Here is a 57671-nt window from a genome sequence, read left to right on the forward strand (position 1 = left end):
GAAATAACTCTTTCTAGAAAAGTTCCTTGAATTTCCGCTATTAATTTATTAAAAACTAATTTATTATTAGTATTGGATATAATAAAAAACCTCCATGTGAATAGTTTATCGCAAGACTATTAAATCACATGGGGGTTTATTTTTTTAGTTGTAAATTATTCCTTAGACCTAGTACGTTCGTGTCAACAAGTAAGTTTTACTTAGATGCAACACTAAAATATCGCTATCGGATTTTTTTATCCGCTATTGCGATAGCCCCTTTTATTATAGATAAATATATTTATATAATATAAAAATGATATAATTATGTTCAGTGGTTTTAAGAGCAATGAAAATGTGAATAAAAGAAAGTAAATAAAAATGAATATATATTATTTATATCTTATATAATAAAGTTTGGTATAATAAATAGTATAAAATAACATTAAGGATAAGGAGTAGGAGAATAAAATATGATAAAATTAATTGCAAGTGATATGGACGGAACTTTACTGAATGATGACCATATGATATCTCAAGAAAATTTAAAGGCTATAAGAAAAGCACAAGAAATGGGAAGACATTTTACAATAGTAACAGGAAGAGATTATGGTGCAGTAAAGTCATATTTAGAAGAATGTAATTTAAAATGTGAATGTATTTTAAGTAATGGTGCAGAGTATAGAGATATAAATGGAAATGTCATTGAAAGTGTTTATATGAATAAAGACAGCGTAAAAATAGTATTTGATATATTAAATGATGCTGGATTATGTATTCAATTAATGACTAATAAGGGATCTTATGTAACTAATAAAGAAAGTGATAAAAAAGCTATTATTGATAGATTTAAATTGTTTAACCCTAAGATGAATGAAGAAGAAGTAATAGAATTCGTTGAAAAGTTCCATACTGAAAGAGGCATGAAATATATAGATGATGTTTATGAAATTTTAGAAAGTAATGTAGAGGTATTAAAAATAGTTACTTTTGATAATGATGAGAAATTAATAGCAAATTTAAAAGAAAAATTAAAGAAAAGCACAAGTGATTTAGCAGTAGCATCAACTTTCTCTAATGATATTGAAATAAGTGATATTGAGGCCCAAAAAGGATTAATATTAGCTAAGACAATTAAAAAAATGGGAATAGATAAGAGTGAAGTAATAGTTCTTGGCGACAGCTTTAATGATTATTCAATGTTTACTGAATTTGAAAATTCTTATGCTATGGAAAATGCAATTCCAGAGATTAAGGAGATAGCTAAATATATTACTGATAGTAATAATAATGATGGAGTAGCTAAGGCAATTTATAAGTCTTTAGAAGTATAATTTAAAAAAGCAACCATTTTACAAATAAAAGTGTAAAATGGTTGTTTTTTGTTTTATGCTAAATTAGTACTTTAAATTTATGACTTATACAATTTTTTTCATATGATTGATGGATAAGTTTAAGAAGAATTGTTTTGAAACTTATCATTGTTTTTTTTATATTTAATTTTGTCACTAACTCTTTAGTGACATTTATGTAATATCTATTAATTGAAGGAATAATTTTACTGGTATAAAATTAATCTTGGTTATATTTATAAAAATTAAAATTAAAATTTTAATTTTATTTGTTATACATTATACGACTAAGGACTATTACTGCTATTATAAAAATTTTATCTTTAATGATTTATAAATATAACTTAGTACTTCAAAAAAAGGAGGAATTAGTAAGAAGTTTAATTTTAAATATAAAGCGCCAGAACTCTTATGAGTTGACGAGGATGGGGAGTATCGAATTCTTCGGCGGGTGCCCCACGGTATCGCACTACCGTTAGCGACTAGTAAAACTATGAAGCGATTTGTAGGACAGGTCTAGTCTGGTGTTAAAACCTTGATTGTATTTTTTTAATGTCACAGCATTTGTATGTAGTTTTACAATGTTTGAATTAAATTATTACAATAAATTTTTTATGATGGATAGCTGTTACAACACTACTACCTCTTTAGGTAGTAGATAACAAAAGACACGCCCTTAGACTAAGGGTACTTGGGGTATAACCAATTCTAACCTAAAGGTTGAATTAAAGTTGCATCTTAAACTAATAATTCGGTTTATAAAAAAATAAAAGTAAGGAAGGAAGAAAATATATGTGCGGAATAGTTGGTTATGTAGGAAAGAAGAAAGCAAGTGATTTCTTAATAGAAGGATTATCAAAATTAGAATATAGAGGATATGATTCAGCTGGAATAGCAGTTATTAATAATGGTAAAGTTGAAATAAGAAAGCATAAAGGTCGTTTATCAAATCTTGTTGAAGAATTATCAAATAACTCAGCAGAAGGAACAATAGGAATTGGACATACAAGATGGGCAACTCATGGAGAGCCTTCAGATGTAAATTCACATCCACATCAAGCATCAAAAGGTGATATTACTGTAGTTCATAATGGAATTATTGAAAATTATAGTGAGCTTACCCAATGGTTAAAAAGCGAAGGGTATGAATTTAAATCTGCAACAGATACAGAGGTAATACCAAACTTAATTCATTATTATTATAATGGCAATCTTTTTGAAGCAGTAGTAAAGGCTACTGAAAAATTAGAAGGTAGTTATGCTTTAGGAGTAGTTTCTGGACAAGAACCAGATAAGATAGTTGCTGTTAGAAAAGATAGTCCATTAATAGTTGGAATAGGACAAGGTGAAACATTTATAGCATCTGATATACCAGCAGTATTAAATTATACTAGAGATATTTATCTTTTAGAGGATAATGAATTTGTTGTATTAACAAATGAAGGTGTTGAAGTATTTGAATCAAATGGAGATAAAATAAACAAAGAAATATATAAAGTAACATGGAATGAGGATGCAGCAGAAAAAGGTGGTTATGATTCTTTCATGTTAAAAGAAATTCATGAGCAACCAAAAGCAATTAAAGATACAATGGCAGGAAGAGTAGCTTTAAATGAAAAAGTTAATTTAGGTGATTTTAAGCTTACATCAGAAGAATTAGAAAATATGGATAGAATATATATTGTTGCATGTGGAACTGCATATAATGCAGGTCTAATGGGAAAGGTAGCTATTGAAGATTTAGCAAGAATACCTGTTGAAGTAGCAATTGCATCTGAGTTTAGATATAGAAACCCAATAGTAACTAATAAGACACTTATAGTTACATTAAGTCAGTCAGGAGAAACAGCTGATACATTAGCAGTTCTTAGAGATGCAAAGAAAATAGGAGCTAAAACATTAGCTATAACTAATGTTGTTGGAAGTAGTATTTCTAGAGAAGCAGATAGTGTAATATACACTATGGCTGGACCAGAAATTGCAGTAGCATCAACTAAAGCTTATACAACTCAAGCTGTTGTAATGAACCTATTAGGAATGTATTTAGCAGATTTAAAAGGATTATTAAAATCTGAAGAAGAAGCTGAGATTAAAAATGCATTATTAGAGTTACCAAGTAAGGTAGAAGAAGTGTTAAATCAGAAAGCTCAAATTGCTAAGATTGCTAAACTTATATCTCAAGAAAAAGATTTGTTCTATTTAGGAAGAGATGTTGATTATGCATTAGCAATAGAAGGGGCTCTTAAGATAAAAGAGATAGCTTATATTCATTCAGAAGCATATGCTGGTGGAGAGCTTAAGCATGGAACTATAGCATTAATAGAACCAGGAACAAAAATAATAGCATTATTAACTCAAAGTAATTTAAAGGATAAAATGATTAGTAATATCAGAGAAGTTAAATCTAGAGGAGCTGAAATTATTGGTATAGCATATGAAAATCAAGAAGTAGATTTATCTGTTTTTGATGAAATTATAAGAATACCACAAATTTCAACTAGAATAGCACCTATATTAGGGGCTGTTGTATTACAGTTATTAGCATACTATGTAGCAACTGAAAGAGGTTGTGATATAGACAAGCCAAGAAATCTTGCAAAGTCAGTAACTGTTGAGTAGTAAATAAAATTTAAAAGTAAATGAATGGATTATATCGAATTGTAATGTAAATTGATTTTGATATAGTCCATTTTATTAAAAATAAATTATTATGGGAGAGTGTGAGTATGAGAAGTTTATCGTTAGATGTGTCAAAATTAGAAGGATTTATTAATGAAAATGAAATTGGATATATGAAAGCAATGGTTAATAGTGCACATGAAGTTATTCATAATGGAACAGGTGCAGGAAATGACTTTTTAGGGTGGTTGGACTTACCTAAAAATTATGATAGAGAAGAATTTGAAAGAATAAAGGTTGCAGCAGAGAAAATAAGAAGTAATTCAGATGTATTGATAGTAATTGGAATTGGCGGTTCATATTTAGGATCAAGAGCAGCTATTGAAATGCTAACTAGTAATTTTAATAATATGTTGCCTAAGTCAAAAAGGAAAGCTCCAAAAGTATTTTTTGTAGGAAATAATATAAGCTCTACTTATATATCAGAATTATTTGAGGTTATTGATGGTATAGATATTTCAGTAAATGTAATATCTAAGTCAGGAACAACAACAGAACCAGCTATAGCTTTTAGATTATTTAAGAAGTATATGGAAGAGAAATATGGAGCTGATGAAGCTAGAGAAAGAATATTTGTAACAACAGATAGAGAAAGAGGAGCATTAAAGGGATTATCAAATGAAATGGGATATGAAACATTTGTTATACCTGATAATGTAGGTGGTAGATTTACTGTATTAACAGCAGTTGGATTATTACCGATTTCAGTGGCTGGTATTAACATTGATGAAATTATGAAAGGTGCAGCAGATGCAAGAGAAAAATATTCTAGCAGTTCATTAGAAGAAAATGATTGTTATAAATATGCAGCATTAAGAAATATTTTATATAATAAAGGAAAATCAATTGAGGTTTTAGTTAATTACGAACCATCATTACATTATTTTAATGAATGGTGGAAGCAATTATATGGAGAGTCAGAAGGAAAAGATAAAAAGGGAATTTTCCCAGCTGCAGTTGACTTTTCAACAGATTTACATTCAATGGGACAATTTATTCAAGATGGTAGTAGAATAATGTTTGAAACAGTTCTTAATGTTGAAAAGGTCAATAAAAATATAGTTATTGGTGAAATGGAAGGTAATGTTGATGGATTAAACTTTTTAAAAGGGAAAACTATCGACTATGTGAATAAAAAGGCATTCGAAGGAACTGTATTAGCACATAATGATGGGGGAGTGCCTAATATTATTATAAATATACCTGAATTAACTCCATATTATTTTGGGCAATTAGTTTATTTCTTTGAAAAATCATGTGGAATCAGCGGATATTTATTGGGAATAAATCCGTTCAATCAACCAGGAGTAGAAGAGTATAAAAAGAATATGTTTGCACTTTTAGGTAAACCAGGATATGAAGAACTTAAAGAACAATTAGAAAGTAGATTAAGATAAAACTTTATTATTAGATATAAAAGCTATAGATATTTATTAAATAGCTATTATAATTTAATAGAAATATGTATAATCTATAATGATGATATATAAGAAGTATTATATTATAGGGGGTACATAAATTGGAGAATAATAAACAAGAACTTTTAGCACTAGGATCTATTGTAGTTTTAAAAGGTGGGTATAAAAAGCTAATGATAGTGGGCAGAATGCAGTTACAGGGTGAGGAAGAAAAACTTTGGGATTATCTTGGGGTTTTATATCCAGAAGGCTATTTAGGGAATGATTATACGTTTTTATTTAATAATGAAGATATAGATGAAGTTATTTTTAAAGGATACTCAGATTTAGAAGATGAAGCTTTAAAATTAGCAATAAGGAAGTATAATAAGGAATAGAAGTGTTTTAGGGCACTTCTTTTTTTCTTCAATAACTATAAATAAAGGGGATAATTTAAAATATATAAAGATAAAGGTGCAATAAAGTTATATCTGTAATAAAATATAAATATTCTCAAATTTGTCACTAAGTGATGGGGACATTTATGACATATGAATAGATTGATGTAAACGAATAATAGAGATAAAATAAAATTGTAAGTAGTTGATATTTAAAAATGTCACTAATAGGAGAGCCTATGAGAAAGAAAAAATTAATGTCTAGACAAAAACAAATTATACAAATTTTAACTAAATCAACTAGTAAAAATCCTATAACTATTTCGACAATTGCTGAAAGCTTAAATATAAGTTCAAGAACTGTATTAAGAGAGATGCCTAAAATTGAAGAATGGTTAGATGAAAATGGATTTAATTTTATTAAAAAACCAGGTGTTGGTTTAATAATAGATGAAAATCTAGAGAATCAACAATTAATATTAGAACTTCTAGAAGTTGAAAATATTCAAAAAGAATATACCAAAGATGAAAGAAAAAGAATTATTTTAGGTGAGCTATTAGTAAATAAAGAACCATTAAAATTATTTTACTTTACTAATCAATTAAAAGTTTCAGAGGGAACTTTAAGTAATGATTTAGATGGAGTTGAAGCGTGGTTAAAAGAATTTGATATAAAGCTTATTAGAAAACAAGGTTTAGGGATTTATCTAGAAGGTAATGAAAATAATTATAGAAAAGTATTAGCAGATATTTTGTACAAGACTTTAGATGAAAAAGAGTTAATAAAGCTTTTAAAAAAATCGTTGAATAATCCAAATACTGAAAATAGTATAGAGTTTTCAATAGAAAATAGAATGCTTAATTTTATTGATAAAACAATAATTAGAGATATAGAAAAAATCGTATCAGATTTAGAGGATAAATGTAATTTTAAACTTATAGATAGTGATTATATTGGATTAGTTGTTCATATATCGTTAGCAGTTCAACGAATAAAAAATGGTGAAAAAATTTCAATGGATAAAGATTCATTAAGTGAATTAGAATTATTATCTGAATTTGCAGTTGCAACTGAAATAACAAATGAATTAGAAAAAATATTTATTATTGAAATTCCTAAAGATGAAATTGGTTATATAACAATGCATTTAAAGGGAGCAAGATTAAGATTAAATAAAGTAGAAAATGATATTGATTTAGATAACTTAGATATTAAGCAAATTTCTAATTATATAATATCAGAGGTCGAAAAAGACTTTAATATTGAAATACTTAATAAGCAAAAATTAAGCAAAGATATATATAATCATTTAGTTCCTGCAGTTAGTAGAATGACTATGAAACTTAATATTAGAAATCCATTATTAGAAAATATAAAGGAACAGTATAAAGAAATTTATGATTCTTGTGAAAATGCTTGTGAAATATTAAGGAAAATTACTAAAGTAGATAAAATACCAGAATCTGAAGTTGCGTATATAGCAATGCACATTGCTGCTGCAATAGAAGAAAATATAAAAAGTGAAAACTTATCAGTTGTAATAGCATGTCCAACAGGTATTGGAACATCAAGGTTATTAGCTGTAAATATAAAAAAAGAATATCAAAACTTGGATATTAAAAGTAGTATATCAGCTATAAATATTGATACAGATAAGTTAAAAAATGAAGGTATCGACTTTATAATATCAACAGTAGAGTTAGATGTAGATTATAAGCATATTTGCTTAAATCCAATGTTTCTACAAAAGGATAAAATAAAGTTAAAAGAATTTATTCATAGATATTCTAAGGATAGAATATTTAAAAAAATAGCAAAAAAAGAAGTTAAGTGTGACAAAGATAAAATAAAAAGTATAACAAATTTGGGCACTGAAATAATTTCAATAATAGAAGAAGTAAAAGTAAGAGAAATTAACTATGTAGAATCGGTAAACGATTTGATAGGAATAGCTAGTAGTATTTTTGCTAATAATGTAAATCATTCAAAGCAAATAAAAAAGTCATTGATTGAAAGAGAAATGAAATCTAGCACCTATTTAAAAGGATTCAATATGATGTTACTACATTGTAAAGATGAAAATATTACTTCTTGTAAATTTGGAGTTGTAAGATTAAAAGAAAAGTTAATAGAGAATAATAAAGAAATTGATTTTGCAATTGTTTCTTTAATTCCTGAAAAAAATACACAAACTCAGATAAATATAATGAGCTACATAAATGGAGAAATAATAGAGAAGGAAAGCTTTAGGGAATCCATTAAAAAAAGTAGTGAAGAAGAGTTAACTAATATTATAGAAAAGGTTTTAGGTGATTTATATAGGAAGGAATTAAAGAGTATTATGGAGGAGTAGAGATGATCAAGGAGAAAGTTCAAAAATTTGGTAAGTTCTTAAGCGGAATGGTAATGCCTAATATAGGAGCGTTTATAGCTTGGGGATTAATTACTGCATTATTCATCGAAACAGGGTGGTTTCCTAACGAGCAATTAGCGAGTTTAGTTGATCCAATGTTAAAGTATTTACTTCCATTATTGGTTGGATATACTGGTGGTAGAGTAGTTGGAGATGTAAGAGGTGGAGTAATAGGTGCAATTGCAACTGCAGGTGTTATAGTAGGTGCAGATATTCCAATGTTTATTGGAGCTATGATAATGGGTCCACTAGCTGGATATACTATTAAGAAATTTGATAAAGCTATTGAAGGTAAAGCTCCAGCAGGATTTGAGATGTTAATTAACAATTTTTCAGTTGGAATCATTGGTTTAATACTTGCAATAGTTGGATTTTATGCTATAGGACCAGTAGTTGTAATTTTAACTGAAGGTCTTAAGTTAGGGGTTGAAGTAATAATTTCTAAAGGATTACTTCCTTTAGTAGCAATATTTATTGAGCCAGCTAAGGTATTATTTTTAAATAATGCAATAAATCATGGTATTATTGGTCCAATTGGTATTGAGCAGACGAAAGAACTTGGGCAATCTATAATGTACTTATTAGAAGCAAACCCAGGTCCAGGTCTTGGAGTATTATTAGCATATTGTTTCTATAGTAAAGGTGGAATGAAACAATCGGCACCAGGTGCAGCAATTATACATGCACTAGGTGGAATTCATGAAATTTACTTCCCTTATGTATTAATGAATCCATTATTAATAATAGCACCAATAGTTGGTAGTGCTGCAGGTATATTAGTATTTTCAATTTTTAATGCTGGATTAGTAGCAACTCCATCACCAGGAAGTATATTTGCTTTAATGGCATTAGCACCAAAGGGTGGAATGATTGGAATCCTAGCAGGGGTTTCGGTTTCTACAGCTGTATCATTTGTTGTTGCAGCACCATTAGTTAGAAAAGCTGCTAAAAAGTTAAGTGATAATAATGATGAAACTGTTTCTGAAAATGAAGAGGTAGTAATTAATAAAGAAGTAATCAATAAAATAGTATTTGCTTGTGATGCTGGAATGGGATCAAGTGCAATGGGAGCAACAAAGTTTAGAAATAGAATAAAAGGTTTTGCTTCAAATATAACGGTTATTAATTCATCAGTTGATATAATACCATCTGATGCAGATATAGTTGTAAGTCATAAAAAGTTAGAGGAAAGAGCAAGAAAAAATTCTCCACAAGCAGATCATGTGTTTATAGATAATTTCTTACAAGATAGCAAGCTGGACAAGCTGTATTCTATATTAGAAAACAGAGCAGATGGAAATAGAGAGTTAGAAGAAGTTGCGGTGGCAGAAGTAGCAGCATCAGTACAAGCTAGAGAAACTTCAATATTAAAGAGTGATAATATAATTTTAGGATTATCAAGTGAAAGCAAGGAAGATGCTATAGAGAGAGCTGGTAAGATATTAGTTAAAGAAGGGTACGTTAAGAATAACTATATAGCTGCAATGCAAGAAAGAGAAAAAATAGTATCTACTTATATAGGAATGGGAATAGCAATTCCGCATGGAGTTGGTGAAGCAAAAAAAGAGGTTGAGAAATCGGGAATAGTTGTTCTTCAGTATCCAGATGGTGTAGTCTTTGGTGATGATTTAGCATACTTAGTTATTGGTATCGCTGGAGTTGGAGATGATCATTTAGAAATATTATCTAATATCGCAATATCATTAGAAGATGAAACGTTAGTAGACAAGCTTAAAAATACAAGTGACAAATTTGAAATATTAAAAACTTTTAACAAATAATAAGAGGTATTTCTTATGAAAAAGGCAATTCAATTTGGAGCAGGAAATATAGGTAGGGGAGTTATAGGACCATTACTTTCAAAATCAAATTATCAAGTAGTTTTTGCTGATATAAATAATGAAATAATTAATAAGCTTAACGAAAATAATCAATATTTAATTCATGTAAAAGATATTGAGTGTACAGAGGAGCAGGTTAATAATATAAGTGGTGTTATGTTAACAAGTGATAAAATAATAAATGAAATAGTTGATGCTGAAATAATAACAGCAGCTATTGAATCAAGATATATACCACAAGTTGCATTAATTATAGCAAAAGGAATAAAGATTAGAAATAAAAATGGAAGTAAGCTAAATCTAAATATAATTTCATGTGAAAATATTATAGAATCTAGTACAAAACTTAAAGATGAAATAAAAAAACACTTAAATAGAGATGAAATAAATTATTTGGATGAGTATATTGGATTTCCAAATTGTTTAGTTGATAGAATAGTGATGCCCAATATAAATGAAAACGATTTCTACGCTCAAGTAGAGAAATATTGCCAATGGATAATAGATAGAAATGGATTTAAAGGTGATATATCAAGTATAGAAAGTGCCAATTTTGTAGATGATTTAAATGCCTATATTGAAAGAAGTATATTTATAATAAACACAGTGTATGCTATGACCTCGTATTTTGGAAAGCTAAGAGGATACACATCTATAGAAGAAAGTGTAAATGATAAGTTTATATATGATTTAGTAAAAGACTTAGTAAAAGAAAGTGCATCAAAAATAGCAGTTAAATATAAATTTGATGAAAAAAGCAATTTAGGGTATATAGAAAAAACAATTGATAGATTTAAAAATCCATATTTAAAAGGTAAAGAAATAAGAACAGGAAAAAATCAATTAAAAAGATTAAATGAATACGCTAAGATGACTAATAATTTTAATAGTTTTACTAGTAATTTAGAGATATTTAATATGTTAAATGATGATATGAGGAGGAGTTATTAATGAAAAAAGCAATTCAATTTGGAGCAGGAAATATAGGAAGAGGTTTTATAGGATCATTATTATATAAGGCAGGATATCATGTAGTATTTGCAGATGTAAATACTGAAATAATTGATAAGATTAATAAAGATAAAGAGTATACAATTCATGTAATGGATACTGTGTGTTCAGAAGAGAAAGTTAATGATATAAGTGGTGTTATATCAATAAATAATGAAATATACAAAGAAATAGTTGAAGCTGAAATTATAACTACTGCAGTTGGGCCGGTTGTTTTACCAAGAATAGCACCAACAATAGCAAAAGGTATAGCTCTTAGAAAAGAAAATGGAGTAAAGAACTATTTAAACATAATTGCATGTGAAAATGCAATTAAGGCTAGTTCACAACTTGAGGAAGAAGTTAAGAAGTATTTAACTAAAGATGAAGTTGATTATTTAGAAGAATTTGTAGGATTCCCAAATTGTTCTGTAGATAGAATAGTTCCACCTGTGAAAAGTGAAAATATTTTAGATGTTGTAGTTGAGAATTACTATGAATGGAATGTTGAAGAAAAAGCATTTAAAGGTGAAATACCTAAGATAGAAGGTATGAATTTAGTAGATAATTTAATGGCTTATATCGAAAGAAAGCTATTTACATTAAATACTGGACATGCAATAACTGCTTATTTTGGATACTTAAAAGGATATGAAACAATAGAAGAAAGTATTAAAGATGAAGTTATTTACGATTTTGTTAAAAAGGCAATGATTGAAAGTGGAAAAGGATTAATTGCTAAATATAATTTTGATGAAGAAGCTCATTATAAATATATAAATAAAATAATAGATAGATTTAAGAATCCATATTTAAAAGATGATGTGGCAAGGGTTGGAAGAGAACCTTTAAGAAAACTAAATGAAAATGATAGATTAATAAAACCATTAATTACAGCAAGAGGCTTTAATATTAATACAGATAACTTATTATTAGGCGTAGGGGCAGCACTTCATTATGATAATAAAGAAGATGCTCAAAGTGTACAATTACAAAGTTTAATTAATGAAAAAGGTATTAAAGAATCTTTAGCTGAAATATCAAAAATATCAGGTGATACTGATGTATTAGATAAGGTAGAAAAATATTATGATGAAGTTAAGAAATTAATAGGCGCATAATATTTCTATATAAATATTTAAAACTCAAAATTTAATCTCTAAAAGTCTAACACCAAAAGTAAAATTCAAAATGCTTTTGGTGTTATTCTTTATATAATATTTTGAAGTGAATACAATTTTGAATAATAGTTATAAAATAATTGATATAAAAGAAATATAAGGATAAAATTAGCATATGGAATATAAAAGGAAACTAGAGAGGAGAAAAAAGGTAGTGATTAAAGAAAAAGTACAGAGCTTTGGAAATTTTATAAGTAGTATGATTATACCCAATATAGGTGCATTTATAGCATGGGGATTCATAACTGCTATATTTACTCCTACAGGATGGTTTCCAAATGAAAAGATAACATTACTAGTAGAACCCTTAACACAATATTTATTACCATTATTAGTAGGCATTACGGGAGGTAAAGTTACTGGGGGACCAAGGGGGGGAGTTGTTGCAGCAATATCAACAATTGGTGTAATAGCTAGTACTAGTATACCAATGGTTTTAGGAGCAATGGTAATGGGACCTTTATCGGGATACATAATAAAGAAATTTGACAAAATAATAAAAGATAAAGTTCCAGCTGGATTTGAGATGTTAGTAAATAATTTTTCACTTGCTATTATAGGAATGATATTAGCTATAGTAGGATTGTTTGTAATTGGACCAAGTATGACTATCATTGTAGGAGTAATGAATATAGGGGTATCTTTTATTGTTAAAAATGGATTATTACCGTTATTGGCAGTATTTATAGAACCAATAAAAGTACTATTTTTAAATAATGCAATAAATCATGGAATAATAGATGTAATAGCACTAGATCAAGTTAATGAATATGGAAAATCAATATTGTATTTATTAGAAGCAAATCCTGGTCCAGGATTAGGTGTAATATTATCTTACTTTATATATAGTAAAGGAACCATGAAACAGTCAGCTCCTAGTGCTGCTATAATTCAGTTTTTTGGAGGGATACACGAAATATATTTTCCATACATATTAATAAATCCATCATTGTTATTAGCAGCAATTATAGGAAGTATTGTTTCTATAATAACTTTTTTAACTTTTAATTCTGGATTAATAGCAACAGCATCTCCGGGAAGTATTTTTTCTATAATGATGCTATCTCATAAAAGTGATATTTTAACAAATTTATTAGGAGTTTGTGTTGGAGCTATAGTTTCATTTTTTATATCTGCGTTTTTATTAAAAAGAAAATATAGAGAAAAAGATGATAAAAATACTAATAGGGAAAATGTGCAGGAATTAGACTTGGATATTAAAGATATAAAGAAAATAGTGTTTGCATGTGATGTAGGAATGGGGTCAAGCGCTATGGGAGCAACAAATTTTAGAAATAGAATAAAAGATTTTAATTTAGATATAGAAGTAGTTAATTCATCTGTAGCTAATATACCTGATGATGCTGATATAATAATAACTCATAAAGGGCTATTGGATAGTATAAAAAAAGAGATTAATAAGGATAAAATTATTTTTATAGAAAACTTTTTAGAAGATGATAATTTAGAAGTTTTATATGAGAAGTTAAGTAAAAAGAATGAGGGCAATGAAATTAATGCTGTAGAAGATCTACTTGAAGTTGAAAATAATACATTATTAAATGAAGGGAATATTTTGTTAGGCTTAGAAAGCGAATCTAAGGAAGAAGCTATAATAAGAGCTGGTGAACTTTTATTTAATAATGGTTATACAAAATATGAATATATAGATTCTATGTTAGAAAGGGAAAATATAATATCTACATATATTGGCCTTGGAATTGCTATACCTCATGGTACGGAAAGTGGAAAGAGTGAAGTTGAAAAGGCAGGAATTATAGTTTTACAATATCCTAAAGGAATAAAATTTGGTACTCAAACAGCATATCTATTAATTGCTGTTGCGGCTAAGCATGATGAACATTTAGAAATAATATCAAGTATAGCAAAATCACTAGAAGATATTGAGTTAATAGAAAAAATAAAAACAACTACAAATCCAAAAGATATATTAAAAGCATTTAATCTCTAATTAGTAATATAAAAAGAGTGAAAATATTAATATAGAAATTAAATTAATGATTTGTTAGAATTAACTATAATTACAATTTTTTTAGAAATAGAGGGTGAGAAAAATGGGAAACTTTAAAATGCCTAAAGGGTTTTTATGGGGAAGTGCATCTGCTGCATATCAAGTAGAAGGTGCTTATTTAGAAGATGGCAAAGGACTTACAAATTGGGATAAATTTGTTAGAATTGAAGGTAAAACTTTTAAACATACTACAGGAGATGTGGCAGTAGATCATTATCATAGATTTAAAGAAGATATTAAGTTAATGGCAGAAATGGGACTTAAGACTTATCGTTTTTCAATTGCATGGGCAAGAATAATTCCGGATGGAAATGGAGAAGTAAATGAAAAAGGATTAAAGTTTTATGAAGAACTAATTGAGGAATGCTTAAAATATAATATTGAGCCAATGGTTACAATATTCCACTGGGATTTACCACAAGCATTAGTAGATCAATATAATGGATTTGAGGATAGAAAAATAGTAGATGATTTTGTTAGATATGCAAAAATATTATTCGAACGTTTTGGTTCAAAGGTTAAGTATTGGATTACATTAAATGAACAAAATATATTTACTTCTTTAGGATGGCTTACAGCAATGCATCCGCCAGGAAAATTTGATGATGTAAAAACTTTTTATCAAGTTAATCATCACGCATTTATGGCACATGCAAAAACAGTATTGGAATTTAAGAAACTAGTTCCAAATGGGAAAATAGGAGCAAGTTTTGCATATAGCCCAAGCTATGCTATTGATTGTAATCCAATTAATGCAATGTCAAAAATGGATTATGATGATATGAAGAATTTTTGGTGGATGGATATGTATGCTTATGGACATTACCCTAAATCAACATTTATTTACTTAAAAAATAGGAATATGGAACCGAAATTTGAAGCTGGGGATGAAGAAATATTAAAAGAAGCAGCATCAAAAATTGATTTTATGGGTGTAAATTATTATCAAACATCTGTATGTGAATATAATCCAATTGATGGAGTAACTCCTTATGGAACATTTAACACTACTGGTGTTAAAGGATCTGGACAAGTTACAGGACAACCAGGATTATTTAAGAATCCATCTAATCCATATTTAAAAACAACAGATTGGGATTGGACTATTGATCCAATGGGCTTAAGATATGCTTTAAGAGAAATTACAAGCAGATATAATTTACCAATAATAATATCTGAAAATGGATTAGGTGCTTTTGATAAAAAGGAAGAAGATAATTCAATTCATGATCCATATAGAATAGCCTTCTTAAAGGCACATATTGAAGAAATGAAAATTGCGATTGAAGAAGGTTGTGAAGTAATTGCTTATTGCACTTGGTCATTTACTGATTTGTTAAGTTGGTTAAATGGTTATCAAAAGAGATATGGATTTGTATATGTAGATAGAGAAGAGGAAGAAGGTTCTTCGATGAATCGTTATAAAAAAGATAGTTATTACTGGTATAAGAAAGTAATAGAAACAAATGGTGATGAAGTATAAAGTTATAAAATAATTATGCCATTCAAATTAATCTAAGATTTAGGTTAATTTGAATGGCAATTTTTTAGGGAATTGTAATATTATTTATAAAATTATATGCAATTTCAATTAAAGTATATCCAATTCCAACTAGTGCAATTGTGGCTAATAAAATCATATAATCCTCCTAAAAACAATCTTATATTATTATAATTATAAAAGATGAAAAAATATACATTTATTTAAATAGTGTATATTAAACTTAAACGAAAATATGGGTTAAAGGCATTACACAAAAGCCTAGAAAAATTGATATTAATGCAATTTTAGAATAACCATACTTTTGGGAGGAGGGAATAAGCTCTGCAAAAGAGATATATAACATTATTCCACAAACAACAGCAAAGATGATTCCTAAAATAAGATCATTAATAAATGGTTTTAAACATATGAATGCAATTAAAGCTCCAAATGGCTCTGCCATACCAGAAATAAAAGAGTACTTAAGAGCCTTGGCTCTACTTTTGCTTGCAAAATAAATTGGCATGGCAATTGCGATACCTTCAGGTATGTTATGGAGTGCAATTGCAAGTGTTACAGTGATTCCAAGTGTAGTATCTTGATAACCAGAAACGAAAGTTGCTATACCTTCAGGAAAGTTATGTATCATCAAAGCGATAGTTGATACTAAGCCAACTCGGAAAATATCAAAGTTATTATCATATTGAGCAATTTTGTTGCTGTTACCTTCTGGAATTAAAAGGTCTATTAAATAGGCCATTATAGCACCAATCAACATGAATAAAATAGACCATAGTACTCCAGGTGTATTTCCATGATATTTAGATATAGCGGTTTGGGCAGTAGGAAATAAATCAGTAAATGATACGGCAATCATTACACCGGCAGAAAAGCCAAGAGCAAATGTTAAAAATTTTTCATTTCTTGACTTAGTAAAAAATATGATGATAGCTCCTAAAACAGTAGATAATCCTGCTATAGTAGAAAGAAGCAAGGGAAATAATGAGTTGTTATCAAACATTTCACACCTCTCAAATTATTGTTACATAATTATTTTATGAGAGAGAGTATATAAAAAGAATATAAAAAATTACAAAATATTGGTATAATTATATGAAGTAAACTAATAAGGGGGTAAATATGTTAGGAACTATAGTAAATTCAATAGCAGTAATGGTTGGTTGCTTAGTTGGTCTTTTGCTAAAGGGAAGATTAACAGAAAAAATAAGTACAACAATAATGAATGGATTAGCATTATGTGTACTATACATAGGGATATCAGGAGCTTTAAAAGGAGAAGATACTTTAATAATGATTATATCAATAGCTATAGGGGCTTTAATTGGAGAAGTTATAGATATTGATAAATGGTTAAATAAACTGGGAGATTACTTAGAAAGTAAATTTAAAAGTAAAAAAGGTAATAATATATCATTAGCGGAAGGATTTGTAACATCAAGTCTTTTATTTTGTGTTGGAGCTATGGCCATAGTTGGGGCATTAGAAAGTGGACTTAAGGGTAACCATGATACTTTATTTACTAAATCAATTTTAGATGGAATATCATCTATTATCTTTACATCATCTTTGGGAATAGGTGTAATATTCTCTGCAGTAACTGTATTTATATATCAAGGGGCAATAACGTTAGGAGCAGGAATTTTATCTGGAGTTTTAAGTACTACAGTAATTACAAATATGAGTGCAATTGGTGGATTATTAATTGTAGGACTTGGATTTAACATGCTAGGAGTAACTAAAATAAAGGTAGCAAATTTACTACCGGCTATATTCTTGCCAATACTTTTTCAAATATTTATTTAGATTGTATTATAATATATGCTATTATATAGGTGGGAGTAAAATATTGGGAGGTAAATGATGAAAAAAGATTATTCAGCGCTTATTTGGGGATTATTATTTGTAGCGGTTGGTATTATATTTGGTGGAAATGCACTTGATATCTGGGATATAGATATATTTTTCCCGGGTTGGTGGACTTTATTTTTAATTATACCTGGATTAATATCTATGGTTAGATATGGATTTAATTGGGGATCAGGGGTACTAATTATAGTAGGAATTATATTACTTTTTGATAGTTTAGATATTATAAGTGGAAGAGTTATGTGGAAATTAGTTTTTCCATTAATATTAGTAGCTATAGGTATTTCTATACTAGCAACATTTTTTAGATCAGGGAAAAAAAGAGGAATTGAATCAGATGAAGATATTAAGAGTAAATCTTATATGTATGATTCAACTCAATATCCAAGATATACTGCAATTTTAGGTGGAGGAGATTATAAGAATACATCTGAAGATTTAAAGGGAATTGTTGCAGAAGCAATACTTGGTGGCTTAGGTATAGATTTAAGAGAAGCTAAAATAACAGAAGATATAGTATTAGAGCTTACTGCAGTTTTAGGCGGTATAGATATATTTTTACCTGATAATGTTAGAGTGGAAATAATTTCAGGGACACCTATACTTGGTGGATTTGAGCATAAAATAAATAGAAATGCTTTATCAGGACCAAAAGTAAGGATTAAGTATACTGCAGTTTTAGGTGGAATTGAAGTTAAGTAAAACTAAAAAATAATTAAATTATTACAAATAAAAGTAATGGTTCTAAATTTAGGACTATTATTTTTTTTTATTTCATTTATAATGATAATAAATATTACTTAATATGTGGTTTATTTTGATATTAACATAAGATAAAGAGTAAACTATAAATAATTAAGATTTTAATTGTAATAAGAGGATGGTGTTTTAGATGAAGGTTGTAATCATCGGTGGTATAGCAGCAGGAATGAGTGCTGCAGCTAAATTTAAAAGACTTTCACCAAATGATGATGTAGTAGTTTATGAAAAGGGAGACATAGTATCTTTTGGAGCATGTGGGCTTCCATATTATGTTGGAGGATTCTTTGAAGATTCAAATGAAATGATAGCAAGAACTCCAGAAGCATTTAGACAATCAGGTGTAGAAATACATACAAAGCATGAAGTAACAAATGTAGATTTCGCTAATAAAAAGTTAACAATAAAGAAACTTGATAGTAATGAAATAATAGAAGAAAGCTATGATAAGTTAATGATTGCAAGTGGTGCAAGAGCAATTATACCACCAATAAAAAATGTTAACTTAGAAAATGTAGTTACATTAAAATCAATGGATGATGGTAATAAATTAAGAGAATTAATGGCAAATGAAGAATATAAAAAAGTTGCTATCATAGGTGCTGGTTTTATTGGACTTGAAGCTGTTGAAGCTGCAAAGCATAGAGGTAAAGAAGTTACTGTTATTCAACTTCAAGACAGAGTTCTTCAAGAAGTATTTGATAAAGATATAACTGATCTTTTAGAAGAAGAGTTAAGAGAGAGTGGAGTTAATCTTTTATTATCAGAAACTGTAACTGAGCTTATTGGTGATGGAAGAGTTTCTAAGGTTAAAACTGATAAAAGAGAAATAGAAGCAGATATAGTTATACTTGCTACAGGTGTAAGACCAAATACTGACTTCTTAAATCCAGATGAAATAAAAATGATTAGAAATGGTGCAATCGTAGTTGATAAATATGGAAGAACATCAGTAGAAGATGTATATTCTGCAGGAGATTGTGCAACTATAAACAGTTTAATTACTGATAAAGAAGTATATGTACCTCTTGCAACAGGAGCTAATAAGCTTGGAAGAATAGTTGGTGAAAATTTAGCAGGTCAAAATAACTCATTCCAAGGATCACTAGCATCTAGCTGTATAAAGGTTATGAATATGGAAGCAGCAAGAACTGGACTTTCAGAAAAAGAAGTTTTAGATTTAGGGTTTAATTATAAAACTAAATTTATAACAGATATGAATCAAACTAGTTACTATCCAGGTAGAGAAAGAATTTATGTTAAGTTAATATATGATGCACATACTAAAGTAATTTTAGGTGGTCAAGTAGCAGGATATAAAGATGCAGTTCAAAGATGTAATGTATTAGCTGCTTGTATTTATGCAAAGATGACAACAGATCAATTAGGAATGTTAGATCTTTGCTATTCACCACCATTTGCAAGAACATGGGATGTTTTAAATGTTGCAGGTAACGTAAGTAAATAAAGTTGTACCTAAGTGGGAGATAAAAATGACAAGTTAAAGACTTGTCATTTTTTGTGTAATTAGCTATAAATCAATGTCAGATTAGAGTATTTCACAACTAGCGAATTATAAAAAAAATTTATAATAAAAAATTCGTATTTTATGATTTACTTTATCAAGAATTTGTGTAATAATATTATAGATTTTGTGCCTAAATAATAATAAAAACAAAATTTTATTATTAATAGTTACAGCTAGTATGAGTGGTTTCATAATAGAAACAATTCATACTAAAAAAAAACTATAAAATTAGGAGTGGACATATGAAAATAGGATTTGATCATGAAAAATATTTAGAAGAGCAATCTAAGTACATATTAGAAAGAGTTAATAACTACGATAAGCTATACTTAGAGTTTGGTGGAAAACTTTTATTTGATTTACATGCAAAAAGAGTTTTACCTGGATTTGATGAAAATGCAAAAATTAAATTATTACATAAATTAAGAGAAAATGTAGAAGTAGTTATTTGTGTTTATGCAGGAGATATAGAAAGAAATAAAATAAGAGGCGATTTCGGAATTACTTATGACATGGATGTTTTAAGATTAATTGACGATTTAAGAAGCTATGATCTAGAAGTAAATTCAGTTGTAATAACTAGATATAATGATCAACCTTCAACTACTGTTTTCATTAACAAATTAGAAAGACGTGGAATAAAAGTTTATAAGCATAGAGCTACTAAAGGGTATCCAACAGATGTTGATACTATAGTTAGTGAAGAAGGATATGGTAAGAACCCTTATATAGAAACTAGTAAGCCAATAGTGGTTGTTACTGCACCAGGGCCAGGAAGTGGAAAGCTTGCTACATGTTTAAGCCAATTATATCATGAAAATAAAAGAGGAAATGTTGCTGGATATTCTAAGTTTGAAACATTCCCAGTATGGAATGTTCCATTAAAGCATCCATTAAATATAGCTTATGAAGCTGCAACAGTTGACTTAAAGGATGTTAACATGATAGATTACTTCCATTTAGAAGCTTATGGAGAAACTGCAGTTAACTATAACAGAGATTTAGAAACATTCCCTGTACTTAAGAGAATTATTGAAAAGATAACAGGAAAAGAATCAGTTTATAAATCACCAACTGATATGGGAGTTAATAGAGTTGGTTTTGGTATAGTTGATGATGAAGTTGTTAAAGAGGCTTCAAGACAAGAAATAATAAGAAGATATTTTAAGACTGGTTGTGAATATAAAAAAGGTTATGTTGATAAGGAAACATTTGAACATGCAAAGCTTATAATGGAACAAGTTAACCTAAAAGAAGAAGATAGAAATGTTGTTCTTCCAGCAAGAGAACGTGCTATTAAATTAAAAGAATTAAATAGTGATATCTGTACAGCAGTTGCTATTGAGTTAGAAGATGGAACTATTCTTACAGGTAAGGGGTCAGAATTATTAGATGCTTCTGCAGCAGCCTTATTAAATTCAATAAAATATTTAGCTAATATTGCTGATGATATGCACTTAATTTCACCAGTTATTTTAGAACCAATTTTAGATTTAAAATCTAAAACATTAGGAAATAAAAAAGTATCATTAAATTGTGAAGAAGTATTAATTGCTTTAAGTATTTCAGCTGCAACTAATCCTACAGCTCAAGTAGCAATGGAAAAGTTAGCTATGCTTAAAAATTGTCAAGCTCATTCAACAACAATATTACCAACTAGTGATGAGCAAACATTTAGAAAACTTGGAATTGATGTAACATGTGATGCAGAATATGCGTCAGAAAGTCTTTTCTATAATAATTAATAAGTATATTCAATAATATTATATAAGGAGTTAACTATATTTTAAAAAATATAGTTAACTCTTTTTTGTTTGAAAAGTAAGCCTTGGTATAACTCCAAAAAATTAAAAGTTAATAATTTATAATCACTAATTTTATATGTCGGAATATTATAAAATTAAGGATAAATTATATAACTAAGGAGGAGCTTAATATGTCAAATTACACAGGAATAGATATAAGCAATTGGCAAGGTAGTATAGATTTTTCACAAGTAAAAAATAGCGGAACACAAATAGTATATATATTAGCATCTCAAGGGAATTATTTTATAGATTCTTATTTACAAGAATTTTATAATGGTGCGATTAGCAATGGATTATTAGTTGGATTTTATCATTTCTTTGATCCAGCAGTTTCAGTAGATGCTCAAGCACAATATTTTACAAATGCTATAAAGGGACTAACTAGTAACTGTAAGCTTGTTTTAGACTTAGAGAAGGCAGGAAACTATGGAGCTAGCGAATTATCAGAATTAGCTGTTGAATTTTTAGAAAAGGTAAAAGCGCTTACAAACACAGAAGTAGCTATATATACTTATGTGAGCTTTGCTAATAATAATATAGTGTCCGGATATGGATTAGAGAATTATCCTTTATGGATAGCAGAATATGGTGTGAATTCTCCACAAGGTAATCCTATATGGGGAAATAGTCATGCTGGATGGCAATATTCAGATACTGGTAGTGTAGCCGGTGTTAGTGGAAATGTAGATATGGATGTATTTACTGAAGAAATGTTATTAGAAGAAAGTAGTAGGATTGTAGGGGATAGTAGCAGTACTAATAATAATTCTAATTCTAATTCAAATAGTAGTTATATTTATTATACAGTACAATCAGGAAATACATTAAGTGGAATAGCAGAGGAATATGGAACAACAGTAAATACTTTAGTAGCTTTAAATGGAATATCAAATCCAAATTTAATATATGTAGGGCAAGTACTAAAAATTCCAGCAACAGGATCAGGAGCAAGTGTATCAACATCATCTACAATAAACTATACAGTACAAGCAGGAGACACATTAAGTGGGATAGCAGAAGAGTATGGAACAACAGTGAATACTTTAGTAGCCTTAAATGGAATATCAAATCCAAATTTAATATATGTAGGACAAGTACTCAAGATTCCAGTATCAGGATCTGAATCAACATCAAATTCTACAGTTACAACCTATACAGTACAATCAGGAGATACTCTAAGTGGAATAGCATTGAAATTTGGAACAACAGTTAATCATTTAGTAGCTATAAATGGAATATCAAATCCAAACTTAATATATGTAGGACAAGTATTAAAAATATAACAATTAAGAGATAAGGTTTTTAAATTTTAGGATAAAGTGAATGGTTAGTATATATTGCTTATAACTATTCACTTTTAATTTTAGATTAATAGAAATTTTTAAGCGTAATTTAAGATTTGGTAGTAGAAGATACATTAATGAATACTAAATAATATGGCAAAAGTACTAAATGGCGATGAGAGTTATATTGACTAACTCTTTGCTAAAATATTATTTGTTAATAAAACGAAGAATAACTAATAAATTGGCAAGGAATAATAAATATAAGGAAATTAATAAAGTAGCGAAAGGAACTGTTTTAATGAGGGAAGAAAAAGTAAAAATAATTCCCCTTGGTGGACTAGGGGAAATAGGTAAAAATATTACAGTTTTTGAATGTGATGATGAAATTATTGTTGTTGATTGTGGAATAGCATTTCCAGATGAAGAGATGTACGGGGTAGATTTAATAATACCAGATATATCGTATTTGAAGAATAATGTTAAAAAGATAAAAGGTATATTCTTAACACATGGACATGAGGACCATATAGGGTCATTACCATATGTACTAAAAGAAGTGAATGTACCCATATATGGAACTAAATTGACTATAGGTATAGTAAAGACAAAGTTAGAAGAACATAATTTACTATCAGAAGTTAAATTACATAATGTTGAAGCTGGAGATATAATTAAATTTGATAAGTTTAAGGTTGAATTTATAAGAAACACCCATAGTATAGCTGACTCTTGTAGCTTAGCTATATTTACTCCAGTTGGTACAATATTACATACAGGGGACTTTAAAATAGATTATACACCAATCGATGGAGAAACAATGGATTTGCAAAGGATATCTAATTTAGGTAAAGAAGGAGTAACTTTACTTATGGCAGATAGTACTAATGTTGAAAGAAAGGGACATTCTTTATCAGAGAAAAGTATAGGGCACACATTAGATAGAATTATTAGTAAAGCTAGAGGAAGAGTTATTGTAGCAACTTTTGCATCTAATATACATAGAATGCAACAAATTGTTGATGCTTCTATTAAAAATAAAAGAAAGGTTGTTTTTAATGGAAGAAGTATGGAGAATATATCAAAAGTTGCAATGGAACTAGGATATCTGCATATACCTGAGAATAGTGTATTAAGTATTGATGATTTAAAAGATTACGATAATAGTAAAATCACATTAATTACAACTGGAAGTCAAGGAGAACCAATGGCATCTTTAGCAAGAATAGCATTTTCTAATCATAGGAAAATAGCTATAGAGCATGAAGATACTTTTATAATTTCTGCTTCTCCAATCCCTGGAAATGATAAACTTATTTCTAGGGTTATAAATGAGTTGTTTAGAAAAGGTGCAGATGTTATATACGAAGATTTAGCAGATGTGCATGTATCAGGTCATGCATATCAAGAGGAGTTGAAGCTAATACATACTTTAGTTAATCCTAAATATTTTATGCCTGTTCATGGTGAATATAGACATTTAAAACATCATGGTGATTTGGCAGAAAATTTAGGTATGGATAAAAATAATATATTTATTTTAGAAACTGGAAATGTACTAGAACTAACTAAAAATGGTTGTAAAAAAGAAGGTAAAGTAAGAACTGGAGCTGTATTTGTTGATGGATTGGGTGTTGGAGACGTTGGGAATATAGTATTAAGGGATAGAAGGCACTTAGCACAAGATGGAATGTTAACTATAGTTGTTGCAATTGAAAGAGAGACATTAAGTATAGTATCAGGACCAGATGTTATTACAAGAGGATTTGTATATGTTAAGGAATCAGAGGAGTTAATCAATAAAGTTAAAGAAATATCAGTAATTGAAGTAGAAAAGTGTTTAGAGATTGGTGTTATTGAATGGTATGTATTAAAAAGTAATGTGAAAAAAGCAGTAGAAAATTATATTTACGAAAAAACAAAAAGAAGACCAACTATAATTCCAATTATAATGGAGACATAAATATAATTTTTAAAATTATATTTACATATTTGATAAAGCAAACAAAAGTATGTATAATTATTATGTAAACATTTAAAGTGGGGAAGGGTAATAAATATGAATATAGGAACAGTTAAAAAATATCAAGAGTTAATGCAAGAATTTTCAAAAACTCCAAGAGAAGATGTTATGAGATTTAAAAAGAAATATGAAGAAGTTTTAAGTGAATTCTTAAAGTTAGAAGAAGTTTATACTATAGCTTCAAAAAAATCTTCGTTAGAAGATATTAAAAATAATGTAGCTAAGCCATTATGTGCGTTAAATCATAAAAAAATGCCAGGAATGTGGTTTTTTTCTGAAAGAGAATTTGCACAAGACTTTGTAAAGCATTTTGGCTTAATAAAAGATGGAGTTGAATATATAAGAACATTAAAAGGTGAAGAAATTATAGAAGCAATTAAGTATGGAGTATTTAATGGTATTTATCAGTTTTCTATAGATGAAGGTAAATGTACTATGGTTATGGTTCCATATGATTTATTAAATGCTTATTTCAATAGCAAAGGTGAAGAGAACTTTTTAGAAAAAAATCAATATGAATTAATGATTCTATTTACTATGATGAAGTTCCATGGAAAGCTTGTATATGCAATTGAAAGTGATGATTTAGGTAAAGATGGAAAAAGTAAATTAGCTTGCGATAGAAAAGGTGTACTTAATTTATTTGAAAAGAAAGATGATGCCGATATACATAAATATGATATTGGATATGGTAGAAAAGAATCAAAGGGATTAAATATAATTGAATTAAGAAATTCAATTAATGAAATTTCAGAAGAAGTAGAAGTAGTAAAGATTGAAATTAAAGAAAATGTATTTGAAATAAGTAGTAAAAAGTTAGCTTATATATTAAATGAAATGACTAAAATTAATCAATAAATTATATAAAAAAATAACTGAATTTAAGATAATATTGAATAGTAATATACATGTAAATGATATTATGAATATTAGATATAGTTAGGATAAATACACCTTGTGGCTAATTTAGTGAGTAGAATAGGGAGTTTCCATTATTGTTAGTATAGATAGCTTTTTACTTTTTAATTAAAATTATATATAATATTTAAATGAAAGTTATTATATTAAAAATTTTACTTTTATAAGATTGAAAGGAGATTTATCTATGAAAGATTTATTAGATAAAGGAGCTGTAGTACAAAGGGATATGGAAACATATGCAATAGCGCCACATTTAACAGGAGGCTTAATTACTCCAAAGCAATTAAGAGATATAGCTGATGTTGCAGAAAGATATAATGCTTCTGCTGTAAAAGTTACTGGAGCTCAAAGAATTGCTATAGTTGGAATAAAGGAAGAAGATATAGATAAGGCATGGGCTGATTTAGGAATGAAACCTGGAGCTGCTATAGGGTTATGCGTTAGAAGCGTAAAGATATGCCCAGGAACTACTTTCTGTAAGAGAGGATTACAAGATTCAGTTGCAATAGGATCTAAATTAGATGGTGCATTTCATGGAAGAAATCTTCCTAATAAGTTAAAAATAGGTGTAAGTGGATGTCCAAATAGTTGTGCTGATAGCCATACAAGAGATATTGGTTTAATTGGAGGACCTAAAGGATGGATTCTTTACCTTGGAGGAAGAGGTGGAGTTATTCCTAGATTAGGTGATAGAATAGCTATGAATATTCCAGATGAAAAAATCTTTGATGTAGTTGAAAAAGTAATAGATATTTATGCTGAACATGGTCAAGGAAGAGAAAGATTAGGAAATTATATAGATAGAATTGGCTTAGAAGAATTTAAAAAGCAATTAAATATTGAAGAGTTTTTAAATGCATAATTTAAGATAATAGAGGCAAATATTAAAGTATGATTAACATAATCAGCTTTAATATTTGCTTTTTTATTATTTAAACTAGTTATATAAAAAAAATTTAAATAATATTTAAAAGTAGTACAAAATATACAGTGTTTAAGAGAAATTCTTTTATTATAAAAAGGTATTTCGAGAGTTAAAGTTATTTACTTAACATAAATATAGGGTATACTAATTAAATGAAATAATAAATTTTTATAAAGATGAGGGAAGCAGATTGAATAATACATTTAGTAAATATAATTTATGCAATGAAATAATGAAAGCATTAGATGGTATAGGATATAAAAATCCATCAGATGTACAGGATAAAGTAATTCCAGAAGTGCTTAAGGGAAATGATATCATAGTTAAATCTCAAACAGGGAGCGGAAAGACAGCTGCATTTGCAATACCTTTAAGTGAAAAGGTAGTTTGGGAAGAAAATAAACCACAAGCTTTAATATTAACTCCAACAAGAGAACTTGCAATTCAAGTAAAAGAAGAAATTAAAAATATAGGAAGATTTAAAAGATTAAAAGCTGTTGCTGTATTTGGAAAACAACCTTTTTCAGAACAAGCTAGAGAATTAAAGCAAAAATCACACTTTGTTGTTGGAACTCCAGGAAGAGTATTTGATCATATTGATAGAGGAACATTAGATACTTCAGAGATTAAATATTTAGTAATTGATGAAGCAGATGAAATGTTAAACATGGGATTTATAGATCAAGTAAGAGATATTATTAATACCTTAAACAAAAATAGACAAACAATGCTGTTTTCAGCAACTATTCCCGAGGAAATAATATCATTATGTAATATGTATATGAAGAATCCTATTAATATTGAAATAAAATCACAAAAGCTAATAACTGATAATATTAAACATGAACTATATAGATTTGAAGAGTTTTATAAATTGGATAACTTAAGTAAGCTTTTGATAAGTGAAGCTCCTGAAACTGCAGTTATTTTCTGTAAAACTAAAGAGAATGTTGATAAGGTTTTTGAAAATTTAAATAAGAAGGGTTATTCAGTTAATAAAATTCATGGCGGTATGCTTCAAAAAGATAGACTTGATGTTATGGATAAATTTAAAAGAGGGAATTTTAGAGTTTTAGTAGCTACGGATGTTGCTGCAAGAGGAATTGATGTTGAAGGAATTACTCATGTTATAAACTATGATTTGCCTGTTGAAAAAGAAGCTTATGTACATAGAATAGGAAGAACAGGAAGAGCTGGAGCTAGTGGGAAAGCTATATCTTTTGTTAATCAATATGAAGATGGATTACTTGATATGATTCAAGAATACATAGGTTTTAAAATTCCAGTAAGTAGTGAACTTCCAGAAGTAAATTCTGAAAAAAGAAATGAGTCTATTAAGTTATTAAAGTCTAAGCCAAAAATGAAAAGAGAAAAAGATAAAGTAATTAATAAGAATATTACTAAAATATATTTCAATGGTGGTAAAAAGAAAAAATTAAGACCAGGAGATTTTGTAGGTGCTATTTCAAGAATAGAAGGAATTACTGCCGAAGATATAGGAATAATAGATGTTCAAGATACTGTATCTTATGTTGATATTTTAAATGGAAAAGGAAACAAGGTTATAGAAGCACTTAAAAATTCAACAATAAAAGGTAAAAAGCTTAAGGTAGAAAAGGCAAGAAAGTAATAAAGTATTAAGGGTTGTATCAAAATTGATACAACCTTTTTGTTAAAAGTAGATATAATTAATATAAAAAATGAACATTTATTAAGAAAATTAAACAATTTTTATTTAAACTATTGATATTAAGGTAAAAATAGTATATTCTATTGGTAACGTTAACATTAAAAATTATCATATTTAATATATAGTTTAAAAATTATACAAGGGGGCAGATTAGTTATGGGAATAGCTGTTATAGAAAATAACAATAGATTTAATATAGTATGTAATAATATTAAAGATAGATCTTCAAAAAGTGAAATATGTAATAGTAAGGATGGAAAAAGATTTTATAAAATAAAAGGTTTTTCTAAGGATAAGGCTGTAGAATGTATAGAAATAATATCAAAAGATAGATTAGAAGTTGTTCTTACTTTTAAAGGAGTATCGTTAGAGGATACTAAAATGTTAAAGAGAATAAAGTTAAAAGGTTTAAAAGAGGATGCAATTTATAAGAACATAAGAACGAGGGAAGTATTTTCAGGTGGGGCATTAATGAATTTAGGAGTAAATATTAATACACTATGTGGAGATATTGAAGGTAGTGTTATTTATTTAAAGGCAATATAAAATATAATGAAGTGAAAATTTTTATAGGAAGCTTAAATTGGCTTCCTTTTTTGTTTTACAAAATATAATGTATAATTACTTTATAAGAGCAAATTAGAAATAGAATTTAGGAGTAAATTATTATGAACTACAAAGTAATATTATTTGATGCAGATGAAACTTTATTTGATTTTAAAAAAACAGAAAGAGAAGCTTTTAAAAATACTATGATGGAATTTGGATTTGATTATGATGAAAGTTATCATTTTAGTATATATAAAGAAATAAATACTGCTATTTGGAAAGAACTTGAGGAAGGCATAATTACTCAAGAAAAATTAAAAATAGAAAGGTTTAAAAGATTAAATGATAAGTTGAATGCGGGTTTTGATGAGGAAGAATTTTCAAAAGCTTACATGATTAATTTAGGTAATGGATCCTTTTTACTAGATGGAGCAATTGAACTTATAGAAGATTTAAGTAGTAAGTATATTCTTTCTATTGTAACTAATGGTCTTACCATTGTACAAGAAAGAAGAGTTAAAAATTCGGTTATCGCAAAATACTTTAAAGATATAGTAATTTCAGAGGAGGTGGGAATTTCAAAGCCAAATCCTGAAATTTTTGAATATGCTTTAAGTAATATTGAAGGTGTAAATAAAAATGAGATTCTTATGATTGGAGATAGCTTGAGCTCTGATATAAGAGGTGGTATTAATTATGGTATTGATACTTGTTGGTTTAATATACACAAGGAAAAAAATAATAGTGGTTTAAGCCCTACTTATGAAGTGTCTAGCTATAAAGAATTAGCAGATTTATTATCATAAATAAATTGGAGGAAATAAAACCGTGAAGCAAGAAATATTGAAGAAGGTTAAGGAGCAGTTGGCCAAGGATTATAATTGTTCAGTTGAGGATTTTGATAATAGAAATAATTTAATAACAAATATTAAGTTAAATGAAGGTGATAGAAGGTATACTGATGATAAAGAAATATTAAAAATACTTGTTTTTAATGGAAAGGCAATTTTATCTGCTGATGAATGTATTAAAGAATGGTGCAACGAAAAGTTTTCAAATGGAAATGGTGATTGGCTATTTTTATATTCCAATTTAAGAATCATAGATAAAAAGTTAAATGAATTTGGCTATGAAATAGAAAATACCCATCATTATTATTTGCCATATGGTATAGATGATGATATAGTAAATGATTTAAAATGGTATAATCAAGATGAAATAAAGCAGTTTAAGGATGATAATAGATTTGATGAAGCATTTGCATTTGATAATAATTTTCCAGATGTACTTGCTGTAGCTAAGATTGATGAGCGTGGAAATATATTGGGAATGGCTGGAGCTAGTAAAGATAGTGATGTAATGTGGCAAATTGGAATTAATGTTTTAGAAGGCGCTGAAGAGAAAGGTGTTGCTAAGACTGTAGTTAAAGCATTAAAAAATGAAATACTACGTAGAGGAAAGGTTCCTTTTTATGGTACAGTAGAATCACATATAATATCACAAAAGGTTGCATTGGCTTCAGGATTTTATCCAGCTTTTGCAGAAGTGAAGATAAGAAAAATATAATAGTTGTTAATAAAGAAAAAATAAATAGATTATCTCTAGAAATTAATATAACTTTCCTTAAGATACTCTATTTATTTTTTCGCCTTACCATGATGCAACCATTAAATATAGTGTGTATTTCTGAATTCTGATGGAGTAACGCCTTCAAAAGATTTAAATGTTCTAGAAAAATGGCTTTGATCATAAAAGCCAAGAGATATAGCAATATCAAGCATACTTTTATTAGTTGTAAGTAATAAAACCTTAGCTCTATCTATTTTAATTTTTTTAGAATATTTCATTAAAGAAATTCCCATATGCTTTTTAAAACAAGTAGAAGCATATTCAGGAGTTATTCCTAAATGTTCAGATATTTTATCGAGAGACATAAAACTTTCAATATTCATATGCAAATGTTGAAGAAGCTTGTTTACTATAAAGTTGTCCTTCACTTCAACATCACTAATTAAAAATTCAAGATATGCTTCAGCCATTTCAAGTTCAAGTTCTTGTAAGGATTTTAAATCATTTAAAGTAGGTATTTTTTCATAATACTTATTGTATAAAGTATGTAAGTATTTCTTTGAAATACCATGTCTTATAATTTCCTTAGAAAATATAGCATTCCAAATATATAAATCTATTTTTTTATCCTCAATGTTTAAATCATCTTCTAATTCACCAATATGCTTTTGTTGAATTTTATAAAGTATAGCAGGCCTGTCACTAGTATCGATAAAAGATGAAAATTCATTACTAAATATATTTAAATCTGAAATAAAGCTTTCATACATAAAAAAATCCCCCATCTTAAAATAAAATATATTAAATATATAACTATTATATTATAAATATACAAATTAGCTCAACTTAAAAATTTATAATTATGTATATAGATATTATAAAATAGATGAGGTGGTTATATGAATAAGCATGCAGTTTTTCATGTTTTAGATACTCCTTATGCTTATGGTAAGGATAAAGATACATTAGTAGTTAGAGTAAGGGTAGCAAGAAACGATGTTAATGAATGTTATATCTATTATAAGGATAGGTATGATTGGGAAAATCCATATTTAAAAAAGAAAATGATAGTTGTTGCTGAAACTGAGTTGTTTACGTATTATCAGGCAGAAATTTCAGTGTTTAGAAATAGATATAGATATTATTTTGAGTTTATAGATAATAATAATCAAAGGTTTGAATATAATGAACGAGGATTTGTTAATCGAGAGTTTAAATATAATGATATGAATTCATTCCAATTTCCATATATAGCAGAAGAGGATTTATATTATGAAGAAAAGTGGCTTCAAGAGTCAGTGGTATATCAAATTTTCCCAGATAGATTTTGCAATGGTGATAGCAATATAAATGTTGAAGGAACACTTCCATGGGGAAAGGGTAAGGTTCATAAAAGAAGTATGTATGGGGGTGATTTGAGAGGGATAATAGATAAATTGCCATATTTAAAAGATTTGGGGATAAATTTAATTTACTTAACGCCTATTTTTAAATCAACAACTAATCATAAATATAATACAAAAGATTACTTTGATATAGATCCTCAATTTGGTACTTTAAGTGAAGCAAGAGAATTGATTGAAAAGGCACATAGTAATGGAATAAGGATAGTATTTGATGCTGTTTTTAACCATTCAGGATCAGATTTTTTCGCATTTGAAGATGTGATTAAAAATCAAAAAGAATCAAAATATAAGGATTGGTATTTTATTGATTCATGGCCAGTTAGTAAGTCAAAGAATAAGTATTATACATTTGCAAACGGTTGTGATAATATGCCGAAATTAAATACAAATAATGAAGAGGTTAAAGAGTATTTACTTAAGGTTGGAGAGTATTGGATTAAAGAAATTGGAATAGATGGTTGGAGACTTGATGTTTGTGATGAAGTTGGGCATGAATTTTGGAGAGCTTTTAGGAAGGTAGTTAAGAAAGCTAATAAAAATGCTGTTATTATTGGTGAAATAATGCACGAAGCAAATTCTTTCTTAAAAGGGGACCAATTAGATGGAATTATGAACTATCCATTTAAAAATGCAATTATAGATTTCTTTGGTAAAAACATTATTACAGCAAGAGAGTTTTTAGATATAATGGCTGAAAATAGGGTTTTATATATGGATAGTATAACTAAGCAAATGTGGAATTTGGTTGGAAGTCATGATACTAAAAGAATTTATGATGAATGTGAAGGTAATATAGATAGAATTAAATTAGCAATTGCATATCAATTTTTATATTTAGGTGTTCCATATATTTATTATGGAGATGAAGTTGGTTTAGATGGAGGAGATGACCCTCAAAACAGAAAATGTATGATTTGGGATGAAGAAAAGCAAAATAAAGAGTTGCTTAATTTCTACAAAAAAATGATTAAAATTAGAGCTTCAAATAAGGCGCTTGTTCATGGTGATTTTGAAGAAGTGTATTGTGATGAAAACTTATTAGCGTTTAAAAGGGTACTAAATGATGAAAAGTTAATAGTTATATTTAACAATAGTGATGAAGATGCTATTATAGAATTAAATTTAAAATGTAGTGCTAAAGAGCTAATTACAGGTAATATCCAAGAATTAAAGAAAATAAATTTAGATAAAAGATCATTTAAAGTTTTTAAATACTAAAAGTAAATTAATGACATTAATAAGCTTCGGTGTAGAATTGATAAAATTAATTTTACATCGAAGTAATTTAATCATAATTATATTGACAAACTGTAAAAATATGATAATATAAAATTAAGAAAACAATTTCATGAGTCCTAAAAGGGGAAAAATTTTTTAAGGACTTTATTAAAATAATTAATAAAGAAGTGATGTAATGAATAAGGTAGTAAGAGGTAGCTTTGAACTTATGAAGCAATTAAATGTTTCAGCGGTACTTAAGGTTATTAGAGATAATGGAAGTTTATCACGTGCTGATGTTGCAAAGATAACAGGATTAACGCCGGCAAGTGTGACTAATATTACTAAAATGCTTATAGAAGATGAATATTTAGTTGAATGTAAAGTAGGACAGTCAAGTGGAGGAAGGCCACCAATAATGTTAGAATTAAATCCAAATGCCAGATATGTAATAGGAATAAGTATTGGCGTAGGGATGATAGATGTTGTCATAACAAATCTTTCGGCAGAAATTATATTAAAAAAATCTATTGAAATTAATGAAGAAAGATATGATTATGATTTTGTTTTTAAAGAGTTAGTTAAATTAATTAATGAAGTTATAGAATGTAGTAAAATTGAAAAAGAAAAAATATTAGGGGCAGGGGTAGCGTTACATGGAATAGTAAATGCTAGAACAGGAATGTCTATATACTCACCTTACTATGGCTGGAAGGAAATAAATATTAAAGAAGCATTAGAAAATGAATTAAACTTAGGTGTTTATGTTGATAATGATGTTAGAGCAATGGCTTTAGGAGAAAGTTGGTTTGGAATTACTAAGGATATATCAAATTTTGTAACATTGAATATTTCAAATGGTATAGGTGCTGGAATTATTATAAATAATAAACCTTATTATGGGGTTGATTTTAGTGCAGGAGAAATAGGTCATATAGTTGTTGAAGGTGATGGAGATAAATGTAATTGTGGCAATTATGGATGCCTTGAGACAGTTGCATCTAATAATAATATTACTAAAAAAGCTATTAAACTTATTAAGCAAGGTACAAATAGTGTTTTAAAAGAGTTAAAGGCTGATATTAATCAATTAACAATAGAAGATATTTCTGAAGCAGCTAAGTTAGAAGATGAGTTAGCAATATCTATAATAAAGGAAGCAGCAAGATATATAGGAATAGCAATTACAAATTTAATAAATATATTAAATCCTACATCAATAGTAGTTGTTGGTGAAATATTTGAAAATACATTCTATGCAATTGAGACATTAAATGAAATTGTCAAGAATAGAGGAATGAAGCTTTCAAGTGAAAATGTAAGGATAATTAAAAGTATGTTAGGAAGAGATGCAGCAGTAGTTGGTGCTACAACATTAGTAATACAAGAAATATTTAATGGGATGAGTATTAATTAAATATGAGATAGACAAATAACCAAAGTTTGTTAAATCAATTAAAAAATAAAAATAAAAGTGGATGGTGAGATTATGAATAAAATTGGGTATGAAATTGAGAGGCTTTTAAAATTTGCATTGAGTAAGGAAATGATTTCCGAGTGGGACATAATTGCAACAAGAAATGCATTAATTGATTTATTGAAAGTTGAGGAGCCATTTGAAGGTGAAGTAGAAGAAGTAATTGAAGAGACACCTGTTAAGATATTAAATAATATTTTAGATTATGCAGTTGAGGCTGGATTAATAGAAGAAAATACAACAACACATAGAGATTTATTTGATGCTAAGATTATGGGCTTATTAATGCCAAGAGAAAGTGAAGTTGTTAAGAGTTTTTATGATAAGTATGAAAATGAATCTAAGGAAAAAGCAACAGATTGGTTTTATGATTTAAGCAAAGCATCAAATTATATTATGACAGAAAGAATAGCTAAAAATCTTTGGTGGCCTGCAAAAACAGAATATGGTGAGTTAGAAATAACGGTTAATTTATCTAAACCAGAAAAAGATCCTAAAGAAATTGCAAAAGCTAAGCTAATGAAACAATCAACATATCCAAAATGTCTTCTTTGTAAAGAAAATGTAGGGTATGCAGGTAGATTAAATCATCCAGCAAGACAAAATCATAGAATTATACCTATGATTTTAGATAATAGAGAGTGGTTTATGCAATACTCACCATATGTTTACTATAATGAGCATTGTATTGTATTTAGTGGTGAACATGAGCCAATGAAATTAACAAGAGGTTCAATTGAAAGGCTTGTTGAATTTACAGAAGTTTTACCACATTATTTTATAGGTTCAAATGCGGATTTACCAATAGTAGGTGGTTCAATATTAACACATGATCATTACCAAGGTGGAAGACATGAATTCCCAATGGAAAAGGCTAAAGTAGAAAAATACTATGAAAGTAGTAAATATAGAAATCTTGAAATTGGAAGTGTTAAATGGCCAATGTCTGTAGTTAGAATTAAGGGAAATAATAAGAATGAAGTTATAGATGCAGCAATGGATATATTTGAAGCATGGAAAATGTATTCTGATGAAGAAAATGATATATTAGCATTTTCAGGAGATATACCTCATAATACAGTAACACCAATAGCAAGAAGAAAAGGTGATGCTTTTGAGTTAGATATAGTATTAAGAAATAATAGAACTTCTGCAGAACATCCAGATGGAATATTCCATCCACATAAGGAGCTTCATCATATAAAGAAAGAAAATATAGGATTAATTGAAGTTATGGGATTAGCTGTTTTACCAGGACGATTAGAGAAGGAATTAGATATTATAGCTAATATACTATGTGGTGAATTAGATTATAACAGAGAAGAAGCAGAAAGAAATAATGAAATTAATAAGCATATTCCATGGATAGAAAAAATGTTAAGAGAAAATTCATCATTAAATTATATTGAGGCAAAGGAATTGCTTAAAAAGGAAGTTGGATTTATATTCTCAAAAGTACTTGAAGATGCTGGTGTATTTAAGAGAAATAAAAAAGGACAGGCTGGACTAGATAAATTCTTAAACCAAGTACTTTAGATAGTGATAAGTTTGTTATTTAATTTTATAAATAGATTGTTATAAGAGAGGTTGAATAGAGAATGAATAGAGAAGAAATGTTACAGTTATTTAAAAATGAATATGGTGTAGATGATAGAGAGATAAAAACTTTCTTATCGCCAGGAAGAGTTAATTTAATTGGAGAACATATAGATTATAATGGTGGATTTGTATTTCCAGGAGCACTTACTGTTGGTATTTATGCTGCATTAGCATTAAGAGATGATAGTAAAATAAGAATGAGATCAAAAAATGTTGCTGGTGAAGTTATTATAGATTTAGATAATGAATTAGTATATAAGAAGGAAGATGATTGGGGTAATTACCCGAAGGGAGTTATCAAAGAACTTAAGGATTTAGGGCATAAGGTACCAGGAATGGATATTGTGCTATTTAGTAATATTCCAGATGGTGCTGGACTTTCATCTTCAGCTGCGCTTGAAGTTTTAATGGCATATATTATTCTTTATTTAGAAAATCCAGAAAAAATTGATAGAGTTGAAGTAGCTAAGCTTTGTCAAAAGGTAGAGAATGAATTTGTAGGTGTTAATTGTGGAATAATGGATCAATTTGCAGTAGCTGTAGGAAAGAAGGATCATGCAATATTATTAGATTGCGCTTCTCTTTATTATGAATATGCTCCATTAAATTTAGGTGAATATAGTTTAGTAATAATGAGTACTAACAAGAGGAGAGAACTTGCAGATTCAAAGTACAATGAAAGAAGAGCCGAATGTGAAAAGGCGCTTGCTATTATAAATAGTAATAAAGAAAGAAAATTAGAAAATCTATGCCAAGCAACTTTAGATGATATAGAAAAATTCATCACTGATGAAACTATAAAAAGAAGAGCCGTACATGTTGTTAGTGAAAATGAAAGAGTTAAAATGAGTATGGAAATGCTTAAGAATAATGATATCTTAGGCTTTGGAGAACTTTTAACAGCTTCACATATGTCTCTTGAAAAAGATTATGAAGTTACAGGGATTCATCTTGATACTTTAGTTCATGAAGCTTTAAAGATTGAAGGCTGTATTGGCTCTAGAATGACAGGTGCTGGATTTGGAGGATGTGCAATAGCTTTGGTTGATAATGCTAAAGTAATTGAATTCAAAGAAAAAGTATCTGTAGCATATGAAGAGGTTACAAAAATTAAACCATCATTCTATACAAGTAATATAGGTGAAGGAACTCATGTGCTTAATTAGCAAAACATATAAAATTATTGGAAACCTAAAAAGGTTTCCTTTTTTCTTGTAAAGAATAGTATTCAATTACAAATAGATAAATTTATTGACTACTAACTAATAAAAAAGTATAATTAGAAAGTATTGTCTGGAAAAAGAAAAAGATTAATGTTCGTTAAAATGCGAATAAAAAATAAGTTGACTAAAATATGATTCGTGTTTATGCTAAAGGTATAATAAAATTCGACATAATTTTCAGGAGGCTTATATTATGAAAAATGCTTTAGTATTTCAATCAGATTTTGGTATAGCGGATGGAGCTGTTAGTGCTATGTATGGAGTTGCATACTCTGTAGATAAAACATTACAATTATTTGATTTAACTCATGAAATACCACAATACAATATCTGGGAGGCGTCATATAGACTAATACAAACTGTAGTTTATTGGCCAGAAGGAAGTGTATTTGTTTCTGTAGTAGATCCAGGAGTAGGTTCTAATAGAAAAAGTATTGGGGTTAAGACTGCAAAAGGGCAATACATAATAACACCGGACAATGGAACATTAACTCATATTAAACGTATGTGTGGAATTGTAGAAGCAAGAGAAATAGATGAAACTATAAATAGATTACCTAATTCAGGAGCATCATATACATTCCATGGAAGAGATATATATGCTTATACAGGTGCTAGACTTGCTGCTGGAGTTATAGATTTTGAACAAGTTGGACCAGAAATTCCAGTTGAAGATATAGTTGAATTACCAGTAGTTGAATCAACAAAGAATAATGATATGGTAACTGGAATAATTGATGTTTTAGATGTTAGATTCGGAAGTCTTTGGACAAACATCGGAAGAGAGTTATTTACTAGTTTAGGTATCAAGTATGGCGATAGAGTAGAAGTTGCAATAAAGAATGATACAAGAGAAGTTTACAGAAATATAATGGTATATGCAAAATCATTTGCAGACGTTCATGTTGGGGAGACTTTAGTATATGTTAATTCATTAGATAACTTAGCAGTTGCTATAAATCAAGGTTCTTTCTCAAAAGCATATAACATACAAACAGGAACTAATTGGATAATTTCTATTAGAAAGGCTCCAAGAGTAGTTTATGAATAAAATTTAAAGTATCATATAGTATATTGAGAAGGAGGAAATAATATGGGTAACAAATTATCAATTAAAACAATTGTGGCAATTGGTATTGGTGCTGCAGTATTTATGATATTAGGTCGTTTTGGGTCTATTCCATCTGGAATACCAAATACTAATATTGAAACATGCTATGCATTTTTAGCATTAATGGCAGTTTTATATGGACCAATTGCAGGGGTTGCTATTGGGTTCATAGGACATGCATTAAAAGACTTAGTTTTCTATGGTCCACCATGGTTTAGCTGGGTTATTGCTTCAGCTTCAATAGGACTTATAATTGGGTTAGCATGTAAAAGATTAAAGGTTAATGAAGGTGAATTTGGTAAAAAACAAATGATATTATTTAATATTTACCAAGTTGTGGCTAATGCAATAGCATGGCTTTTAATTGCACCAACATTAGATATACTTATATATGCTGAACCAGCTAAGAAAGTTTATTTACAAGGTGCTGTAGCAGGGGCTTCAAATGCGATTACAGTTGGAATATTAGGTACTATATTATTATATACTTATTCTAAGACTAGAGTTAAAAAGGGAAGCTTAGATAGAGAATAATATCTATTAAAATACCGGAGACTTTATGTCTCTGGTATTTTTAGTTAATTTAAAAAAGAATTTGTTTCATAATATACATATGATTAAAAATATAGTATTATCTTTAATGTAGATTATTACTTAGACTTTGCTATAAAAAATTTAAGCACTAAAAGCGAATAAAGTAATAGTAAGTAGTTTATTAAAATAAGATAATAAAAAAATTAAATAATAATTAATAAATTGTAATTTACATAAAAAACGAGGGAGATTTGCTATGAAAAAACCTGTAATTGAGTTCGTGGATTTTTCTTTTCAATACAGAGCTCAAGCAAAGCCAACATTAAATAACATAAATTTAACTATATATGAAGGAGAAAAGGTGCTTATAGTAGGGCCGTCAGGATCAGGTAAAAGTACTCTTTCGAATTGTATAAATGGGATTGTACCATTTTCTAATGAAGGTAAAATTTCTGGAAGTTTAAAAGTTAAAGGCAAAGAAACTAAGGAAATGAGTATATTTGAGTTGTCAAATTCAGTAGGAACTGTACTTCAAGACCCTGATGGACAGTTTATAGGATTGACAGTTGGAGAAGATATAGCTTTTAAGTTAGAGAATGATTGTGTATCTCAAGAAGAAATGAAAGAAAAAGTTAAAATTGTTTCTGAAATTGTTGGAATAGACACTCATTTAAATGCTGCACCATATAGTTTGTCAGGTGGACAAAAACAACGTGTTACATTAGCTGGAGTTATGGTTGGAGATGTTGATATACTTTTATTTGATGAGCCACTTGCAAGCTTAGATCCTGCAACAGGAAAAAGTGCAATTGAGTTAATAGATCAAATTCAAAAGGAAACTAAAAAGACTATATTAATAATAGAACATAGATTAGAAGATGTATTACATTGTGCTGTGGATAGAGTAATTGTTGTTAATAATGGTGAAATAGCTGCGGATATAACTCCAGCAGAATTATTAAGTTCAAATATTTTATCTGAAACTGGAATACGTGAACCATTATATATTACAGCTTTAAAATATGCAGGATGTACAATTACTCCAGAAATGAAACCAGAACATATTGATACTTTAAATATAGATTTATGCAGAGAAAAATTAAAAACTTGGTATGAAGAAACTTCTGAAGAGGAAAAGCAAACAACAGGTGAAGCTATCCTTGAAATGAAGGATGTAAAGTTCTCGTATGAAAGTGGAAAAGAAATATTACATGGTGTTTCATTTAAGGTTAATAAAGGTGAAATGGTTAGTATCGTAGGAAGAAATGGAGCAGGTAAATCAACTATTTCTAAATTAATATGTGGTTTTTATAAGCCAACAGAAGGTCAAATATTATTTGATGGTAGAGATTTAATAAATGATACTATTAAAGAACGTGCAGAAAAAATAGGTATTGTAATGCAAAATCCAAATCAAATGATATCTAAAACTATGATTTTTGATGAAGTAGCTTTAGGACTTAAGGTTAGAGGAGTTCCTGAAGAAGAAATTAAAAATAGAGTATTTGAGACGCTAAAGATTTGTGGATTATACGAATTCCGTAATTGGCCAATATCAGCTTTAAGCTTTGGACAAAAGAAACGTGTTACAATAGCATCAATATTAGTATTAAATCCGGAAGTTATTATTTTAGATGAGCCTACAGCAGGTCAGGACTTTAAACATTACACTGAAATTATGGAATTCTTAAAAGAATTAAATAAAAAAGGTGTAACTATAGTAATGATAACTCATGATATGCATCTAATGCTTGAATATACTAACAGAGCAATAGTACTATCAAATGGATTAAAATTAGCTGAGGATATTGCAGCTAATGTTCTTACAGATGAAGAAGTAATCAATAAAGCAAATTTAAAGGAAACATCTTTATATGAATTAGCTGTAAAGGCTAAACTAGAAAATCCAAGAATGTTTGTTAAGAAGTTTATTGATTACGATAGGAGGATTAGAAGAATATGAGTACGATGATTGGATATTCAGATATAGATTCACCGATTCATAGACTAACAGGGGCATCAAAACTAATTGCCTTAATTATTTGGGCAGTAGCTTCAATGGTTACATACGATACACGTGTACTTTTAGGAATGTTTGTTATAAGTATAATTGTATTTAAAATTTCAAAAGTAGAATTCAAACAAATTTCATTTGTTTTATATTTCATATTAATATTTTTATTACTAAATAATTTAGCTATTTTTATATTCTCGCCATATGAAGGGGTTGCGATATATGGAAGTAGAACTGATTTATTTAAGATTGCAGGACCATATACAGTAACTGCACAACAACTATTTTATCAATTTAACATAACATTAAAGTATTTTTCTATAATACCAATGGCCTTATTATTTATGGTAGCAACTAATCCAAGTGAGTTTGCATCATCATTAAATAAAATAGGTGTAAGCTATAAAATAGCATATTCGGTTTCTATAGCATTAAGATATATACCAGATGTTCAACGTGATTATCAAGATATATCATTTGCACAACAAGCTAGGGGAATAGATATGTCTAAGAAAGAAAAAATAGGTAAAAGAATTAAAAATTCAGCATCTATATTAATGCCATTAATATTCTCAAGTTTAGAGAGAATAGAAACTATAAGTTCAGCTATGGAATTAAGAGCATTTGGTAGTAATAAGAAGCGTACTTGGTATAATGGTAGACCGTTTAAAAAAGGAGATTATATAACAATAATATTAGTTAGTATAATATTAGTAATAGCTATTATTGCAACAGTAATTAATGGCGGACGTTTTTATAATCCATTTATTTAAAGAATAATAAGTTAGCACTATTGAAAAAATAATAGTGCTAACTTATTCTATTATATAGGGAATATTAATGAGGAAAAATGCAAAAAAATATATAGGTATTTAAAAATAAATGCTAAATGTGATGTTTTTGTAACTATTTTGTAATTTAATTGTGTGTATATATAGTTATAATAAAGGTATAAATGATAGTAGAAAAAACTAGGGGGCAGTTTGAGTAATGAGAAATTCAAAGAGAATTACCAATAAAGATAGTAGTAAGAATCAGAAAATACTTATTGGAGTTTTAGCAATTACAGTAGTAATTTTAATTGGGGTAATTGCTTTGAATATTAATAAGGATGAAGCCAAGCAAGTAAGTGCGAAGCAAGGCACAGAATTAGAAATGGAAGAAAATGATGGAAGAGATTCAAATTCATCAGAAGAAAGATTAACATATACAAGTTATGAAAATGATATAAACGCAGATAATGCTAGAGAAATTGAAAATATGTTAAATAAGTGGAATTATCTAAGAACAGATGGAAAGAAAATTGCATATTTAACATTTGATGATGGTCCTTCAATTGAAACAACTCCAAAAATATTAGAAACTCTAAGAAATAATGAGATTAAGGCCACATTTTTTGTGTTAGGTAGTAATGTTGAAAAGAGTGATACTCAAAAAGAGTTATTAAAGGAGATGGTAAAAGAAGGTCATGCTATTGGAAATCATGGATATTGTCATAATTATAGTATTTTATATCCAGGAAGAGTTGCTGATACTACAGCATTTATAAATGATATGGAAAAATCAGAGAATGTAATGAAATCAGTTTTAGGAGATGATTTTAGTACTAAAGTGATTAGATTCCCAGGAGGGCATATGTCATGGAAGACAGGAAATCTTGATCCGGTTCTAGAACAACATGGATATACTTATATAGATTGGAATGTTTTAAATGGAGATGCTGAAGGAAATGGTAAAACTGTTGAGCAATTAATTAATAGATTAAAAGAAACAATAACCAATTTATGTGGAAATGATGATGTTTTAGTTGTTTTAATGCATGATACTGATGCAAAACCTACTACGGCAGAATCATTACAACAAAGTATAGACTATTTAAAGTCTTTAGGATATGAATTTAGAACTTTAAAATAAAAATGCTGGATAAATACAAATTTTATCCAGTATTTTATTTGCATAAAATTCAAATTATAAATAACAGATTATAATAATGTATATTTGTGAGGAAATAATGAAAAAGATATTAATAGTTGAAGATGAAGAAAGTATAAGAGGATTTTTAAAAATAAATTTGAAGAGAAATGGATATGAGGTTATTGAGGTAGATAATGGAGAGGATGGTATAAAAATAGCTATTAATGAAAAACCTGCAATAGTAATACTTGATGTAATGTTGCCAGGAATAGATGGCTTTAATGTATGTAAAAGAATTAGAGAAGAAGAAAAGAATATAGGGATTATTATGCTTACAGCAAAGAGTCAAGACATTGATAAAATAACAGGATTAGAATATGGAGCAGATGATTATATTGTAAAGCCATTTAATCCTATGGAGCTTTTATTAAGAATAAAGGCAATATTAAGAAGAATTGGTGATGAAGAAGAAAAAAGAACTATAGAGCAAGGAAGATTTAAAATAGATACTTATGCAAAAAAAGTATTTAAATCAGATAAAGAAATTGATTTAACACCTAAAGAATATTCTATAATAAAATTATTTTTAGAAAATCCAGAGAAGGCATTTTCTAGGGATGAATTAATGGATTTAATTTGGGGAGAAAATTATATTGCGGATCCTAAAATTGTTGATGTTAATATAAGAAGATTAAGAAGTAAAATAGAATCATCTTCATCAAAACAAGGATACATAGAAACTATATGGGGATTTGGATATAGATGGAGGGGCGAAGAGGTTGAAGAGCATAAGAAGTAAACTATTAAAAAACTTTTTAATAGTAATAGTATCTACAGTATTAGTCTTTGATGTATTAACGATTTTATGTCTTAAGGCATATTATTATAAAAATACCCAGAACACATTAATTAATCAATTAGAATCAGCTATAAACTTTTATCAAAAATATTTTTCTAATAATAAATTAATGGAAAACATTTATGATAATGTAGATATTTTTTGGAATACAAAAGAAGAGCAAATTGAAATTTTAGATTCAGATGGGAATTTATTAATGGATTCTTACGGAATTAGAGATAATCAACTTTTAAGTACCCCAGATATAGCAAAGGCCAAAAGTGGAAATGTAGGAATATGGAGTGGGCATATTGATTGGTATAATGAAAAGGTAATGATTATTTCCAAGGGAATTAATTCAAAAATTGATGCAGATGAAATGATAGGGATAGTAAGAATTATATTTCCACTAACTGAAGTAAATAGAATATTAGATTCATTTAGCATTTTAATATTATTTGTTTCTGTTGTAGTTATAGTATTAGGAGTAATAATGAGCTTAATAATAGCTAGAGATATAGTTAAACCTATAAAAAAAATAACAAAAGTAGCTAAAGAAATGGCTGATGGAAATTTGGATATAAGAAGTAATATTACAGATAATATTGAAATTTCGCAATTGTCGAAAACATTGAACTATATGGGAAGCGAATTAGAGAAGAGAGAAAAGTTGAAAAATGAATTTATTTCATCTATTTCACATGAATTAAGAACGCCATTAACATCTATTAAGGGATGGGCTATAACATTAAAGTATGATTATAGTGATGTTGATACACTTGAATTAGGATTAGATATTATAGAAAAAGAAAGTGATAGATTAACAGATATGGTTGAAGAATTATTAGATTTTTCTAAGTTAATCAATGGAGTTATTACATTAAATAAGAGTAATTGTGATATAAAAGAATTTATGATTTTTATAGAAAATAACTGGAAGCCAAGGGCTATAAAAGAAAGAAGAAAATTCACTGTGTTAATCCAACCTAATATAGGATATGGTTATTTTGATGAGAATAGGTTAAAACAAGTGTTAAATAATATTATTGATAATGCATTTAAATTTACTGATAAAAATGGTGTAATAATTATAAAAGCAAGTAGAGTAAATAATACCTTCCAATTAGATATAGAGGATAATGGAATAGGTATAAGCAAAGAAGACTTACCAAGAATTAAGGATAAATTCTACAAAGGGAAAAATAGTAAATCTAAAAATGGAATAGGATTATCAATTGCAGATGAGATAATTATGCTTCATGGAGGGAAATTTAAAATAAATAGTAAGGAAAATGAAGGAACAACAATACAAATAGAAATTCCCTTAAGTGAGGGGGATAATCTATGATGAAAGTAAAAAGATATATAATAATATTAATTACAATATTTATATCAATGTTCATAAGTTGTAAAAGCGTAAATAAAAAGCTAGAAAAAATGAACAGTTTTAAATTTATAGGTGTTTGGAAGATAAATTCTGTAGAAGTATTTGATGAAGATGAAGCTGACTATACTGATAATATGTTAAATAAAGAAATAAAAATAGGAAGTAATGAAATAAAAATATTAGATAATAATAAAAAGCAAGTAAGGTATAAGTTAAAAGCTGTTAAAAGTGACTATATGCTATCATACGAAAAGAATGTATCTATAAGTAAATATATGAATGGGAAAGAATTTATAGATTTGATTTCAGTAATAGATAATAATCAAGTGGTAGGAGAGTTCTTTTTAAATTCAGATACAGAAATGACATTTATATATCATGGATATTTATTAAATTTAACTAAGATTAGTGAAAATGTGAGCTTCAGAAGTGATGAAGAAGAGAAAGATATAAATAGTGAAATTAAGTATGATGATTTTGATACATTAGAAGGAGTTATGTTAGGGTTAAAGACTCCTAGAGAAGAATTAGATGATATGAGTTATACTGAAGAAAGTTATAGAACACTTTGGATATCACACCATAATTATAGATTAGGATATGTATATGCAAAAGAAAATATAATATTTCCAAGGTTAAGTGGAATTTGGAGCTTGAGAGTAAAGGAAAATAGTAAAGATGGATTTGTTATTGATGAATTTAAGGTAGGAGTATATGGGGAAGTAAGTAGTGAAAAAAATGAAATAAGTAATAATTTTGTTACAAATATATATAAAAGTATACTTTTTGTTGGGAATGATTATATAGCTATTCAAAAGTATGTAGGAGATAATTTTCAAGGAAATTATCCAATATATGAAATAATTCCAGTAAGCAATATTAATATAGATAGTGGATTACAAGTTAATGAAATATTTAATGAAAAAGAAAAGGAAAAATATCTTAATGAATTAAAAAATAAAATAGATAGTTTGTCAGATGAGGAAAAAGAAAGATTGAATGTTGGGACTTATGATGAAAGTAATGTTGCTATTAAAAGAGAACTTGGAAAGTGGAGATTTATAGGAAAGATTTTGCCTAAAAATATGAATGAAGATGGAGAAGAATTTAATATAGGAATATTGCCAGAGAAGAGATTTATTAATTATAATACTATGTATATTTCTTGGAAAGATTTAAAGAGTGAGTTAGGGTTATTTAAGGATGCATTTATATCTCCGTTAGGTAAAATAGCATTAATTCAGTTTGATAAATATATATCTATATATAAAATAGAAAACGGAATGTTAATTACTGAACCTATAGAAATGATTCCAATTGATGAAAATGAAGAAGTAATAATGGCGGAATGGTGTGATGGTAGTTATGTGGAACAATGGGAAAAGGTATTTCTTGATGGAGATGTAATTTTAGATGATAATTATTAATTAGTAATTATGTAAAATGTTTAATATACACTTACAAAAGTATTGTAAAAAAAAAAATATATGGTATAATTAAGGAGAAGTCAATTTTGACAATAACAAGATTTAAAGTAGATTAATAAAATTTCTCCTTATTTTTTAAGAGTAATATTATTAACCATGATAAATCTTAAGAAAATGGAGGAATTTATAATGGCAGATAAGACTATTGTATGCAGAGATTGCGGAAAAGAATTTTTATTCACAGAAGGTGAACAAGCATTTTACAAAGAAAAAGGATTCGATAACGAACCAGTAAGATGCGTTGAATGCAGAAGAGCAAGAAAAGCACAACAAAACAATAGAAAGTAATTGAATTTTCAAGACTGTAAGAATTAATCTTACAGTCTTTTTTTATAAAAAGATAAATATAGTATAAAATATATTTAGATAAATTGGTTTCATAAAATTGTAACAAATTAACACATATAATAAAAAATATGGTAAAATGTATAAATGATATATAGTGCATTAATAGGGGGCAATAAAATTGAGTGAAAAAACAGTAAATAAGAAAAAGAAACCTAAAAAAAGAACAATAATTCTTTCGATAATATTTATATTGGTGTTTGCTATGGTTGGGATATCTGCAAGCTATTATAGTTATGTTAAAAGTAAGATATATACAGAATCTAATGAAATAAAAATTAAAACTGTTGATAAGAAAAGTGAAGATGAAGTTAATTATAAAGAAGTTGAAGGAATTACTAATGTATTGTTAGTTGGAACAGATGGTAGAGATGTAAATGAAAAAGCAAGAGCAGATTCTATTATAATTGCAACTTTAGATAATAATAATAAGGAAATAAGATTAACATCATTGTTTAGAGATACGTTAGTTGATATTGAAGGGTATGGACCGCATAAATTGAATGCAGCTATGGCCTTTGGGGGAATAGATTTATTAAAAGATACAATACAGGAAACATATGATATAAGCATAGATAAATATATAATAATAAACTTTTGGGGATTTGAGGCTATAATAGATCAAATAGGTGGATTAGAGATAGATGTTAAAGACTATCAATTAGATGAATTAAATAAGTATATAGGTGAATCTACAGGTGGAAATGATTGTCCCGTTACAGAATCAGGATTGCAATTATTAAATGGAAAGCAAGCTTTATCTTATTCAAGAATAAGAAAAGGTGTTGGGGATGAATTTGAAAGAACGGAAAGACAGCGAGAAGTATTATTTAAAATTGCAGAAAAATTAAGAGAAACAAACCCAATAAAATATTTAGGAATTGTAAATAGTATGCTTGATTATTTAAATACTAATATAGATCCCTTGGATGCATTAGATATGGCATATACAATTTATAAATTTCCTAGTTTAGATACGAAACAAATTCATATACCAGTTACGGAATTATCAGATGATATGAACTATGGTGGAGAAGTAGGTTGGGTATTTATAATGGATAGAAAGCAAAATACGCAAATTTTACATGATTTTATATTTAATGATATAGAGCCAGATGAAAGTCAATTCGATTATAGTTCATTAAGAGAAGCGCTTAGTGAATACAGAACTGGTGAGTGGATTGAAAATTACCAAGATGATTATGAAGATGATAAATCGAGCGCAAGTGTAAATAATCAAGAAGATGATGAAGATATAATCTATACAGGTGATTGGGAATAATTAAGAAGGAAAATTGTTTATAATTAATTTAATAATTATGGACAATTTTCTTTTAATAAATAATAGTGGTTTACAATAAATTAAAATATATTAATAAAATTGCATTTGATTGTAGATAAGTCATAAAAAATAGTATAAAATTAAATATATGCTCGGAAACGTTTCCGAAAATTATAGTAAATGAATGAACTTTATGGTGGGGAGAGAGAGTATAATGAGTACTAAATTAAATTTTAATAATGATTTTGATAAAATATATGGTTATGATGGAGATTTAGGAGCTATTTATTCTAAAGATAAATGTAAATTTATATTATGGGCGCCAACAGCAGAAAATGTTCAATTAGCATTGTATGGTGATAATGGATATGATTTTGATTGTGAAGCTAAAGAAGTTTATACAATGAGTAAAGGTATTAATGGGACTTGGATAGTTGAAATAAATGGTGATTTTAATGGACAATTTTATAATTATTTAATTAATATAAATGGAAAAATTAGTGAAGTTGTGGATCCATATGCAAAAGCAGTAGGGGTTAATGGTAATAGAGGTATGGTCATTGATTTAAATACCACTAATCCAGAAGGATGGGAAAAGGATACTAAACCAGAATTAAAAAGTGCTACAGATTCAATAATTTATGAAGCTCATGTAAGAGATTTATCAATTGATGAAACATCTGGAATAAGTAACGAATATAAAGGCAAATTTAAAGCCTTAACTATTTGGGATTCATGTATTCCTGGAACAACTGTTAAAACAGTAGTAAATCATATAAAGGATATGGGATTTACTCACATTCATTTATTACCGGCTTTTGACTTTGGATCTATAGATGAAAATAAATTAGAACAGCCTCAATTTAATTGGGGGTATGATCCTAAAAATTATAATGTTCCTGAGGGTTCTTATTCTACTAATCCTTATTTAGGGGATGTTAGGATAAAGGAATTTAAAGAAATGGTTAAAGCATTACATGAAGCAGGAATAAGAGTGGTTATGGATGTTGTATATAATCATACTTATAACTTAGACTCTTGTTTAAATAATGCTGTACCAGGATATTATTATAGACAAGACGAAAATGGTGAATATAGTGATGCATCGGCATGTGGTAATGAAACTGCTTCAGAAAGATATATGTTTAGAAGATATATGGTTGATTCTGTTGTTTATTGGGCTAAGGAATATCACATTGATGGATTTAGATTTGATTTAATGGGAATACATGATATAGAAACTATGAAATTGATTAGGGAAGAGTTAAATAAAATTGATTCATCAATAATTATGTATGGAGAAGGATGGACTGGGGGTCCGAGTCCTTTAAAAGAAGAATTAGCAGCTTTAAAGAAAAATACTTATAAATTTGATAAGTTACAAATAGCAGCTTTTAGTGATGATTGTAGGGATGGTGTTAAAGGTCACGTTTTTTATGATGAAGAAACTGGCTTTGTAAATGGGAAAGATGGACTTGAAGAAACAATTAAATTTGCTGTAGTTGCATCAACACATCACAAGGATATAGACAAGGAAAATATAGTTTATTCTAATGAGTTTTGGGCTAATGAGCCATATCAAACAATAAATTATGCTTCAGCTCATGATAACTATACTCTTTGGGATAAACTTCAGATATCTACACCTAACTGTACAGAAGAAGAATTAATTGCTATGAATAAATTAATAGCAGGAATTATACTTACGTCTCAAGGAATTAGTTTTGTGCATGCAGGAGAGGAAATGGCAAGAACAAAAGAAGATGAAGAAGGAAAATTAGTAGAAAATAGTTTTGAGTCATCAGACAAAGTAAATAAAATTTATTGGGACAGAAAAGTTAAATATAAGGATTTATTTGAATATTATAAGGGATTAATATCATTAAGAAAAGAATATAAAGCATTTAGGATGAATACAAATGAAGAAATTAAAGAAAATATTCATTTCTTAAAAAAAGGTGTAAATTTTAGTGAAAATAATTTAGTAGCATATATTATTGATGCTAAAAATATAGATATTAAGTGTGAGAAAATTGCAGTTATTATTAATGCTAATAATAAGGATGTTGATGTAGAACTTGAGGAAAGTAATTGGCATGTTATGGTTGATGAAAAAACAGCAGGAAATGAAATTATTGAAACAATAAAAGATAGCAAAGTAAATGTTTCAAGAAAATCAATAAAGGTATTAATTAAATAGGATATTATTTTAAAAAAATAAGAATAAATTATATAGAATGCTTCTTTATTATTTATATAGTAGCATTCTATATATTATATTTAGGGAAAAAAGGAGTGAGATTTTATGGGAATGAACATGATTGTATATCAACTAGTTAACGAATTTAAGCGATTAAATGAAGTAGTTGCTATAGTATTAGCAGGTTCATGTGCAAGTGGAAGAAAGGACACTTATTCAGATATAGATATAGATATTATCATAGATAAAGAAATATCGATTAAGAAAAGGGAAGGTATTGCAAAGAAGTTTTCAGATTTAATGGAAATAAATAATACATTTTGGGGACCATCTGATGAATTTATAATTAGAAATTCATCAATAACGGTAGATATAGCATATTTTGAGTATGAATGGTTAGTTGATCAATTGAGAGATGTAGTTGATAATCATGTTGCACACATTGGATATACTACTTGTTTTTGGAATAATGTAATAAGCTCTTCTATAGTATATGATAGAGATAATAAGTTTAAAGATCTTCAAGAAAAATATACTATACCATATCCTGAAGAATTAAAGATAAATATAATAAAAAATAACTATCCAATTTTAAAAAATAATTTTTCAGCATACTATAATCAAATAGAAAAAGCGATAAACAGAAATGATATAGTAAATATAAATAACAGAATTTCAGCTTTTTTAGATAGCTATTTTGATATAATTTTTGCAATAAATGAAATACCACATCCAGGTGAAAAAAGGTTATTAAGTATTGTAGAAAAATCATGCGAAAAGTTGCCGGTTGATTTTGAAAGTAATATTAAGAAATTATTTGATAGTATAAGTAAGTGTGATATTAGTATATTGAGTAATATTGATAATATTGTAAAGCAGTTAGAAGTGATTTTAAAGGATGAAAAACTAATAAGTTAATCTGGAAATGTTTACACATGAAAGAGGAATTGGTATAATTAACTTTGAAATTGTTTTTAAAGAGGAGAGAAATATGGGAATTTTAAGAGAAGAAATGGAGAACAAAATTGATAATAAATCGATTTATATTTATACTTTAGAAAATAATATTTCAAAAGTTAGAATTACTAATTTCGGAGGTATAATTTTATCATTTGAAACAAGGGATAAAAATGGACAAAGTGATGATATTGTATTAGGATATGATAATTTTGAAGATTACAAAACAACTACAACATATTTGGGTGCTATAATTGGACGTTGTGCGAATAGAATAGCAAGTGCGTCTATAGACATTAATGGGGAAAAATATGAGTTAGCAAAAAATGATGGAAATAATCATCTTCATGGTGGAACTAAAGGATTTAATCGAGCAGTATGGGATTCTGAGATATTAGAAGATGATAATGGACAATATATAAAATTATCATATTTAAGCAAGGATGGGGAAGAAAATTATCCGGGAAATTTAAATGTTAATGTAGAGTATAGATTAACAGATGAAAATGAATTAGTTATTAATTATTTTGCAAAGAGTGATAAGGATACAATAGTAAATTTAACTAATCATTCATATTTTAATTTGAGTGGACATTCATCTGGAGATATTTTAAATCATAGAGTTAAGATTAATTCAAAAAAAATAACAGTATCAAATTCAGAAAGTATTCCAACAGGAGAAATAAGAGATATAATAGGAAGTCCTATGGATTTTACTGAATTTAAGTGTATTGGTAGAGATATTAATAAAGAATATGATCAATTAGTAAATGGTAATGGTTATGATCATAATTGGATTATAGATGATTATAATGGTGAACTAAAAAAGGTAGCAGAAGTTATAGATGATAATAGTGGAAGGGTATTAGAGGTATTTACAACTAAGCCAGGTATACAATTTTATACTGGAAATTTCCTGAATGAAAAAGAAGTGGGAAAAGGTGGGGTTAAATATAAAAAGAGACAAGGTTTATGTCTTGAAACTCAATATTTTCCGGATAGTTTACATCATAAAAACTTTACAAATGTAATATTAAATTCAGGAGAAGAATATAACCATACAACTATATACAAGGTTAGTACAAGATAAGAAAATAAAATAAATTTAAATGGCTCGTATCATAATTATACGAGCCATTTAAATTTATTTTTTATTTTTTTTACAGTTTTTACAGTAGCCATAAATTTCAAGTTTATGGTCAGTTACATCAAAATCCATATCATCTTTTAAATGTTTTTCATAAATGCATAAGGGACAATCGTTTAATGGAAAAACCTCTTTACACTGTTTGCATATTAAATGATGCATATGAGTTGAAGAGGTAATTTCATAAGAGGTTTTATTATCATCTCCTAATATACATTTAGATATAATGTTTTTATTTGATAAAGAATCAAGAATTTTGTAAATCGAAGATAAATTAATTGAAATTGAATTTTCTTTTAATTTTAGGTAAATTTCTTCAGCACTAATAGGCTGCTTACTTTCTACTATTATCCTAAGAACTGAAGTCCTATGTTTTGTAACCTTTAAACCATTTGATTTAAGGAGGTCACTAAAATTAATATCATTGTTCAATGTAATACCTCCATAAAAATGCTATATAAATTTACGTTTAGCAAGTAAAGTTATAAAGAATATAACTGATGCAACAAGAACTATAGTTGCACCTGTAACAGTATTAAGATAGTAAGATATTATTAGTCCAACAATTCCAGAAAAAATAGCAATCAATATTGAAAATAAATGATATTGACGAACGTTTTTTGAAATATTACGAGCAGCAGCTGCTGGTAAAACTAAAAGTGAATTTATAATTAATAAACCTACCCATCTTATAGTTATTGTTACAATAACAGCAATAGTACAAGTAAATATAATTTCTATTAATAATGTATTCATACCACGACTATTAGCAAGTGAGGTATTTAAGCTTGTAACAAGGAGTTTATTAAATATTAATACCCAAAGTGTAATTACAGCTATGAATACAAATATTAATAATACTATTTGCCCTTGAGAGATACTAAGTAAATCACCAACTAAATATGATGAAAATTTACTTAAACTACTTGAAAAACTCATAAGTACTAATCCTAAAGCAATAGACATAGAAGAGAATACCCCTATTATTGTATCGGTAGAAGAAGTTCCTTTATTTTTAATTACAGTTATTGCAATTGCAAAACAAACTGAAAATAAAGTAGCTCCCCACATAGGATCCATTCCACCTAAAAGTATACCAAGAGCTATTCCAGTAAATGCTCCATGTCCTAATGAATCTGCAAAAAAGGACATTTTATTACTTACAACCATCGTGCTTAATAAACCGAATAGTGGGGTAATAATTAAAATAGCTATAAAAGCATTTTTCATGAATGTATGAGAAAGCCACTGAAATGGTAAAAGAAAATCAATGGCATTATATAAACTGTCAAACATCTTTTAAAGTCCTCCTGTTTTAGATGAATCTTCATTTGAAGCATTAAATGATAATCCAAATATTTTTTTTGTAGCTGGATCATTAAATACTTGATTAGGAGTACCGGAACATACTACTGTACCGTTTATAAGTGCTACACGATCTGAATACTTATATACTAAATCTAAATCATGAGAAACTAAAATAATAGATAAATCATAATTCTTTTTAATATCTAGTAATATTTGATAAAATAAATCTAAACCATTTTGATCTACACCAGAAACAGGCTCATCAAGCAAAAGTATATTAGGAATAGGGTCTAATGCTAGTGCGAGTAAAACTCTTTGCAGTTCTCCTCCAGATAAAGCACCTAAACGTCTATCTATTAAATAGGGAACTTTAACTCTATTTAAACTTTCTAATACTTCTTCACGCAACTTTTTTTTAGGCTTAATCCATGAAGGTTTTGTTGTTTTACAACAGACAAATAAATCAAGCACGCTAATTGGTGTATTCTTATCAAAAGTTAAATATTGAGGTACATAGCCAATTATAGGTTGGTGATAAGTATTATCATTTTGACCAGTAAAGGTTAAGTTTCCAGTATGTTTAACTTCACCAAGTAAAGCTTTAAGAAGTGTACTTTTTCCAGCTCCATTAGGTCCAATAATGGAAGTAAGCTCTCCACAATGAATGTGGAGATTTACATCTTTAAGTATTTCATTATTACCAATAGTAACAGAAAAATTATCAATCTTTGTACAGCAAAAGTTATTACAGCTGTTATTTTTATTAAAGTTAGCTTTTTTTATCATTTTAACGCCTCTTTTAAAACATCAAGATTTTTTTGCATTTTATTTATATAATCATCATATGCATCAGAATTAGCATCCCCAGTTACTATAGGATCTAATTCATAAACTGTAGCTCCAGTTTCATTAGCTATAGTTTGTGCAACTTGAGATGAATATTGAGGTTCGGTAAATAGAGCCTTTATATTGTTTGCTTTTACAGTAGCAATTATATTTTCGATTTCCTTAGCAGATGGTTCAGAATCAGGTTCTATTTCTATAACACCAACAATATTTAAATTAAATTCTTCAGCAAAATATGGGAATGCTTCATGGAAAGTAATTATATCTCTGTTTGGTAAGCTATCTAATTCAGCATGCATTTCAGTTTTTAATGCCTCTAATTTAGAAACATAAGCATTAGTATTTGCTTCATAAGCATCTTTATTTTCAGGATCTAAATTTTCAAGTTGAGAAGCAATATTTTTTACTTCAGCTATATTACCTGAAACACTAACCCATATATGAGCATTGTATTCATGATCGTGGTCGTGGTTGTCATCAGCATCAGCATCGTGATCGTGGTCGTGGTCATCATCAGCATCATGATCATCATCATGACTATGTATATCATCTTCTAAAAGATTAAGTCCAGAACTAGCATCTATTATTTCAAGATTTGGATATTGAGAAATTATAGTATCTAAGAATGATTCCATTCCAGCGCCATTTATAATTAGAATATCAGCATTTTCTAGTGTTTTTAAATCTTGAGGTGTAAGCTGATAATCATGTAAACAACCAGTTTGAGATTTTGTCATATTTGTAAGTGTTACATTAGGAATATCCTTTACAATATTTAACGTTGATATATATATAGGATAGAATGATGTTACTATATTTAAAGTATCATCTTCGCTAGATTTATCAGAAACTTGAGTGTTATTACAACCTATAAATAATAATGAAGTTACTAATAATATTGATAATAGTTTTGGTATTTTAAATTTCATAATTTGTCCTCCTAAAGTCAAATGATAATAATTTGCAATTATAATATTAATTATACACTTTTTAGTTTAAATGTAAATTATAATTTTTTTTATTAAATTGATAGTATAATAAAAGTTTCGACAGTAAAATATAAAAATGCATAAAAAAATTCAAATATGAATAAAAAAGTATAAAAATAAAAAAATGTTCGTAAAAACTATTGGATTTTTAAAAAATTCTGTTATTATATATAAGGTAACTCATTCTTCAATTCGATGAATGAGTAAATTTGGAGAAGAAAATAAAATTTGAACTCTAATTTTAAAACAAAAGAAAAAGGTGATTTAATGAACAAGTTTTTAGATAATTACTTTAAACTTAAAGAAAACAATACAAATACAAAGCAAGAATTTATTGCAGGTATTACAACATTTATGACAATGGCATATATACTTGTAGTTAATCCAAGTATTTTATCAGCAGCTGGTATGGATTCTGGAGCTGTATTTACAGCAACAGCTTTATCATCTATAATTGCAACATTAGTGATGGGATTATATGCAAAATTACCATTTGCGTTAGCTCCTGGTATGGGATTAAATGCATTCTTTGCATATACTGTAGTTTTATCAATGGGATATTCATATCAATTTGCTTTAACAGCAGTATTATTAGAAGGAATAATTTTCTTATTATTAACAGCATTTAATGTAAGAGAAGCCATTGTTGATTCGATTCCAGTAAATATAAAAAGAGCTATTTCTGTTGGTATAGGATTATTCATAGCCTTACTAGGACTAGAAGGCGCAGGGATAGTTATTCATCCAGCAGATGGAGGGACAATAGTATCTTTAGGAAATATTACTTCAGGAACAGGACTTTTGGCAATTATAGGAATAGTAATTACAGGTATATTAGTTGCGAGAAAAGTTAAGGGGGCATTATTCTTAGGAATGATAATAACTGCTATAATAGGTATACCTATGGGAGTAGTAAATCTTCCAGATAAGATTTTTAGTATGCCACCATCAATAAGTTCAACATTTATGCAGTTTGAATGGCATAATATTTTTTCTTGGGATATGGTAATAGTATTATTTACTTTATTATTTATGGATATGTTTGATACTATAGGAACTTTAGTTGGAGTTGCAACTAAAGCAAATATGTTAGATAAAAATGGGAAAGTACCAAATATTAAGAAGGCGTTATTTGCAGATGCAATAGGAACAACTGTTGGTGCATGTCTTGGAACAAGTACAGTTAGTACTTTTGTTGAAAGTGCATCAGGTGTTGCAGAAGGAGGAAGAACTGGATTAACAGCAGTATCTACAGCGTTTATGTTCTTCTTAGCATTATTCCTATCACCAATATTTGGAGTGTTTACTTCAGCAGTTACAGCTTCAGTTTTAGTTATAGTTGGATTATTTATGATAGAAAATATAAAAGAATTAGATTTAGAAGATTATACTGAAGCAATTCCAGCATTCTTGACAATAATAATGATGCCATTTGCATATTCAATTTCAGATGGTATAGTATTTGGGGTTGTATCATATATACTATTAAAGTTATTTACAGGTAGATGGAAAGAAGTTACTTGGCCAACAGTAATGGTTGGAGTAATATTTGTATTAAAATTCATATTTATATAAAAAGTTTAGTTTAAAACAAATTAGGGCAAAGGCTCACTTGATAAATTATCGAGTGAGCCTTTGCCTTTGCACATTTTTTTTATTATAAAATATAGTATAAGAGTAGTTTTAAAATTTCTTTATTAC

The 57671-nt window shown here is 28.0% G+C and carries 47 protein-coding genes (1 of these 47 running past the window's edge); 40 read left to right on the plus strand and 7 right to left on the minus strand.

Translation table 11 applies throughout. From position 1 onward, the window contains the following. The first annotated feature begins 452 nt into the window (after positions 1-452). From HCG70_RS03935 to HCG70_RS03980, 10 genes are all read left to right on the plus strand, one after another. Positions 453-1313, plus strand: a complete 861-nt coding sequence (locus tag HCG70_RS03935; RefSeq protein ID WP_221697496.1) for a Cof-type HAD-IIB family hydrolase — start codon at positions 453-455, stop codon at positions 1311-1313. A gap of 810 nt (positions 1314-2123) precedes the next feature. Continuing rightward, positions 2124-3950 (plus strand): glutamine--fructose-6-phosphate transaminase (isomerizing), encoded by a 1827-nt coding sequence (glmS, locus tag HCG70_RS03940; RefSeq protein WP_221697497.1) that lies wholly within the window; start codon positions 2124-2126, stop codon positions 3948-3950. 107 nt (positions 3951-4057) lie between these two features. Further along, complete coding sequence (locus HCG70_RS03945) at positions 4058-5407, plus strand: glucose-6-phosphate isomerase (RefSeq protein WP_055277455.1); 1350 nt, start codon at positions 4058-4060, stop codon at positions 5405-5407. A gap of 122 nt (positions 5408-5529) precedes the next feature. After that, complete coding sequence (locus HCG70_RS03950; protein WP_055277457.1) at positions 5530-5805, plus strand: DUF4176 domain-containing protein; 276 nt, start codon at positions 5530-5532, stop codon at positions 5803-5805. 239 nt (positions 5806-6044) lie between these two features. Further along, positions 6045-8159 (plus strand): transcription antiterminator, encoded by a 2115-nt coding sequence (locus tag HCG70_RS03955; protein WP_055291410.1) that lies wholly within the window; start codon positions 6045-6047, stop codon positions 8157-8159. Between the two features lie 2 nt (positions 8160-8161). After that, on the plus strand, positions 8162-10000 hold the full coding sequence (locus HCG70_RS03960) for a PTS mannitol transporter subunit IICBA (protein ID WP_221697498.1): 1839 nt from the start codon (positions 8162-8164) through the stop codon (positions 9998-10000). Between the two features lie 15 nt (positions 10001-10015). After that, positions 10016-11011, plus strand: a complete 996-nt coding sequence (locus HCG70_RS03965; RefSeq protein ID WP_221697499.1) for a mannitol-1-phosphate 5-dehydrogenase — start codon at positions 10016-10018, stop codon at positions 11009-11011. Then, positions 11011-12171 carry a mannitol-1-phosphate 5-dehydrogenase gene (locus HCG70_RS03970; RefSeq protein ID WP_055277466.1) on the plus strand — a complete coding sequence of 387 codons (1161 nt, stop codon included), beginning with the start codon at positions 11011-11013 and terminating at the stop codon, positions 12169-12171. Before HCG70_RS03965 ends, HCG70_RS03970 begins: the two co-directional genes overlap by 1 nt. Before the next feature lie 214 nt (positions 12172-12385). Beyond that, positions 12386-14203 carry a PTS mannitol transporter subunit IICBA gene (locus HCG70_RS03975; RefSeq protein WP_311776462.1) on the plus strand — a complete coding sequence of 606 codons (1818 nt, stop codon included), beginning with the start codon at positions 12386-12388 and terminating at the stop codon, positions 14201-14203. A 103-nt stretch (positions 14204-14306) separates the two neighbouring features. Continuing rightward, entirely contained in the window at positions 14307-15746 is a 1440-nt protein-coding gene (locus HCG70_RS03980; protein ID WP_042394645.1) for a glycoside hydrolase family 1 protein, read from the plus strand. Positions 15747-15987: 241 nt separating this feature from the next. Here HCG70_RS03980 and zupT read toward each other — a convergent pair whose 3' ends face one another. Beyond that, the gene (gene zupT, locus HCG70_RS03985) at positions 15988-16767 is read right to left on the minus strand and encodes a zinc transporter ZupT (protein ID WP_042394642.1); all 780 of its coding nucleotides are present in this window, start codon (positions 16765-16767) and stop codon (positions 15988-15990) included. Between the two features lie 119 nt (positions 16768-16886). On the opposite strand from zupT, the gene HCG70_RS03990 reads away from it, so the two are divergent. The 12 genes from HCG70_RS03990 (at position 16887) to HCG70_RS04045 (ending at position 30685) form a co-directional block, all read left to right on the plus strand. Continuing rightward, the gene (locus HCG70_RS03990) at positions 16887-17570 is read left to right on the plus strand and encodes a DUF554 domain-containing protein (protein WP_042394638.1); all 684 of its coding nucleotides are present in this window, start codon (positions 16887-16889) and stop codon (positions 17568-17570) included. Positions 17571-17627: 57 nt separating this feature from the next. After that, on the plus strand, positions 17628-18335 hold the full coding sequence (locus HCG70_RS03995; RefSeq protein WP_042394635.1) for a LiaF transmembrane domain-containing protein: 708 nt from the start codon (positions 17628-17630) through the stop codon (positions 18333-18335). A gap of 190 nt (positions 18336-18525) precedes the next feature. Beyond that, complete coding sequence (locus tag HCG70_RS04000; protein WP_042394632.1) at positions 18526-19860, plus strand: CoA-disulfide reductase; 1335 nt, start codon at positions 18526-18528, stop codon at positions 19858-19860. A gap of 302 nt (positions 19861-20162) precedes the next feature. Beyond that, positions 20163-21665 (plus strand): DUF1846 domain-containing protein, encoded by a 1503-nt coding sequence (locus HCG70_RS04005; protein WP_042394629.1) that lies wholly within the window; start codon positions 20163-20165, stop codon positions 21663-21665. A 191-nt stretch (positions 21666-21856) separates the two neighbouring features. Further along, complete coding sequence (locus tag HCG70_RS04010) at positions 21857-23011, plus strand: LysM peptidoglycan-binding domain-containing protein (RefSeq protein ID WP_055291416.1); 1155 nt, start codon at positions 21857-21859, stop codon at positions 23009-23011. A 301-nt stretch (positions 23012-23312) separates the two neighbouring features. Further along, positions 23313-24974: a ribonuclease J gene (locus tag HCG70_RS04015; RefSeq protein ID WP_042394749.1), complete on the plus strand. Its 1662-nt coding sequence runs from the start codon at positions 23313-23315 to the stop codon at positions 24972-24974. 96 nt (positions 24975-25070) lie between these two features. Further along, positions 25071-25892 (plus strand): hypothetical protein, encoded by an 822-nt coding sequence (locus HCG70_RS04020; RefSeq protein WP_042394624.1) that lies wholly within the window; start codon positions 25071-25073, stop codon positions 25890-25892. 247 nt (positions 25893-26139) lie between these two features. After that, complete coding sequence (locus HCG70_RS04025; protein WP_042394622.1) at positions 26140-26817, plus strand: NAD(P)/FAD-dependent oxidoreductase; 678 nt, start codon at positions 26140-26142, stop codon at positions 26815-26817. A gap of 253 nt (positions 26818-27070) precedes the next feature. Further along, positions 27071-28510 carry a DEAD/DEAH box helicase gene (locus HCG70_RS04030; protein ID WP_042394619.1) on the plus strand — a complete coding sequence of 480 codons (1440 nt, stop codon included), beginning with the start codon at positions 27071-27073 and terminating at the stop codon, positions 28508-28510. A gap of 216 nt (positions 28511-28726) precedes the next feature. Further along, positions 28727-29116: a GH36 C-terminal domain-containing protein gene (locus HCG70_RS04035; RefSeq protein ID WP_042394616.1), complete on the plus strand. Its 390-nt coding sequence runs from the start codon at positions 28727-28729 to the stop codon at positions 29114-29116. 122 nt (positions 29117-29238) lie between these two features. Next, a complete protein-coding gene (locus HCG70_RS04040) occupies positions 29239-29925 on the plus strand; it encodes a YjjG family noncanonical pyrimidine nucleotidase (protein ID WP_055274781.1) in 687 nt (228 codons plus the stop codon). Between the two features lie 22 nt (positions 29926-29947). Then, positions 29948-30685, plus strand: coding sequence for a GNAT family N-acetyltransferase (locus HCG70_RS04045; RefSeq protein ID WP_221697500.1), 738 nt, complete (start codon positions 29948-29950; stop codon positions 30683-30685). A 101-nt stretch (positions 30686-30786) separates the two neighbouring features. Here HCG70_RS04045 and HCG70_RS04050 read toward each other — a convergent pair whose 3' ends face one another. After that, the gene (locus HCG70_RS04050; protein WP_221697501.1) at positions 30787-31458 is read right to left on the minus strand and encodes a helix-turn-helix transcriptional regulator; all 672 of its coding nucleotides are present in this window, start codon (positions 31456-31458) and stop codon (positions 30787-30789) included. Positions 31459-31587: 129 nt separating this feature from the next. Between HCG70_RS04050 and HCG70_RS04055 the strand changes: the two genes are divergently transcribed. The 17 genes from HCG70_RS04055 to HCG70_RS04135 all read left to right on the plus strand — a co-directional run bounded on the left by HCG70_RS04055 (position 31588) and on the right by HCG70_RS04135 (position 52770). Continuing rightward, positions 31588-33312: a glycoside hydrolase family 13 protein gene (locus tag HCG70_RS04055; RefSeq protein ID WP_221697502.1), complete on the plus strand. Its 1725-nt coding sequence runs from the start codon at positions 31588-31590 to the stop codon at positions 33310-33312. 196 nt (positions 33313-33508) lie between these two features. Continuing rightward, a complete protein-coding gene (locus HCG70_RS04060) occupies positions 33509-34729 on the plus strand; it encodes an ROK family transcriptional regulator (RefSeq protein WP_055274785.1) in 1221 nt (406 codons plus the stop codon). 72 nt (positions 34730-34801) lie between these two features. Then, entirely contained in the window at positions 34802-36325 is a 1524-nt protein-coding gene (gene galT / locus HCG70_RS04065) for a UDP-glucose--hexose-1-phosphate uridylyltransferase (protein ID WP_154820370.1), read from the plus strand. Positions 36326-36387: 62 nt separating this feature from the next. After that, positions 36388-37554 carry a galactokinase gene (locus tag HCG70_RS04070; protein WP_221697503.1) on the plus strand — a complete coding sequence of 389 codons (1167 nt, stop codon included), beginning with the start codon at positions 36388-36390 and terminating at the stop codon, positions 37552-37554. Between the two features lie 250 nt (positions 37555-37804). Further along, a complete protein-coding gene (locus tag HCG70_RS04075; RefSeq protein ID WP_195951495.1) occupies positions 37805-38662 on the plus strand; it encodes an S-adenosyl-l-methionine hydroxide adenosyltransferase family protein in 858 nt (285 codons plus the stop codon). Between the two features lie 42 nt (positions 38663-38704). After that, positions 38705-39256: an ECF-type riboflavin transporter substrate-binding protein gene (locus HCG70_RS04080; RefSeq protein ID WP_195951496.1), complete on the plus strand. Its 552-nt coding sequence runs from the start codon at positions 38705-38707 to the stop codon at positions 39254-39256. A gap of 256 nt (positions 39257-39512) precedes the next feature. Continuing rightward, positions 39513-41219 (plus strand): ABC transporter ATP-binding protein, encoded by a 1707-nt coding sequence (locus tag HCG70_RS04085; RefSeq protein WP_042394592.1) that lies wholly within the window; start codon positions 39513-39515, stop codon positions 41217-41219. After that, positions 41216-42043, plus strand: coding sequence for an energy-coupling factor transporter transmembrane protein EcfT (locus tag HCG70_RS04090; RefSeq protein ID WP_042394590.1), 828 nt, complete (start codon positions 41216-41218; stop codon positions 42041-42043). Before HCG70_RS04085 ends, HCG70_RS04090 begins: the two co-directional genes overlap by 4 nt. Positions 42044-42260: 217 nt before the next feature. Beyond that, a complete protein-coding gene (locus HCG70_RS04095) occupies positions 42261-43184 on the plus strand; it encodes a polysaccharide deacetylase family protein (protein ID WP_055274789.1) in 924 nt (307 codons plus the stop codon). Positions 43185-43281: 97 nt separating this feature from the next. After that, the gene (locus tag HCG70_RS04100; RefSeq protein WP_042394583.1) at positions 43282-43983 is read left to right on the plus strand and encodes a response regulator transcription factor; all 702 of its coding nucleotides are present in this window, start codon (positions 43282-43284) and stop codon (positions 43981-43983) included. After that, positions 43964-45370 (plus strand): HAMP domain-containing sensor histidine kinase, encoded by a 1407-nt coding sequence (locus HCG70_RS04105; RefSeq protein ID WP_221697504.1) that lies wholly within the window; start codon positions 43964-43966, stop codon positions 45368-45370. The genes HCG70_RS04100 and HCG70_RS04105 overlap by 20 nt, the downstream gene beginning before the upstream one ends. Beyond that, a complete protein-coding gene (locus HCG70_RS04110; protein ID WP_042394577.1) occupies positions 45367-46836 on the plus strand; it encodes a hypothetical protein in 1470 nt (489 codons plus the stop codon). Before HCG70_RS04105 ends, HCG70_RS04110 begins: the two co-directional genes overlap by 4 nt. Positions 46837-47025: 189 nt before the next feature. After that, on the plus strand, positions 47026-47184 hold the full coding sequence (locus tag HCG70_RS04115) for a zinc-ribbon domain-containing protein (RefSeq protein ID WP_042394571.1): 159 nt from the start codon (positions 47026-47028) through the stop codon (positions 47182-47184). A gap of 178 nt (positions 47185-47362) precedes the next feature. Then, positions 47363-48523 (plus strand): LCP family protein, encoded by a 1161-nt coding sequence (locus tag HCG70_RS04120; RefSeq protein WP_052330580.1) that lies wholly within the window; start codon positions 47363-47365, stop codon positions 48521-48523. Positions 48524-48737: 214 nt separating this feature from the next. Then, positions 48738-50723: a type I pullulanase gene (gene pulA / locus HCG70_RS04125; protein WP_042394568.1), complete on the plus strand. Its 1986-nt coding sequence runs from the start codon at positions 48738-48740 to the stop codon at positions 50721-50723. A 105-nt stretch (positions 50724-50828) separates the two neighbouring features. Further along, a complete protein-coding gene (locus HCG70_RS04130) occupies positions 50829-51641 on the plus strand; it encodes a nucleotidyltransferase domain-containing protein (RefSeq protein ID WP_042394565.1) in 813 nt (270 codons plus the stop codon). 73 nt (positions 51642-51714) lie between these two features. Continuing rightward, positions 51715-52770: an aldose epimerase family protein gene (locus tag HCG70_RS04135; protein ID WP_042394740.1), complete on the plus strand. Its 1056-nt coding sequence runs from the start codon at positions 51715-51717 to the stop codon at positions 52768-52770. Between the two features lie 54 nt (positions 52771-52824). On the opposite strand, the gene HCG70_RS04140 is transcribed toward HCG70_RS04135, so the two are convergent. Genes HCG70_RS04140 through HCG70_RS04155 form a run of 4 tightly spaced genes read right to left on the minus strand, consistent with a single transcriptional unit; the run spans position 52825 to position 55910 of the window. Next, complete coding sequence (locus tag HCG70_RS04140; RefSeq protein ID WP_042394560.1) at positions 52825-53259, minus strand: Fur family transcriptional regulator; 435 nt, start codon at positions 53257-53259, stop codon at positions 52825-52827. A gap of 21 nt (positions 53260-53280) precedes the next feature. After that, positions 53281-54123 (minus strand): metal ABC transporter permease, encoded by an 843-nt coding sequence (locus HCG70_RS04145; RefSeq protein WP_042394558.1) that lies wholly within the window; start codon positions 54121-54123, stop codon positions 53281-53283. 3 nt (positions 54124-54126) lie between these two features. Continuing rightward, a complete protein-coding gene (locus HCG70_RS04150) occupies positions 54127-54921 on the minus strand; it encodes a metal ABC transporter ATP-binding protein (protein ID WP_042394555.1) in 795 nt (264 codons plus the stop codon). After that, positions 54918-55910 carry a metal ABC transporter substrate-binding protein gene (locus HCG70_RS04155; RefSeq protein ID WP_055291418.1) on the minus strand — a complete coding sequence of 331 codons (993 nt, stop codon included), beginning with the start codon at positions 55908-55910 and terminating at the stop codon, positions 54918-54920. Before HCG70_RS04155 ends, HCG70_RS04150 begins: the two co-directional genes overlap by 4 nt. 327 nt (positions 55911-56237) lie before the next feature. On the opposite strand from HCG70_RS04155, the gene HCG70_RS04160 reads away from it, so the two are divergent. After that, the gene (locus tag HCG70_RS04160) at positions 56238-57545 is read left to right on the plus strand and encodes an NCS2 family permease (RefSeq protein ID WP_042394737.1); all 1308 of its coding nucleotides are present in this window, start codon (positions 56238-56240) and stop codon (positions 57543-57545) included. Between the two features lie 108 nt (positions 57546-57653). Here HCG70_RS04160 and HCG70_RS04165 read toward each other — a convergent pair whose 3' ends face one another. Further along, positions 57654-57671, minus strand: partial view of a MarR family transcriptional regulator gene (locus tag HCG70_RS04165; protein WP_042394551.1) — the 3' portion only. Its footprint extends 423 nt past the window's final position; the window shows 18 of its 441 coding nt (coding positions 424-441); its start codon lies off the right edge, out of view; the stop codon is at positions 57654-57656.

The organism is Clostridium sp. K04, from assembly GCF_019734375.1.
GTDB lineage: Bacteria > Bacillota > Clostridia > Clostridiales > Clostridiaceae > Clostridium > Clostridium saudiense.

What these genes read in the sequence shown, in the direction of transcription:
- HCG70_RS03935 (WP_221697496.1), top strand. Translation starts at nt 453, where the DNA reads ATGATAAAATTAATTGCAAGTGATATGGACGGAACTTTACTGAATGAT.
- glmS (WP_221697497.1), top strand. Translation starts at nt 2,124, where the DNA reads ATGTGCGGAATAGTTGGTTATGTAGGAAAGAAGAAAGCAAGTGATTTC.
- HCG70_RS03945 (WP_055277455.1), top strand. Translation starts at nt 4,058, where the DNA reads ATGAGAAGTTTATCGTTAGATGTGTCAAAATTAGAAGGATTTATTAAT.
- HCG70_RS03955 (WP_055291410.1), top strand. Translation starts at nt 6,045, where the DNA reads ATGAGAAAGAAAAAATTAATGTCTAGACAAAAACAAATTATACAAATT.
- HCG70_RS03960 (WP_221697498.1), top strand. Translation starts at nt 8,162, where the DNA reads ATGATCAAGGAGAAAGTTCAAAAATTTGGTAAGTTCTTAAGCGGAATG.
- HCG70_RS03965 (WP_221697499.1), top strand. Translation starts at nt 10,016, where the DNA reads ATGAAAAAGGCAATTCAATTTGGAGCAGGAAATATAGGTAGGGGAGTT.
- HCG70_RS03970 (WP_055277466.1), top strand. Translation starts at nt 11,011, where the DNA reads ATGAAAAAAGCAATTCAATTTGGAGCAGGAAATATAGGAAGAGGTTTT.
- HCG70_RS03980 (WP_042394645.1), top strand. Translation starts at nt 14,307, where the DNA reads ATGGGAAACTTTAAAATGCCTAAAGGGTTTTTATGGGGAAGTGCATCT.
- zupT (WP_042394642.1), bottom strand. Translation starts at nt 16,767, where the DNA reads ATGTTTGATAACAACTCATTATTTCCCTTGCTTCTTTCTACTATAGCA.
- HCG70_RS03990 (WP_042394638.1), top strand. Translation starts at nt 16,887, where the DNA reads ATGTTAGGAACTATAGTAAATTCAATAGCAGTAATGGTTGGTTGCTTA.
- HCG70_RS03995 (WP_042394635.1), top strand. Translation starts at nt 17,628, where the DNA reads ATGAAAAAAGATTATTCAGCGCTTATTTGGGGATTATTATTTGTAGCG.
- HCG70_RS04000 (WP_042394632.1), top strand. Translation starts at nt 18,526, where the DNA reads ATGAAGGTTGTAATCATCGGTGGTATAGCAGCAGGAATGAGTGCTGCA.
- HCG70_RS04005 (WP_042394629.1), top strand. Translation starts at nt 20,163, where the DNA reads ATGAAAATAGGATTTGATCATGAAAAATATTTAGAAGAGCAATCTAAG.
- HCG70_RS04010 (WP_055291416.1), top strand. Translation starts at nt 21,857, where the DNA reads ATGTCAAATTACACAGGAATAGATATAAGCAATTGGCAAGGTAGTATA.
- HCG70_RS04015 (WP_042394749.1), top strand. Translation starts at nt 23,313, where the DNA reads ATGAGGGAAGAAAAAGTAAAAATAATTCCCCTTGGTGGACTAGGGGAA.
- HCG70_RS04020 (WP_042394624.1), top strand. Translation starts at nt 25,071, where the DNA reads ATGAATATAGGAACAGTTAAAAAATATCAAGAGTTAATGCAAGAATTT.
- HCG70_RS04025 (WP_042394622.1), top strand. Translation starts at nt 26,140, where the DNA reads ATGAAAGATTTATTAGATAAAGGAGCTGTAGTACAAAGGGATATGGAA.
- HCG70_RS04035 (WP_042394616.1), top strand. Translation starts at nt 28,727, where the DNA reads ATGGGAATAGCTGTTATAGAAAATAACAATAGATTTAATATAGTATGT.
- HCG70_RS04040 (WP_055274781.1), top strand. Translation starts at nt 29,239, where the DNA reads ATGAACTACAAAGTAATATTATTTGATGCAGATGAAACTTTATTTGAT.
- HCG70_RS04050 (WP_221697501.1), bottom strand. Translation starts at nt 31,458, where the DNA reads ATGTATGAAAGCTTTATTTCAGATTTAAATATATTTAGTAATGAATTT.
- HCG70_RS04055 (WP_221697502.1), top strand. Translation starts at nt 31,588, where the DNA reads ATGAATAAGCATGCAGTTTTTCATGTTTTAGATACTCCTTATGCTTAT.
- HCG70_RS04060 (WP_055274785.1), top strand. Translation starts at nt 33,509, where the DNA reads ATGAATAAGGTAGTAAGAGGTAGCTTTGAACTTATGAAGCAATTAAAT.
- galT (WP_154820370.1), top strand. Translation starts at nt 34,802, where the DNA reads ATGAATAAAATTGGGTATGAAATTGAGAGGCTTTTAAAATTTGCATTG.
- HCG70_RS04070 (WP_221697503.1), top strand. Translation starts at nt 36,388, where the DNA reads ATGAATAGAGAAGAAATGTTACAGTTATTTAAAAATGAATATGGTGTA.
- HCG70_RS04075 (WP_195951495.1), top strand. Translation starts at nt 37,805, where the DNA reads ATGAAAAATGCTTTAGTATTTCAATCAGATTTTGGTATAGCGGATGGA.
- HCG70_RS04080 (WP_195951496.1), top strand. Translation starts at nt 38,705, where the DNA reads ATGGGTAACAAATTATCAATTAAAACAATTGTGGCAATTGGTATTGGT.
- HCG70_RS04085 (WP_042394592.1), top strand. Translation starts at nt 39,513, where the DNA reads ATGAAAAAACCTGTAATTGAGTTCGTGGATTTTTCTTTTCAATACAGA.
- HCG70_RS04090 (WP_042394590.1), top strand. Translation starts at nt 41,216, where the DNA reads ATGAGTACGATGATTGGATATTCAGATATAGATTCACCGATTCATAGA.
- HCG70_RS04095 (WP_055274789.1), top strand. Translation starts at nt 42,261, where the DNA reads ATGAGAAATTCAAAGAGAATTACCAATAAAGATAGTAGTAAGAATCAG.
- HCG70_RS04100 (WP_042394583.1), top strand. Translation starts at nt 43,282, where the DNA reads ATGAAAAAGATATTAATAGTTGAAGATGAAGAAAGTATAAGAGGATTT.
- HCG70_RS04110 (WP_042394577.1), top strand. Translation starts at nt 45,367, where the DNA reads ATGATGAAAGTAAAAAGATATATAATAATATTAATTACAATATTTATA.
- HCG70_RS04115 (WP_042394571.1), top strand. Translation starts at nt 47,026, where the DNA reads ATGGCAGATAAGACTATTGTATGCAGAGATTGCGGAAAAGAATTTTTA.
- pulA (WP_042394568.1), top strand. Translation starts at nt 48,738, where the DNA reads ATGAGTACTAAATTAAATTTTAATAATGATTTTGATAAAATATATGGT.
- HCG70_RS04130 (WP_042394565.1), top strand. Translation starts at nt 50,829, where the DNA reads ATGGGAATGAACATGATTGTATATCAACTAGTTAACGAATTTAAGCGA.
- HCG70_RS04135 (WP_042394740.1), top strand. Translation starts at nt 51,715, where the DNA reads ATGGGAATTTTAAGAGAAGAAATGGAGAACAAAATTGATAATAAATCG.
- HCG70_RS04145 (WP_042394558.1), bottom strand. Translation starts at nt 54,123, where the DNA reads ATGTTTGACAGTTTATATAATGCCATTGATTTTCTTTTACCATTTCAG.
- HCG70_RS04150 (WP_042394555.1), bottom strand. Translation starts at nt 54,921, where the DNA reads ATGATAAAAAAAGCTAACTTTAATAAAAATAACAGCTGTAATAACTTT.
- HCG70_RS04155 (WP_055291418.1), bottom strand. Translation starts at nt 55,910, where the DNA reads ATGAAATTTAAAATACCAAAACTATTATCAATATTATTAGTAACTTCA.
- HCG70_RS04160 (WP_042394737.1), top strand. Translation starts at nt 56,238, where the DNA reads ATGAACAAGTTTTTAGATAATTACTTTAAACTTAAAGAAAACAATACA.